The sequence below is a fragment of the Kitasatospora sp. NPDC048540 genome, from assembly GCF_040651175.1.
Classification (GTDB): Bacteria; Actinomycetota; Actinomycetes; order Streptomycetales; family Streptomycetaceae; genus Kitasatospora.
Genome location: NZ_JBEZIR010000068.1, coordinates 1 through 45,320, shown reverse-complemented (window position 1 = coordinate 45,320; position 45,320 = coordinate 1). Strand labels below are relative to the sequence as shown.

The following is a 45,320-nucleotide window of genomic DNA, read 5'->3' as shown; positions in this document are numbered from 1 at the left end:
GACAAGCAGGTCGACCCGGCCAACGGCCTGAACGGCTGGAACATGACCTGGAAGTCCGGCGGGCCGAGCCGTTGGCGTACGGGGGCGGGCGGCGGCGCCTGACGGGTGGTCGGGCCGCTCACCCGCGGGCATGCCCGCGGTCAGGACTCCTCGGTCAGTTCGCGGGCCCGCTTGACGTCGTCGGCCATCCGGTCGAGCAGCGCCTCGATGGACTCGAACTTCTCCATGCCCCGCAGGTAGGCCAGGAAGTCGACCGCGACGTGCAGGCCGTACAGGTCGAGGCCGACCCGGTCGATGGCGTACGCCTCGACCGTGCGGGCGGTGCCGTCGAAGGTCGGGTTGGTACCGACCGAGATGGCGGCGGGCATCCTCTCTCCTGGGCCGCCGTCGGGCAGCCGGGAGCCGTGCGCCGGTACGGTCAGCCAGCCCGCGTACACGCCGTCGGCCGGGACCGCGCTGTGCGGCACGGTGTCGACGTTGGCGGTCGGGTAGCCGAGTTCGCGGCCGCGCTGTGCGCCGCGCACCACCACGCCCTCGACCCGGTGCGGGCGGCCGAGCACCTCGGCGACCCCGGTCAGGTCGCCCTCGGCGACCAGCCGCCGGGCCAGCGTGGAGGAGAACGGCTCGCCGCCGCCGGCCGCACCGCGCACCTGCAGGTCGAGCACCTCGACCTCGAAGTCGTCCGCCCGGCCCAGCTCGGCCAGCAGCGCCACGTCACCGGCGGCCCGGTGCCCGAAGCGGAAGTTCGGGCCCTCCACCACCAGGCGGGCGTGCAGCGCCTCCACCAGCACCTGGCGGACGAAGAACTCCGGCGACTCCTTGGAGAACTCCAGGGTGAACGGCAGGACCAGCACCGCGTCCACGCCGAGTTCCTCGATCAGCTCCGCCCGGCGCGGCTGCGGGGCCAGCAGCGGCGGGTGGCTGCCCGGCCGGACCACCTCGCTGGGGTGCGGGTCGAAGGTCACCACCACCGACCGGGCGCCCAGCTCGCGGGCGCGCTCGACCACCCGGCTGATGATCAGCTGATGACCGCGGTGCACACCGTCGAACGATCCGATGGTGACGACGCTGCGTCCCCAGTCCCCGGGGATCTCCTCCAGGCCACGCCAGCGCTGCACCCTGACCGCTCCTCGTTCCCTATGCCGTGGTTACCGTGCCCTGCACGACCAGGCGCACTCGAACACCCAAACCTGAACCCCTATAGCGTGCCATGCGCCCGACCCTGCTCCGGCACCGGAACGGCCGCTGAGCGCGGCGCCGGTGCCCGGCCGGTGCGTTCGGCCCGGACGGCGGCGTACTGCGGGTCCCCGCCGGCGGCGGCCAGGCTCCGCATCCTGGTCACCAACGGCCCGGCGGGGGGCGGGGGTTCGTCCGGCGGCCAGCCGGCCAGCAGGGCGGCGAAGGCGGCCGAACGGCCCGCGCAGCGCACCAGCAGGGCGTCCGCGCCGGGCCACCGGGCACCGAGCCGCCGGACCAGCTCGCGCAGCCGGGCCGGCCGGTACTGCCCCACCCGGTCCACCAGCGCGGCCAGCACCGCCCCGAGCACCTCAGGGTCCCGCTCGGCCGCCAGGACGGTGTCCAGCAGCCACCCGCGCTCCGGGTCGCCCGGCGCCACCAGCAGCAGGGCGAGGGCCCGGCGGGCGCCCGGCGGCGCGGTGATCACTCCGGCCAGCAGCGGCTGCACGTCCCGGCCGAGTTCCAGCAGCCGGTCCAGGTACCCCGCCAGCGCGGCCGGCAGCGGGGTGCGTTCGGGCTGCCGGCGCAGCAGCGCGGCCACCAGTTGCATGCCCTGCCGGGCGACCTGCGGGTCGGCCGCCTCGGCGAGCACCCGCAGCGCCGGGCCGGCGGCGCCCCGCGGCCGGGCCAGGCGCTCCCGAAAGGCCGTCAGAACGGCCTCGGGGTGGCTGTCCAGGGCGGGGGCCAGCACCTCGGGGGTGACGAACGGGTCGTCCGCCAGGTACGCGGACAGGGCGTCGGCCAGCCGGGCGCTCCTGGTCGCCGGGTCGCGGACCAGCAGCGCGAGCGCCGCCCCGTGCAGGGCCGGCTCGTCCTCCCGGGCCAGCAGCGTCCGCGCGGTGTGCCGCAGCAGCCGCGGCCCGGGTCCGCTCGCGTGCGGGGCGGTGCGCAGCGCGTGCACCGCGGCCGCCACGTGCCGTTCCGGCCGCGGGTCGTGGCTCCAGCGGTCGACGGCCCGGCAGAGCGCGGAGGGTTCCTCGGCGGCGAGCAGTCCGAGCAGGGCGTCGGCCCGCAGGTGGGCAGCGGCCACCAGGGCCTCCGTCAGGTCGTCCAGCGCCAGCCTGCGGTGGGCGAACAACAGCTCGTGGGCGGCCTCGGCCGCGGCGGCTGCGGCCGCCTCCTCGGCGGCGCCCGGTCGGTGGCCACCGGGCTCCCGGCCGTCGGCGCGTCGGCCGTCGGCGGGTCGGTCGTCGAGCCATCCGCACAGCAGCGGGATCACCGTGCCCGGCGCCGCCGTGAGCAGCGCGGCGGTGACGGTACGGAAGGTCTGCCCGGGTCCGTCCGTGGCGACCAGCCGCCGCAGCAGGGCCAGCCGGTCCGCCGGTGCGAGCGACAGCGAGGCCCAGAACTCGGGGCCGAACCTCGGGTCCCGGCCGGCCCGCTCGGCGAGCCGTTCCAGCAGCACGCGGTGCACCCCGGCATCGGGCACCGTCGGCAGCACCGCGGCCAGCAGCCGCCCGGCCCACCAGTCCCGTTCGCTGCCCGGCTCGGCCGACTCGAGGGCGGGCCACAGCCGTTCCAGCCGGCCGTCCGGCGCCGCGGCCGAGCCGTCCGCACCGGCGCCGCCCGACCGCCCGAGCGCCGCCACCACCGGGCCGACCCGGTGCCGGGGCACACCGTGCGGCCCTTGTCCGCCCGCCCTCGTACCGTCCTCCCCCCGCTCACGCTCCCCCGGCCCGTCCTCCTCCGCCGACCGGGCGTCCCCCGGCCCGACCCTGCCGGGCGGCGGTGGACCGCCGGCGTCGTCCCCGGGCCCGCCGGGGCCGGGGGGTACCTCCGGTACGTCCGGAGCCCGCTCGGCCAGCAGCAGCCGCAGGGCCTCGTCCAGGTCGAGGTGCAGACTCTGCAGCCAGTCCGCCTGTTCCTCGTACGCCGTCCGGAAGCCCGGTCCGGCCGGTACGAACAGCCCCTCGGTCAGGACCGCCGCGGCCCAGCCCCCGGCCACCGGGAAGAGCCGGTCGAAGTCGGCCGCGTCCAGGCCGCCGTGGCCGGTGCCGAGCATCAGCCTGGCCGCCTCGTGGACCCGCCCGGCCATCACGGCCGCCAGCCGCCGGATCCGGCCCGCGTCCTCTCCGGGCGGCGGCGGGGCGCCCCGGCGGTGGGCGCCCTGCCGGCGCGGCCCGGCCGCGGCGAGCCGTCGGGCGGCCCGCAGGCAGAGCAGGTCCAGGTGGGCGGCGAACAGTTCGTCGCGTCCGGGCACCGGCCCGGCCACCCCCGCCGCGTGCAGCTCGCCGGCCAGCCGGACGGCCAGCGGGTGCACCGCGTCCGCCGGGTCGAGCCAGCCGGGCGGCAGCCCGTAGCGGCGGGCGGCGCGCGCGGCCGCGTCGGCGGGCAGCGGGCCCAGCCGGTGCACGTCGGCGCCGGGGTGCCAGCACGCGAGGCGCTCCCAGCCGTCCGGCCGGGCGGCGGTCAGCAGCCGGGCGCCGGTTGCGGCCAGCCATTGCGTCCCGGCGGCCAGCCACTCGGCGGTGGGTGCGGCGGGGGCCTCCTCCGGGCCGTCCAGCACGACGAGCAGCGGGCGCCGGGCGGCCGTGCCGAGCGCCGCCGCCGGGTCCGGTCCGGGTGCGGGCACGCCGAGCAGGGCGGCGGCGCGGGCGAGGGCGCGTCCGACCGGGGCGGCCAGCGACTCGTCCCCGGGGTCGAGGTCGGCGCCGCGCAGCCACAGCGTGGGCAGCGCGTTGGGGCCGGTGGACCGGCGGACCGCCAGCGCGGCGATCTCGGTGGTCCGGCCGGTCCCGGGTGCGCCGAGCAGGACGGTGACGGGCCGGCGCGGCTCCTCGCCGCAGATGCCGTCGGGGCGGTCGACCCGGTCCGCCGCCAGGTCGGCGATCCGGCCGGGCCCCGCGGTGGCGCTGCCGAGCTGGACGGCGGCCAGGCGCAGCAGTCCGGCCAGGTTGAGGGCGCGCCCGAAGGCGGGTACCTCGGCGGCGTTGCGCTCGAGCAGCTCGGCGAGCGGTCCGGCCGTGGTCGCTCCGGCGGCGGACGCACCCGCCGTGGACCCACCCGCCGTGGACGTACCGGCGGTGTCCGGGCCGGCGGTGTCCGGGCCCGGCCGGATCGGGGCGGCCGCGATCAGGTCGGGCCGGCCGAGGCCGCCGCGCAGGATCAGACCGGGCGTGACCACGGCGAGCACCGCGCCGGTGTCGGCGTCCAGTACCGGGCTGCCGGCCGGCGGGACCGGTCCGGGGCGGTCCGGCCGGATCAGCAGGGCGCCGGCGACCGGATGGAAGTCGTCCTGCCACGGGTACCCGGCGGCGCAGCGGCCCAGGACCCCGCCGGGCCGGGGCCGCTCCCCGGCCTCCTGGAGCATCACCACCGGCCCGCCGCCGAGGTCGCCGCCCTCGTGGGGGCCACCCCCGTGGGCGCCGGTGCCGTGGGCGAGCGGGAGCGCGGGCCCCGGCAGGCCGCCGACGGTGTCGGTGCGCAGCAGCGCCAGCGCCTGCCCGGGCAGCAGGTCGATGCTTCCGGCGCCGAGCACCCGGCTCTGCCCGCCGGGGGTGTGCAGCACCACCCGGGCGAGTCCGGCCACCACCTCGTGCGCAGTGACCACCGTGCCGTGCCGGTCGGCGACGAACCCCAGCCCGCGCAGCCCGCCGTCCAGGTCCCGGACCAGCAGCACCGCCTGGGCCGGGTCCGCCGCCGCACCGGTGTACCTCCCGGCCATGTCGCCCCGCCTCCCCGCGCCGGGCCGGCCGGGCGCCGGACCGGGCCCGGCACGGTTGCCGTTCTCGCGGCGGGGAGCCTGCCCAGCCCGGCGGGCGTACCACCGCGCCCACACAGTTCACCACGGGCTTTCGCCTCGCGCGCTCCCCCGTGCGGATGAACCGGAGGCGGATCGGGAGGCGGATCCGGCTCCGCCGCCGCCCACCCCGCTCCGCTCCGGCCCCGCCGCCGCCCGCCGCGCCCCGCACGGCGACGGCCCGCACGCCGACGGCCGCCACCCGGGAGCGGGCGGCGGCCGTGGCGGGGGCCGGGTACGGGGTGCGGGGTGCTGTCAGCCGACGAAGACGGCCACCGGGCGGGCGCTGCCGCCCTTCTCCTCCACCAGGGCCAGGAAGCGCCCGTCCGGGTCGAAGACCGCGATCGGGCCGTCCACCCCTAGTCCGGGGGCGGCGAGCTTCATGCCGTTGGACAGCAGCCGGGCCTGGTCGGCGTCGATGTCCCAGCGCGGGAAGGCGGCGTCGGCGGCCTCCGCGATCGGCAGCACCTCCAGCTTCTCCTCCAGCTGCTCCAGCGTGCGGGCCGACTCCACGCCGTACGGGCCGACCCGGGTGCGCCGCAGTGCGGTGAGGTGGCCGCCGACCCCGAGGCCCTCGCCCAGGTCGCGGGCGAGCGCCCGGATGTAGGTGCCGGAGGAGCACTCGACGGTGACGTCCAGGTCGATCACCGGGGTGCCGTCCTCGGCGAGCGCCGTCCGCTGCCCGTGCGCGGTGAAGGAGTGCACGGTGGTGGGCCGGGCGGCGAGTTCGAAGTCCTCGCCCTCGCGGACCCGCGCGTAGGAGCGCTTGCCGTCGATCTTGATGGCGCTGACCTTGGACGGGACCTGCATGATCTCGCCGGTGAGGGCCGCGATCCCGGCGTCGATCGCCTCCCGGGTCACCGCCCCGGCCGAGGAGGAGGCGGTGACCTCGCCCTCCCGGTCGTCAGTGACGGTGGTCTGGCCGAGCCGGATGGTGGCCTCGTAGGTCTTGGCGGTGAGCATCAGGTGCCCGAGCAGCCGGGTGGCCCGCTCCACCCCGATCACCAGCACTCCGGTGGCCATCGGGTCGAGCGTGCCGGCGTGGCCGACCTTCCTGGTGCCGGCCAGCCACCGCATCTTGGCGACCACCCCGTGCGAGGTGATGCCCTCCGGCTTGTCGACGATGACCAGGCCGTCCGGGCCGGTTCCCTTGCGCTTCATCGGTTCTTCTCTGTGCGGGTGACGGATGTGCGGGTGACGGATGGGGGTGCGGCCGGCCCCGGGTGGCAGGCGGCGGCCACGGCCGGAGGCTCCGGCCCGGGGCTACGACGTGCGGTCCAGCGCCGCCCGGAACCGGTCCACGGCGGCCGCCACGTCCTCGCGCACCGCGAACCCGGCGGCGTACACGTGCCCGCCGCCGCCCAGCTCCGCGCAGGCGGCGGCGACGTCCACCGCGCCCCGGGAACGGCTGGAGCCGCGCAGGGTACCGTCCGGGTCCTGCTTGAGCACCAGCGCGACCTCGGCCTCGGCGGCCCGCCGCACGACGTCGATCAGGCCCTCCAGCTCCTCCACGGTCACGCTGTACAGCACCAGGTCCTGGTACGGCACCCAGGTCCACACCAGCCCGCGGCCGCCGGCCTGCTCGGGCTCGTAGCGGGCCCGGTCCAGGGCTGCGGCGAGCACCTTGAGGTAGCCGAAGGAGGAGGTGTCCCAGAGCTGCCGGGAGATCTCGTCGTGGCGGATCCCGGTGGCCAGCAGCCGGCCGGCCAGCTCGTGGGTGGCAGGGGTGGTGGCGGCGTACCGGAACGAGCCGGTGTCGGTGGCGACGCCGGTGTACAGGCAGGTGGCCAGCTGCTGGTCGAGCGGCACGCCGAGGCGGCGCAGCAGTTCGTCGACCAGGACGGCGGTGGCCGGTGCGGCCGGGTCGATCAGCCGGTGGGTGCCGAAGCCGGGGTTGGAGGCGTGGTGGTCGATGACCACCAGCACCGGCGCGGCGAAGGCCTTGTCGTGGAGCAGCCCGAGCCGGCTCTCGGCGGCGACGTCGAAGCAGACCACCAGCTCCGGCACGTCCGGCACCTCGGCGGCGGGCACCAGCAGCTCCTGGCCGGGCAGGAAGGACAGCGACTGCGGGATCACCTGCGGGTGGTCGCCGAAAGAGACCCGCACCTGGTGGCCGAGCGAGCGCAGCGCGAGACCGGCCGCCAGCGCCGAGCCCAGCGCGTCACCGTCCGGGTTGATGTGGCAGATCAGGTCGATCACCGGGGCCCGGACGATGGCCGCGACGGCGCGCTGCCACTCGTGCTCCAGGCCCGGCTGCTCCGCCCGCGGGCCCGGAAGCACCGCGAGGGCGCCCTCCACCGTGCTGGTGGAGGCCGCCCCCGTGATGTCGCCGGCCGCTGCCGGCTCGCCGGCCATGACTACTCGTCCTCGTCCGCGTCGTCCTGCTCGGAGCCCGGCACCCGGTACGGGTCGGCGTCCCCGGCGTAGCTGGCGCCGGCGGCGGCGGTGCGCACCGCCGCGTCGGACTGCCGTGCCCGGTCGAGCAGGTCGTCGATGTTCTTGGCGTTGTCCGGCAGCGCGTCGGCGACGAAGGTGAGCGTCGGGGTGAAACGCACCCCGGTCTGCTTGCCGACCTCGGAGCGCAGCACGCCCTTGGCGCTCTCCAGCGCCGCGGCGCTGGCCTGGCGCTCCGTCTCGTCACCGTAGACGGTGTAGAAGACGGTGGCCTCGCGCAGGTCCCCGGTGACCCGGGCGTCCGTGATGGTCACGTAGCCCAGGCGGGGGTCCTTGATCCGGCGCTGCAGGGTCTCGGCCACCACCACCTGGATGCGGTCTGCGAGCTTGCGCGCCCTTGCGGTGTCGGTCACGTTGCCTCCTCGTGCGGTGGGCTCGGTATCCGGGAGAACACTCGCCCGGGTGGGGCCCATGCCCCAACGTACCTGCCCGCGCCCAGCCTTGTGGGCGCTCTCGGTCCTCGGCTCTGTGACGGTGGCGCCTGGGCACCACCGTCGCCGCTCTCAGTCATCGTCGCTGTTGTGGAACCGTCTCCTCGCGGAGAGCAGCTGCACTTCGGGGCGGCCGGCGACGAGCCGCTCACAGCTGTCCAGGATCTCGGTCACGTACCCGGCTTCGCCGGACACCACCGCCAGGCCGATCTCGGCCCTGCGGTGCAGCTCCTGGTTCCCGGTCTCGGCAGCGCACACGCTGTACTTGCGCTGCAGTTCGGCCACGATGGGCCGCACGATCGAACGCTTCTCCTTCAGCGAGTGGACGTCGCCGAGGAGCAGGTCGAAGGTGAGTGTTCCAACGAACATGTGGACAGGTCTCGCCGACCTGAAGGCCTCGTAGCAACCACCCCGGAGGGCGGACGTACGTGGACCCTACACAGCGAGACCGGGGCCGGTCGACGGGAATTCACCCCCGCCGAACGGCCCCGGCCGACACCGACTAGGCGCGCGGCTTCTCGCGCATCTCGTAGGTCTCGATGACGTCCTCGACCTTGATGTCGTTGAACGACCCCAGGGTCACACCGGCCTCGAAGCCCTCGCGGACCTCGGTCGCGTCGTCCTTGAAGCGGCGCAGACCCTCGATGTTGAGGTTCTCCGCCACGACCTTGCCGTCGCGCAGCAGGCGGGCCTTGGTGTTGCGTCGGATGACGCCCTCGCGGACGAGGACACCGGCGATGTTGCCGAACTTGGAGGAACGGAACACCTCGCGGATCTCCGCCGAACCGAGGCGGACCTCCTCGTACTCCGGCTTGAGCATGCCCTTGAGGGCCGCCTCGATCTCCTCGATCGCCTGGTAGATGACCGAGTAGTACCGGATGTCGACGCCCTCGCGCTCGGCCGCGGTACGGGCACGCCCCTCGGCGCGCACGTTGAAGCCGATGATGATGGCGTCCGAGCCCATCGCCAGGTCCACGTCGGACTCGGTGATGGCACCCACACCGCGGTGCAGGATCCGGAGCTCGACCTCCTCGCCCACGTCCAGCTTGACGAGGGCGTCCTCGAGGGCTTCCACCGAACCGGAGACGTCACCCTTGATGATGAGGTTGAGCTTCTCGATGCTGCCGGCCAGCAGGGCCGCCTCGAAGCCTTCGAGCGAGACCCGGACGCGGCGCTGCGCGAAGGACGCGTTGCGGTCGCGGGCGGCACGCTTCTCGGCGATCTGACGGGCCGTGCGGTCCTCGTCGACGACGATGAAGCTGTCGCCGGCGCGGGGCACCGAGGTGAGACCGAGCAGCAGGACCGGACGGGACGGGCCCGCCTCGGCGATGCTGTTGCCGTTCTCGTCCAGCATGGCGCGGACGCGGCCGTAGGCGTCGCCGACCACGATCGAGTCGCCGACGCGCAGCGTTCCGCGCTGCACGAGCAGGGTCGCCATGGCACCGCGGCCCTTGTCGAGGTGGGCCTCGATGGCGATGCCCTGCGCGTCCTGCTCCGGGTTGGCCCGCAGGTCGAGCGAGGCGTCCGCGGTCAGGACCACGGCCTCCAGCAGCTGGTCGATGTTCAGACCCTGGCGCGCGGAGATGTCGACGAACATGGTGTCGCCGCCGTACTCCTCGGCCACCAGACCGAACTCGGTCAGCTGACCGCGGACCTTGGTCGGGTCGGCACCCTCGACGTCGATCTTGTTGACCGCGACCACGATCGGCACACCGGCGGCCTTGGCGTGGTTGAGCGCCTCGACCGTCTGCGGCATGACACCGTCGTTGGCCGCGACCACCAGGATCGCGATGTCGGTGGACTTGGCACCACGGGCACGCATGGCGGAGAACGCCTCGTGACCCGGGGTGTCGAGGAAGGTGATCGGACGCTCTTCGTCGTTCACCGTCGCGGTGACCTGGTAGGCACCGATGTGCTGGGTGATGCCACCGGCCTCGCCGGCCACCACGTTGGTCTTGCGGATGGCGTCCAGCAGGCGGGTCTTACCGTGGTCGACGTGACCCATGACGGTGACCACCGGCGGACGCGCGACGAGCATCTCGTCGTCGCCCTCGTCGGCACCGAAGTCGATGTCGAACGACTCCAGCAGCTCGCGGTCCTCGTCGTCGCGGCTGACGATCTCGAGCACGAAGCCCATCTCGCCGGCCAGCAGCTCCAGGGTGGCGTCCGAGACCGACTGGGTCGCGGTCACCATCTCACCGAGGTTGAACATCACCGAGACGAGCGCCGCCGGGTTGGCGTTGATCTTCTCAGCGAAGTCCGTCAGCGAGGCACCGCGCGACAGGCGGACGGTCTGCCCGTTGCCGCGGGGCAGCATCACACCGCCGACGGACGGGGCCTGCATGGCCTCGTACTCCTGGCGCTTCGCCCGCTTCGACTTGCGACCACGGGCCGGACGGCCACCGGGGCCACGGCCGAACGCACCCTGCGTGCCACCACGGGCACCCGGGCCACCGGGACGGCCGCCGAAGCCACCGGGACGGCCACCGCCGCCGCCGAAGCCGCCACCGCCGCCGCCACCGGGACGGGGGCCGCCGAAGCCGCCGCCGCCACCGGCCGGACGCGAGCCCGGACCGGCCGGACGGCCGGCGAAACCGGGACGGGCGCCACCGGCACCGGGCGCACCGGGACGGGCGCCGGGGCCGCCACCCGGGCGCGGGCCCGGACGCGGGCCGGGACCGGCCGGACGCTGCGGCATCATGCCCGGGTTCGGGCGCGGCATGCCGGACGGGCTGGGAGCACCCGGACGCGGGCCGGCCGGACGGGGCATGCCGTCGGGACGCGGGGCACCGCCACCGGGACGCGGGGCGCCACCGGGGCCGGCCGCGGGACGCGGACGGTCGCCACCGGGACGCGGGGCGCCACCGGGGCCGCCCTGACCCGGACGGGCCGGACGGTCACCGGTCGGACGCGGACGCTCGCCGGCACCCGGGGCGCCACCCTGACCCGGACGGGCCGGACGGTCGCCACCGGGGCGCGGACGGTCGCCGCCGCCCTGGCCGGCCGGGCGCGGGGCGCCGGGACGGGCCATACCGGTGTTGCTGGACGTGAACGGGTTGTTCCCCGGACGCGGACCGGCCGGACGCGGGCCCGGACGGGCCGCGGGGTTGGCCGGACGCGCGGCGGCCGGACGGGCCGCCGGAGCGGCCTCGCCACCGGCCGGGGCCGGGGAGGAGAACTCGGCCGCGGGAGCGGCCGGGGCCGCCGGAGCCGCAGCGGCGGCCGGAGCCGGCGCAGCCGGACGGGCAGCCGGACGCGGGCCGGGGGCCGGCGCGCCCGCGGGCTTGGCGGGGGCGGCCGGCGCCGGGGCGGCGGCCGCGGGGGTGGGACGGGGACCCGGCGTCGCGGCGGGCCGCGGGCCGGGGGTGGGGGCACCCGGACGCGGCGCGGAGGCGCCGGCGGCGGGCTGGGGCGCCGCGGGCTTCCGCGGGCCAGGCTTGGCGGACGCGCCACCGGACGGCGGCGTCGCTCCCAGAGCATCAGTCAACTTGCGCACGACCGGCGCCTCGATCGTCGAGGACGCCGAACGGACGAACTCACCGAGCTCGGTGAGCTTGGCCATCACGGCCTTGCTCTCCAAGCCAAGTTCCTTGGCGAGCTCGTATACCCGGACCTTAGCCACTTCACTCCTGTCTATGAGTCCGGGGTGGTCGTCCGCCGGACTGTCGCTACTTCATGGGCGTACTCATCGCGTACTCATCGAGTGCTCATCGCAATCTCGACCTACTTCCATCTCGCGAGGTACCTGACGTGACGCACGGCGTGCCGCCGCCGTGCGCTGTGTGCGTCCTGCTGGTGATCTGTCTTCTCAAGGCGTCGGCGAACCGCCCGCCCGGTCCTCGACACAGGCCCGCAGTGCGTCGGTGTCGAGCGAACCCTGGAGCCGGAAGGCCCTGGGGAACGCCCGGCGGCGTACCGCGAGGTCGAGGCAGCCCGGCTCGGGGTGCAGATGCGCACCCCGGCCCGGCAGTGTGCCGCGCGGATCGGGGACGCACACGCCCTCGATCGCAACGACACGCAACAGCTCGTGCTTGGCCGCTCGCTTGCGGCAGCCCACGCAGGTGCGTTCCGGGCATGCTCGGACAGGCGTCCGGCCAGACAGAATCAAGTCTACCCCTCCGAAGGGACATGACGCCGCCCCGCCAACCGGCGGTGGGGGCTGGGGTGCTGAACCGCGGGCGGCAGGGGGCTATTCCCGGCCGTCCTCGGCGGGCACCTCGGTGTCCGGACGGATGTCGATCCGCCAGCCGGTCAGGCGGGCGGCCAGGCGGGCGTTCTGCCCTTCCTTGCCGATCGCCAGCGACAGCTGGTAGTCCGGCACGATCACCCGGGCGGAGCGCTGGGCCAGGTCCACGATCTCCACCTTGGTCACCCGTGCGGGGGACAGCGCGGCGGCGACCATCTCGGCCGGGTCCTCGGACCAGTCCACGATGTCGATCTTCTCGCCGTGCAGCTCGGCCATCACGTTGCGCACCCGGCCGCCCATCGGGCCGATGCAGGCGCCCTTGGCGTTCAGGCCGGCCCGGCGGGACCAGACCGCGATCTTGGTGCGGTGGCCGGCCTCGCGGGCGATCGCCGCGATCTCCACCGAACCGTCGGCGATCTCCGGCACCTCCAGCGCGAACAGCCGCTTCACCAGGCTCGGGTGGGTCCGCGACAGGGTCACGGACGGGCCGCGGACACCGCGGCGCACGCCCACCACGTAGCACTTCAGCCGGGTGCCGTGCCGGTAGTCCTCACCGGGGACCTGCTCCTGCGGGGGCAGGATGGCCTCCAGCTTGCCGATGTCGACCAGGATGTTCTTGGGGTCGTTGCCCTGCTGGACGACACCGGTGACGATGTCGCCCTCCTTGCCCGCGTACTCGCCGAAGGTCTGGTCGTCCGCGGCGTCGCGCAGCCGCTGCAGGATCACCTGCTTGGCGGTGGACGCGGCGATCCGGCCGAAACCGCTCGGGGTGTCGTCGAACTCCTTCGGCTCCACGCCCTCGTCCAGCTCCGCCGGGTCCTCCAGCGCCCACACGGTCACGTGCCCGGTCTTGCGGTTCAGCTCGACCCGCGCCCGGCGGCGGGAGCCCTCGGTGCGGTGGTACGCGATGAGAAGCGCCGACTCGATCGACTCGACCAGCAGGTCGAACGGAACGCCCTTCTCGGTAACCAGCCCACGCAGGGCGCTCATGTCGATGTCCACGGCTACGCCTCCTCTTCACTCATCAGGTTCACGGTGCGATCCGACCGGTGACTACCGGTCCGCACCCTCGTCCGCCCCCTCGGAGGCGTCGTCCACGAAGTCCTCGTCGTCGGCGTCGTCGTCGCCGACCAGGTCGGGGGCCGCGTCCAGCAGCTCCTCGTCCTTGCGGTTGAACTCGACCTGGACCCGGGCCCGGTCGATCTCGGCCCAGGCCAGGCGGCGCTCCTTGGGGCGGCCGCGGCCCTTGACCGGCTGCACCTCGACCAGCACGCCGTCCTCGTCGCTCTCCAGCACCCGGGCGACGATCTCCTTGCCGTCCGCCAGGTGCACCTTGGCCAGCCGGCCCTCGGCCCGGCGCCAGTGGCGGGGCTCGTGGAGCGGGCGCTCGGCACCCGGGGAGCCGACCTCCAGCAGGTAGGGCGTCTCGCCCATCAGGTCGGAGTCGTCCAGCACCCGGCCCACCTCGCGGCTGAACTCGGCGATGGTGTCGAGGTCGACGCCACCGTCGGCGTCCACGTCGATCTGCACCTGGCGGCGGCTGCCGGCCTGGGTGACGACGACGGCTTCGAGATCGAGCCCGGCCTCCGTGGCCAGGGGCTCCAGCAGCGCGCGCAACCGGTCGGTCTGGGTGGTGCTCATCCGAATGACTCCTCGGGCGCGTCTGCTGTTGTCGTAGGTGCTAACCGAGAGCAGAGCCTATCGGGCCGACCCCCGAAACGCCGATTCCGACCTGGCCGTGGGCCACTCGGCCGACCCCGCTGCGAGGAAGGTCACAGTGGACGGATAGCGTCCATCCGGGCTCGGAGTCGTGAGGGTCCGGTAATGATTCACGCAGCAGGGGGGCGCCAGGGCTCCCGCTCGACCCGACGGGAGCCCACCCGATGCCGTCCCCCACCCGCCGGACGTTCCTCGTCCTCGGCGCGCTCTCGGGCGCCGCCGTCCTCAGCGGATGCACCGGCGAGCACGAGGGCGGCCACCCGGACGGGCAGCGGCCCGACCAGGACCTGCCCCTGCGCACCAAGGCGGTGGCCGCCACCGACGCGCTGCTGGCCGGGTACGACGCGGTGCTCGCCGGGGCCGCCGCCGGCGCCCAGGGGGCGCTGCTGCGGCAGCTGCGCGAGGAGGTCGCCCAGCACCGGGCCGCCCTCGCCCAGGGCCTCCCCGCCCAGCCCTCCGGCTCCGCGCAGGCCACCGGGTCCGCCTCGCCCGCCACCACGGCCACCGCCCCGGCCGCCTCCGCCGGCGGCGCCGTCACCACGGTGGCCGCGCTGGCCGCCGCCGAGCGCCGCACCGCGGCCGAGCGGCTCACCGACCTGCCGGCCGCCTCGCCCGCCCTGGCCGGGCTGCTGGCCTCGGTCTCCGCCTCCGGCGCCGTGCACGCGGCCCGGCTCGGCGACACCGGCCCGGTCGGCACCCCGGCCGCGGCCGCGCCGTCCCCGGCCGTCCCGGGCACCGCCGCCGCCACCACGCCCGGCGGCGCGACCGGCACTCCCGCGCCGTCGGCGAGCGCCAAGCCGTCACCGCTGCCCACCGCCGCCGCGACCGGCACCCAGTCCGCGCTCGCCGCCGAGCACGCCGCCGTCTACGGCTACGGGGTGGTCTGCGCCTTCCTGACGGCCGGCAAGCAGCGCGAGGACGGCCGCCTCGACTACGTCGCGCACCAGGCCAGACGGGACGGCTGGGAGCGGCTGCTGAGCGCCGCCGGCACCGGCCCCACCCCCGCCGCGGCCGGGTACCGGCTGCCCTTCCCGGTCAAGGACCCGGCGACCGCCGGCCAGCTGGCCGCGCACATCGAGACCCGGCTGACCACCGTCTACGCCGAGCTGGCCGGCGCGGGCACCGCACCGGTCCGCCTCCAGGCCGCCGACGCGCTGCGCGAGAGCGCGCTGCGCGCCCTGCACTGGGGCGCGCAGCCACCGGCGCTGCCCGGCCTGCCCGCACCGGGCACCGCCACGGGCGCGAGCGGCGCCACGGGCGGGAGCGCCGCCACGGGCAGCGCGGCGTCCTCCCCCGGTCACTGAGGCCGGGGCGTGCGTGCAGGGTCCCGCCGGGCGCCCGACGCCTGCCTCATCCGACGCGACCGTGCAAACGCGCCCTCGGACCGCCCGATGACCGACAATGAGCGGGCACGCCCAAAGGGGACCGGAACGACCGAAAGGCCGTCATGACGGCACAACCGGGGCAGATCGCCGTCCCCGAGCGGCTGACCCAGACCGTCCGGCTCTGGGAGGGCGGCGCCGGCCTCGACTGGCTGGCCGGCCTCCCCGGCCGGTTCGCCGAGCAACTCGACCGCCGGGGGCTGGTGCTGGAGCGGATCTGCGAGCCCGGCGGCCGGATCAGCCTGGTCGGCTACGTGCACCGGTCCGACGACCTCGCCCCCGCCGTCCTGAAGATCGGCGTGGTCAACCGGGAGACCGCCCAGGAGCACGCCGCGCTCACCCGCTGGGCCGGCCGCGGCGCCGTCCTGCTGCTGGCGGCCGAACCGGACCAGGGCGTCCTGCTGTTGGAGCGGCTGCACGGCGACATCCCGCTGCGTTCGCTGGCCGAGGCGAAGGCGATGCTGGAGGCGGCCGGGCTGCTCCAGCGGCTGTGGGTGGAGCCGGGCGAGGACCATCCGTTCACCCCGCTCGCCGAGCGGGTGGCCGAGCTGTCCGCGCTGGTGCGCGAGCACCGCGCGCTGCCGGGCGCGGCCGACGCGCTGCCCCTGGTCGACGAGGCCCTGGAGACGGCCGCCGCGCTCGCCGCCGACCAGCCCGAACACCTGCTGCTGCACGGCGACTTCCACCACGGCAACGTGCTCGCCGCCGACCGCGCGCCCTGGCTCGCGATCGACCCGCGACCGCTGGTCGGCGAGCGCGCCTACGACCTCGCCCGGCTGGCCCGCGACCGGCTGGACACCCTGGCCGGCTCCCCCGGCCCGCGCGGCGCGCTGCGCCGCCGGCTGCACCAGCTCGCCGACGCGGTCGAGGTGGACCACGACCGGCTGCGCGGCTGGACGCTGTTCCGCACGGTCGAGGCGGGCCTGTGGCACCTGTCCACCGGCGCGGGCGAACAGGCCGAGCTCTACCTGGAGTTCGCGTCCTGGCTGTGACGCGGGCGCAGCGGCAGCGGGGCCCCCATCACGGCGTAGGGGCGCAGGGTGTTCGGGAAGCGCACCGCCCGGGCCAGGTCCCGGTAGCCGAGGGCGCGGTAGAGCCGCCGGGCCGGGGTCTCCTCGTCGATCGCCGAGAGGATCGAGCGGTCCAGGCCGGAGCGTTCGCAGAGCGTGCGGATCAGTGAGCTGCCCACCCCGCGGCCCTGGAACTCGGGGAGCACGTGCAGTTCGGTGATCGCGAAGACGCCGTCCAGCCAGTCCGCGTGGCCCGCGGCCTCCAGGTACGGCTGGATCACCGTGCTCCACCAGTGCTCGCGGTGGTTGGGCATGCCGTAGCCGAATCCCACCAGCCGTCCGCCGGACATCGCACCGAGCGCCAGCACCCCGGGCTGAAGGGCGTGCCGGCCCACCAGCGGCAGCCGGACCGCGACCTCGGCCGGTCCGAGCCCGAAGGCGACCGCCTGCACCTCCAGCGCCGCCGGCGCCCACGCGGCCAGATCGATGGCCTCGATCGTCACCTCGGTCAGCTGCGTCATGCCCCGGACGTTACTACTTCGCCCCCGTCCCGGGCGATCATCCGGCGATCCGGTGCCGTGCCCGGCCGCGGCCCGGCGGGCGGTGCGCCCGCGCAGCGGTCCCCACCTCAGAACAGCACGCTCATGAAGGCGCCGACCTCGCGGAAGCCGACCCGGCGGTACGCCGCCCGGGCCCGCACGTTGTAGTCGTTGACGTACAGCGAGACGGTCGGCGCGACCTCGCGCAGGGCGATCTCCACCACCGCCGCCATCCCGGTCTCGGACAGGCCGCGGCCGCGGTACTCGGGGGCCACCCAGACGCCCTGGATCTGGCAGGCGCCGGCCGTGACAGCGCCGATCTCGGCCTTGAAGACCACCCGGCCGTCGTCGTCGAAGCGGGCGAACGAGCGTCCGGCGGCGATCAGTTCGGCCACCCGGGCCTGGTAGAGCAGGCCGCCGTCGCCGGCCAGCGGGGAGATCCCGACCTCCTCGGTGAACATCGCGACGCAGGCCGGCATCAGGTCCTCGACCTCGCCCCGGCCCACCCGCCGCACCAGCGGGTCGGGGGCGACCTCGGTGGCGGGTGTCTCGGTGGCCATCAGCGGCTGGTGGCCGCGGACCTCGCGGGCCGGTCCCCAGCTGCGTTCGAGCAGCGCCCACAGGATGGCGGTGGCGTCGGCCGGGCCGACGATCGAGGAGCAGCGGCGGCCCTGCCGACGGGCCCGTTCGGCGAACGCCCGGACCGCCTCGGGGCCGGCGTTGACCGGGACCAGGTTGGCGCCGGCGTAGCACAGCGACTCCAGGCGGCCGTCCTCGCCGGACCAGCCCCACATCTCGCCGCCGAGCCGCCAGGGGTCGAGGCCCACGGCCTCGACCCGGGTCGCGACGAAGGCGTTGGCCACCGGGTCGCGGTGGAGGATCTCCAGCGCGTCCGCGACGTCGCTGGTCTCCAGCACGCGGGTGGCCGACAGGGCCCGGGCGACCTGGAACGGGCCGGGGAGCATCACACCTCGATCGAGCACGGGCACCTCTCAGGACAACTCTGCGGCACCCTACTCCCCCGAGGGACGCAGACAAGGCCGGGGGCCGTCCGTGGGCGGACGGCCCCCGTTCACGACGGAGCGCAGGCGCCTCAGTCGGCGGCGACGACGGTCGGCGTGCCGGAGGCGACGCCGTCGGCCTGCATCTGCTCGGCGAGCTTGAGCGCCTCCTCGATCAGGGTCTCGACGATCTTCGACTCGGGGACGGTCTTGATGACCTCGCCCTTGACGAAGATCTGGCCCTTGCCGTTGCCGGAGGCGACGCCGAGGTCGGCCTCGCGGGCCTCGCCGGGGCCGTTGACGACGCAGCCCATGACCGCGACGCGCAGCGGCACCTCCATGCCCTCGAGGCCGGCGGTGACCTCCTCGGCGAGCTTGTAGACGTCGACCTGGGCGCGGCCGCAGGACGGGCAGGAGACGATCTCCAGGCCGCGCTGGCGCAGGTTCAGCGACTCCAGGATCTGGTTGCCGACCTTGATCTCCTCGGCCGGCGGGGCGGAGAGCGAGACCCGGATGGTGTCGCCGATGCCCTCGGCCAGCAGCGCGCCGAAGGCGACCGCGGACTTGATGGTGCCCTGGAAGGACGGGCCGGCCTCGGTGACGCCGAGGTGCAGCGGGTAGTCACAGGCGGCGGCCAGCTGGCGGTAGGCGTTGATCATCACGACCGGGTCGTTGTGCTTGACCGAGATCTTGATGTCGCGGAAGTCGTGCTCCTCGAACAGCGAGCACTCCCAGAGCGCGGACTCCACCAGCGCCTCGGGGGTGGCCCGGCCGTACTTCTCCAGCAGGCGCTTGTCGAGCGAGCCGGCGTTGACGCCGATCCGGATCGGGACGCCGGCGGCCTTGGCGGCCTTGGCGATCTCGCCGACCTTGTCGTCGAAGGCCTTGATGTTGCCGGGGTTCACCCGGACGGCGGCGCAGCCGGCGTCGATCGCGGCGAACACGTACTTCGGCTGGAAGTGGATGTCGGCGATGACCGGGATCTGGGACTTCTTGGCGATGATCGGCAGCGCGTCGGCGTCGTCCTGCGAGGGCACCGCGACCCGGACGATCTGGCAGCCGGAGGCCGTCAGCTCGGCGATCTGCTGGAGCGTCGCGTTGATGTCGGAGGTCAGCGTGGTGGTCATCGACTGGACCGAGATCGGGGCGTCGCCGCCGACCGGGACGTTGCCGACCATGATCTGGCGCGAGACGCGGCGCTTGGCCAGCGGCTTGAGCGGCAGGGACGGAATACCGAGCGAGATCGCGGTCATGTGCGCAGGGTTCCCCAGGTCGAGGTAGGTGAGCGGGCCGGGTGGACTGGCCCCGCCGGGCGGCCGCCGAAGGGCACGCCCGGCTTACAAAGGTACGCCACGGCCGAGCGGCGGAGCACACTCGGCCGCTTCGGACAAGAGTTAGTTGATTCTGACCGGGTTGACGATGTCGGCGACCATCACCAGCGCCGTGAAGCAGATGAAGATCCCCGCCACCACGTAGGCCACCGGCATCAGCCGGGCCACGTCGAACGGGCCCGGGTCCGGCCGGCGCACCAGCGCGGCGAACCGGCGGCGCAGCGACTCCCAGAGCGCGCCCGCGATGTGCCCGCCGTCCAGCGGCAGCAGCGGCAGCATGTTGAACAGGAACAGCGAGAGGTTGATCCCGGCCAGCAACTGGACGAAGAAGGCGAGCTGCTGGGTGGCCGGCAGGTCCATCGCGAACACGTCGCCGCCGAGGCGGGCGGCGCCGACCATGCCGATCGGGTCGTCGGTGGAGCGCGGGGTGCCGTCGACGACGGCGTGCCACAGGCTCGGGATCTTGCCCGGCAGCGCGGCCAGCGACTCGATGCCGTGCTCGGCCATCTTGCCCATCTGCTCGGCGCTCTCGCCGACCGACAGGTGGTGCACGCCGGTCGCCGGGGTGATGCCGAGGAAGCCGGCCTCGACCGTCCTGCCCTTGATCGCGAAGCCGTCCTTGTCCATCGCGGGCAGCGTGTTGGTGGCGATCTCGGCCTGCAGGACGACCTGCTGTCCGTCGCGCTGCACCACGATCGGCACGGTCCGCCCGGCCGAGTCGCGGATGTCGTCCTGCAGCTGGCGGTAGGTGGTGATCCGGTCGCCGCCGAAGGACAGCACGGTGTCGCCGCTGCGCAGGCCGGCCTTGTTGGCCGGGGAGAGCGGGGCGTCGGCCGGGCAGGTGTCGGTCGGCTGGCCGGCCTTCACCACGCACTGGTTGACGGTGGCGACGGTGGGCACCGCGATCTGCTGGCCGATGCCCATGAACAGCGCCAGGAACAGCACGACCGACAGGATCAGGTTCATGAACGGCCCGGCGAACATCACGATGACGCGCTTCCACGGCTTCCGGGTGTAGAACATCCGGTCCTCGTCGCCGTCCTGGATCTCCTCGTAGGAGGCCTCCCGGGCGTCCTCGATCATGGTCCGCCAGGGCGAGCTGCTGCGCTTGGTTATCCGGCCGTCGGCCCCGGGCGGGAACATCCCGATCATGCGGATGTAGCCGCCGAGCGGGACCGCCTTGATGCCGTACTCGGTCTCGCCCTTCTTGCGGGACCAGACCGTCGGCCCGAAGCCGACCATGTACTGCGGGACGCGGATCTTGAACAGCTTGGCCGTCGACAGGTGCCCGAGCTCGTGCCAGGCGATCGAGAACAGCAGGCCCACCAGGAAGATCAGGATCCCCAGCGCCCACATCAGGTTGTTCACTGCCGGTCCTCCGTCATGCCGCTCCGCTCGCCGTCCGGGCCGGTCACCCGGCGGCCAGCTGCCTGGCGCGGGCCCGGGCCCAGTCCTCCGCGTGGAGTACGTCCGCCACCGTCAGGGAAGTTCCCGCCGGGGCGCCGTGCTCCACGACCACCTTGGCCACAGTGTCCACGATCCCGGTGAAGGGCAGCCGGCCCTGCAGGAAGGCGTCCACGCACTCCTCGTTGGCCGCGTTGAAGACCGCCGGGGCCGTGCCGCCGAGCGTACCCACCTCGCGGGCCAGCTCGACGGCGGGGAAGGCCTCGTTGTCGAGCGGGAAGAACTCCCAGGTCGCGGCCTTGGTCCAGTCGCAGCCGGGCGCCGCGTCCGGGACCCGGTCCGGCCAGCCGATGCCGAGCGCGATCGGCATCCGCATGTCCGGCGGGCTCGCCTGGGCCAGCGTGGAGCCGTCCGAGAACTCCACCATCGAGTGCACGACGGACTGCGGATGGACCAAGACCTCGATCCGGTCGAACGGCACGTCGTACAGCAGGTGCGCCTCGATCACCTCCAGGCCCTTGTTCACCAGGGTGGCCGAGTTGATCGTGACGACCGGGCCCATCGCCCAGGTCGGGTGGGCCAGCGCCTCCGCGGGGGTGACCCCGGCCAGCTGCTCCCGGGTCCGGGTGCGGAACGGGCCGCCGCTGGCGGTGACCACCAGCTTGCGCACCTCCGCCCGGGTACCGCCGGCCAGCGCCTGGAACAGTGCGGCGTGCTCGGAGTCGACCGGAACGATCTGGCCGGGCTTCGCCAGCTCCTTCACCAGCGGGCCGCCGACGATCAGCGACTCCTTGTTGGCCAGCACCAGCACCCGGCCGGCCCGCAGCGCCGCCAGGGTCGGGGCCAGGCCGATCGAACCGGTGATGCCGTTGAGCACCGAGTGGCACTCGATCCCGGCCGCCTCGGTGGCCGCCTCGGGGCCCGCCAGGATCTCCGGCAGCGGTCGGCCCGCGGCACCGGCCGCCAGGGCCTCGCGCAGCGCCGGGACGGCCGCCTCGTCGGCGACCGCGACCGTGTGCACCCCGAGCCGCAGCGCCTGCTCGGCCAGCAGCGCCACCCGGCCGCCGGCCGCGGAGAGCGCGACCACCTTGAACCGGTCCGGGTTGCGCAGCACCACGTCGATGGCCTGGGTGCCGATCGACCCGGTGGAGCCGAGGATCACCAGCTCCCGGGGGCCGGACGGGTCCTGGACGGTCGGAGTGAAGCGCAGCTGCGGGTGGGCGAGCGAGTTCATGCGGACCATTGTGGCCTGTCCGCGCACGCGCCGTGCCCCGCCTCCCCCGTCCGCGGGCTACTTCCAGGCCCAGAGCTTCCCGTGTGCGGAGCCGTCCGCCTCGACGTCCCACTCGAAGGCCCCGGCCACGCCGCGCAGGTCCGCGAACTCGGGCGAGGCGCTCTCGTAGACGATCACCCCGCGCCAGCTGGTGCCGCCGCCCTCGGCGAACCGGCCGACCCCCAGCCCCGTCCAGGAGGCGTGCGCGCCGGTCGGGCTCATCAGGACGCCCTGGCCGAGGCCGCTGAGCGTGCCGTCGGCCCGCAGCCGGGCGGTGTAGCTGCCCAGGTCGTGCACGGGTACGCCGAGCAGCTGCCCGTCCGCCTCGAACGACGTCTCCACCGCCGGTGGCAGCCCGTGGTCCGAAGCGACCACCCGCTGGACCGTCGTACGGCCCGACTCCACACCCACCAGGTCACCCAGCATGACGACTCTCCTGACGCCGTCCCCCTGCTCTCCGGACTACGCCGGGGTGCCGGTGGTGTCAAGACGCGCCGATGCCCCGGCACCGGCCTGCGGTGACGGGGCATCGGACGGCTCCGCGCGCGGGGCCCGGAGCCGGAGGGCTCAGAGGTCGAGGCCGGTCAGCACCAGCACCCGCTCGTAGGTGAAGTCCTCCATCGCGTAGCGCACGCCCTCGCGGCCCACACCGGAGTCCTTCACACCGCCGTACGGCATCTGGTCGGCCCGGTACGAGGGGGCGTCGCCGATCACCACGCCGCCGACCTCCAGCTCCCGGTGGGCGCGGAAGGCGACCTGCACGTCGTGGGTGAAGACGCCGGCCTGCAGGCCGAAGGCGGAGTTGTTGGCCTCGGCGAAGGCCTCGTCGGTGGACTCCACCCGGTGCAGCGACAGCACCGGGCCGAAGGCCTCGGCCGAGGCCAGGATGGCGTCCGCGGGCAGCTCGGCGAGCACGGTCGGCGCGTACGCCGCGCCCTCGCGGGTGCCGCCGGTGAGGACCTTGGCACCCTTGGCGACGGCGTCCTCGACCCAGGCCTCGACGCGCTTGGCGGCGTTCTCGTCCACCAGCGGGCCGACGTCCACCGCGTCGTCCGACGGGTCACCGGTGACCTGCTGCTGCACCTTGGCGACGACCTTCTCGGCGAGCGCGTCGTACACCGAGGCGTCCGCGATCACCCGCTGCACCGAGATGCAGGACTGGCCGCCCTGGTAGTTGGCGAAGGTGGCGATCCGGGTGGCCGCCCACTCCAGGTCGGCCTCCGAGGACCAGTCGGCGAGCACGATCGCCGCGGCGTTGCCGCCGAGCTCCAGGGTGACGTGCTTGCGCGGCACCGAGTCCATGATCTGGTAGCCGACCTTGTCGGAACCGGTGAACGAGATGATCGGCAGCCGCTCGTCCTGGACCAGCGCCGGCATCTTCTCGTTCGGCACCGGGAGCACGCTCCAGGCGCCGGCCGGCAGGTCGGTCTCGGCCAGGATCTCGCCCAGCACCAGCGCGGACAGCGGGGTGGCCGGGGCCGGCTTGAGGATGATCGGGGCGCCGACCGCGATCGCCGGGGCGACCTTGTGGGCGACCAGGTTCAGCGGGAAGTTGAACGGCGCGATGCCCAGCACGACACCCTTGGGGAAGCGGCGCACCACCGCGAAGCGGCCGGTGCCGCCCGGGTCGGTGTCCAGCCGCATGGTCTCGCCGTTGGTCCGGCGCGCCTCCTCGGCGGCCCAGCGGAACACCGAGACGGCCCGGCCGACCTCGCCGCGGGCCCACTTGATCGGCTTGCCGTTCTCGGCCGTGATCAGGCGGGCGATCTCCTCGGTGCGCTCGGCCAGCCGCTTGGACACGTGGTCCAGCGCGGCGGCGCGTACGTGCGCCGGGGTGGCGGCGAAGACCGGGGCGGCAGCGGCGGCGGCAGCGACCGCCTCCTCCACCTGGGCGTCGGTGGGCACGCTGACCTTGCCCACCAGGCTGCCGTCGTACGGGTGGCGGACCTCGAAGTCCCCGTCGCCGCTCGCCTTGCGGCCGGCCAGCCAGAACTCATGGGTGGTGGTCACGGTCGTACCGGCCCTCTCCTCGTCGTCTGCGGCTCCACGGACGCGGAACCTGCCACCCACGGTAGGACCCGGATGGAGCAAACCGGATTGGACGCAGCGGAGCGGTCGGCCGCCGGTCCACTACACCATGGCGAGATGGCAACGGACGCCGGGCCCGGTAGGCCGCCACGGCCCGGTCGGCCCGGCGGCCCGGTCAGTCCCCGCGGCCCGGTCAGTCCTCGCCGGACCGCAGGGCCAGCCAGAGCTCCATCCGGACGTCGGTGTCGTCCAGCGAGCGGCCCAGCAGTTCCTCGACCCGCCGCATCCGGTAGCGCAGGGTGTGCCGGTGCACCCCGAGGTCGGCGGCGGCCGCGTCCCACTGGCCGTGCCGCGAGAGCCAGGCCCGCAGGCTGGCCACCAGATCCCCGCGGGCGGTCCGGTCGTGGTCGCGCAGCGGCCGCAGCAGCCCCTCGGCGAAGGCGGTGACCGCCTCCTCGCCGAGCAGCGGCAGCAGCGAACCCGCCCCGACCTCCTCGTGGTCCACCGAGCGGCGGCCGCCGCGCTGCGCCACCGCGAGCGCCCGCTCGGCCTGCGCGTACGCCGTCCCGGCGTCCTCCAGGGCGGCCGGCGCGGAGACCCCGAGCGACAGGCCCTCCTGCTCCTCGACCGCGCCGAGGCAGGCCCGGTGCGCGGCGCCGTTGTCCAGCGCCAGCACCATCAGGCGCGGACCGTGCGGACCGTCCTCGCGGGAGACCAGCAGCCGCTCGCCGACCTTGCCGCCGGCCTGCTCGGCCCGGTCGCCGAGCTCGCTGAGCGCCTCGGCCGCCTCCGGCCCGGCGGCCGCACCGGCCACCAGCACCCGGATCGTCCCCTCCGGCAGCCCGCCGAACAGCCCGGACGCCACCTGCCGGGCGGTCGCCACCTCACCGGCCAGCACCATCCGCAGCAGCGCGGCGCCCATCCGCTCCTCGGCCTGCCGCAGCTCGCGGGAGCGCTCCAGGGTCAGCGTGAGCAGCGCGACGGCGGCGTTCAGCACGTACCGCTCGGTGGGCGTGATCCGGTCCTCGGTGCCGACCGCCAGGAAGCCGCGGGCCCGCCGGTCGGCCCCCAGCGACTGGACCACCACGTAGTCCTCGTCGGCGGTGTCGATGCCCGGCGAGCGGCCCTGCAGCGCGGCGCTGGAGGGGGCCGGGCGGCGGCGCAGCCGGTCCACCTCGGCGGCCAGCCGGCCGGCCCGGCGGGCCGCCCAGTCGGGCGCTACCGCGGACAGCGCGCCCGATCCGTCGTACAGCGCGGCCCAGCCGCCGAGCCGGGCGGCCAGCCGGCGCACCACCGCGGTGGTGCCGTCCTTGCCGAGCGCCGCCCGGGTCAGCTCCTCCTGCGCCTCGAAACTGGTGGTCACCGCCTCGTACTGCTCGGCGGCCAGCGCGGCGGAGACCGTCTTGGAGATCGCGATGAACGGCGTGGCCTCCGGCACCCGCAGCAGCGGCAGGCCGCGCTGGGCGGCCGCGTCGACCAGGGCCTGCGGCACCTCGGAGTGCGAGAGCCCGACCCCGAGCCCGAGGCCCACCACCCCGGCGTCGGCCAGCCGGTGGACGTACGCCTGCAGCCGGGCCGCGCTCTTGCCGAGCTTGATACCGGTCGTGAGGAGGAGTTCGCCGCCCTCCAGGAAGGGCGTCGGGTCGTCCAGCTCGCTGGTGTGCACCCAGCGGACGGGCCGCTCCAGGTGGTCGGCGCCGGCCAGCACCGTGAGGTGGAGCGCGGTGTTGCGGACGACGGAGGCGAGTGTGGGGGGCATGGCACCTTCGATGGTTCGACCAGGCCGCGCCGTTGCGGCCGGGCGAGAAAGGGGTCTCCCCCCATTATGTACGCCCCGGCCAAGCCGGAACGCCGAATCCACCGGACCGGAGTCAGGGCGTCCGGGCCGCCCCTGCCGGAACGGCCCGAACCGGGCCTCAGCTGCGCAGATCGACCAGCAGCGGCGGCACCTGCTCGCCGGTCACCGCCGACAGCGAGATCACCGCGTGGCCGGACGGCAGCGCGTGCGCCAGGTCGGACGGCGACCAGCGGTGCCGCTCGACGTCCCGGGTGGTGACCGACTGGGTCTGCGCGGCCGTGCCGGACAGCGCCTTGCGCAGCCCCCGGGCGGCCTTGCGGACCAGCCCGCCGGAGGTGTCGGGGGTGTGGGTGACCGCCGTCTCGGTGACCAGGTGCGTCCCCCAGGCCTCGGAGAACAGCCGGCCGTCCCACGGCGCGATCCCCGGGAACGCCATCCGGCAGCCGACCGCGCCGAACAGCGGCGCCCGCAGCCCCTCCGGCAGGTCCACCAGGGTCCGCAGCAGCAGGACCGCGCCCGCGTTCAGCCCCCGGATCCGCTGCAGCCCGCGCACCGCGTGCTGGTCGACCGCGGCCGAGGCGTCGTCCACCACCAGGCCCGCGAACAGCTCGCGCTCCTCGCGCACCGCCGCGGCCTGCAGGAACTGCCCCACCACCAGCCGCGACAGCATCCGGGCCGCCTCCGGGTGGCTGCGCTCGGGCAGCTTGACCCGCACCCGCAGCGGGTGGTCGAGCGCCCGCATCGCGAACGCCGGCTTGGCCCCGGCCGGCCCGGCGAAGCAGTCCGCGAACACCGGCCGGTCCAGCAGCGCCAGCCGGTCGGCGAGCAGCACGCCCGGGTCGTCGGCCCGGCCGCTCTGCCGCGCCCGCTGCTGCAGGTCCGCCTCGAACACCGCGTCCCGGCCTGCCTTGCGCAGCGCCTCGGTCAGCTCCGCCCAGCCCTCGCCGTCCCCGGCCAGCAGCCCGCGCAGCTCACGGACGCCCGGATAGCGCCCGTACGCCGCGTGGAACGGCCCGACCACCTGCTGCAGCGCCGTCCGCGCGCTCTCCCCGCGCAGCACCAGCTCGTCGGGCAGCAGCGCGTCGGCGAGCCGCGCGGCGGCCTCGTCGGCGGTCCGGGCCGCACCGTACAGATCCAGCCCGTAGGGGGCGGCCGGATCGCCCGGGGCGATCACCACGTCGTACCAGGAGTCCGGCCCGAGGTCGCTGTCGGCCGCCCCCACCACCACCGCGCAGGCCGTCCCGGCCAGCGCCTGCAGACAGAGCGCCTCGGCCAGCGGCCGGGCCAGGGCGGAGGTCTTCCCGGTGCCCGCCGGGCCGACGGCCAGCAGCGAGGTGCCGAGCGTCGCCGGGTCGAGCGCGAAACCCGCCGAGCGGTGCGCGAGCGGGTTCTTCACCACGTCCTGCGCCGTACCGAGCCGCACCTGGCCGGTCAGCAGATCGTGCCGGGCCCCGCGGCCCGGCAGGTCGCGGGCCTCGGACGGGTGCGCGCACGCGGCCGCCCCCCGGCCCAGCACCTGCTCGCTGAAGGCCGGCAGCAGCTCGGGCGCGCTGCGCACCGCCCGCCACGCCTGCCGGATCCGCACGTAGTCGACGTCCCCGACCGCCTCCCCGTCCAGCCGCACCGCCGCCGCCCCGGCCCCCCCGCCCCGCAACTCGGCCCACGGATCGGCCGCCGCGTCACCCGACGCGGGAACCGCCCGGGGTGCGGGTTCCTCCTGCGTCACGGTGCGCCCGAGGACCGGGACGATCCAGCGCCGCCAGACCTCGGCCCAGCGGCCCAGCCGGCCGAAGAACCAGATGACGACCGCCGCGGCGACCAGGTTCAGCGCGATGATGGTGGGGTTGGCGCTCTCCGAGGTGAGGCGCTGACGCAGCCCCACCCAGTCGAGAACGAGGATCTCGAGCAGGACGACGTAGGGGAAGACGAACCACGCGACGACAAGGTTGGCCACCGCCCGCAGCAGGAGTGCCTTGGTCGGCACCGAGGCGTCCTGGGCGCGGTCCTCGTCGACCTGCCGGTATCCCAGGCGGAAGATGCCGGGCCCCGGCTCCGGGCGCGGCGCGCCCGTCCAGCCCGCCAGGTCGAACCGCCCGCCCCGCTGCGACGGTACGCCGGCCGGCTCCCCCGTGTGCGCGGCCTGCCGGCCGTGTCCGCCGTCCAGTTCCATCCCGGCCCCGCTCCCTGTGCCCACCCTGCACGACCGTCCCCGTGCCGCCTTTACCCATGCCGCCCACCCGGCGACACGCCCGCGCTCAATGTAGTGGAGCGGAACCTGCCGGTAGCCGATCCTCGGGCACTGGCCGTGCCGGACAAGTCGTACGGCCCAGTGCTACCGAGTGGCGCATGCCCGGGCGGCAGGGCCCGCCGTAGCCTGCGAACTACCGCGTCTTGAGAATCTGGAGAACACCATGAGCGCTGCAACGCCGCTCCCGCAGGAGCGCCGTCTGGTCACCGCGATCCCCGGCCCGAAGTCGCAGGAGCTGCAGGCTCGCAAGCTCGGCGCGGTGGCCGCCGGTGTCGGCACCACCCTGCCGGTCTACGTCTCGCGCGCCGGCGGCGGCGTGCTGGAGGACGTGGACGGCAACTCCCTGATCGACTTCGGTTCCGGCATCGCCGTGACCAACGTGGGCAACAGCGCCGCCGCCGTGGTCGCCAAGGCGACCGAGCAGCTGGCCGCCTTCACCCACACCTGTTTCATGGTGACCCCGTACGAGGGTTACGTGGCCGTGGCCGAGCAGCTCAACGAGCTGACCCCGGGCGACCACGAGAAGCGCACCGCGCTGTTCAACTCGGGCGCCGAGGCGGTCGAGAACGCGGTGAAGATCGCCCGCGCGTACACCAAGCGCACCGCCGTCGTGGTCTTCGACCACGGCTACCACGGCCGCACCAACCTCACCATGGGCCTGACGGCGAAGAACATGCCGTACAAGCAGGGCTTCGGTCCGTTCGCGCCGGAGATCTACCGGGTGCCGGTGGCCTACCCCTACCGCTGGCTGACCGGTGCGGAGAACTGCGCCGCCGAGGCCGCCGCCCAGGCCATCGACATGATCAACAAGCAGATCGGCGCCGACAACGTCGCCGCGATCATCATCGAGCCGATCCAGGGCGAGGGCGGCTTCATCGAGCCGGCCAAGGGCTTCCTCCCGGCGATCGTGGAGTACGCGAAGGCCAACGGCATCGTGTTCGTGGCGGACGAGATCCAGACCGGCTTCTGCCGGACCGGCCAGTGGTTCGCCTGCGACGACGAGGGCATCGTCCCGGACCTGATCACCACCGCGAAGGGCATCGCCGGCGGTCTGCCGCTGGCCGCCGTGACCGGCCGCGCCGAGATCATGGACGCCGCGCACGCCGGCGGCCTGGGCGGCACCTACGGTGGCAACCCGGTGGCCTGCGCCGCCGCGCTGGGCTCGATCGAGACCATGAAGTCCGAGGACCTCAACGGCAAGGCCAAGCGGATCGGCGAGGTCATGCTCGGCCGGCTGCACGCCATGCAGGAGAAGTTCGACGTGATCGGCGAGGTCCGCGGCCGCGGCGCGATGATCGCGGTCGAGCTGGTCAAGCCCGGCACCAAGGACCCGAACCCGGAGTTCACCGCCGCGGTGGCCAAGGCCTGCCACGCCGAGGGCCTGGTGGTCCTGACCGCCGGCACCTACGGCAACGTGCTGCGCTTCCTGCCGCCGCTGGTGATGCCGGAGCACCTGCTGACCGAGGGCCTCGACATCATCGAGAGCGCCTTCGCCGCCGTCTGATCCGACGCGTCACGAACGACCCGGTCCGCTTCGGACCGGGTCGTTCCGTTTGAGGTGTCCTTCCGGTGTGCACGCGCGCGGATCTGCGCGGACCGTCGAGCCGCCATGGAGGTTGTACTACCGGTGGTGAAGATGCTGTGGCGATCGGGCGAACCCGCCCATCAGGGCAGGGTCATGACGTACTGTCATGGGCAGATGGACAGCGAGCCAGACGACTTAACGACAACCCGGCCCGCCGCCCCCGACAGGGCGCCGGACCCCCATGACCGATCGACCGACCGTCCGCCCCAAACCCCCCGGGACGCACGGAACGGCGATCACCTCAGCCGCCCCGGGGCTCTCCCCCCCGCCTCGGGGCGGCTCATGCATGCCCCGGGGGCGGCCGCCCGCTCCACGGTCCTGCCGCTGTCCCTGCTCGCACTGCTCACGGTGGTCTCCTGGCAGGTCGCGGCCGACGGCCCGCTGCTGGGCCTGGACCGGGTCGCCCGCCGGGCAACCTACGAGTTCCGCCACGACCTGCACAGCACCGCCGTGAACCACCTCGGCGTCGCCCTCTCGGACCTGGGGGGCAACGTCCCGGCCTTCGCACTGCTGCTGCTGGGCGGCGCGACTGCGGCCTGGCTGCGGCACTGCGCGGGTGCGCAACGCCGCCGGCGGCCGCTGGCGGTGGCCGTCCTGGCCGGCGCCCTGGTGCCCGCGCTGGTCATCCCCGGCAAGGCCCTGTTCGCCCGGCCCGGCCCGTTCGGGGTGCCGCTCTCGCCGGAACAGTTGGGCTGGTACCCGTCCGGCCACACGGCGACCTCGACAATCGCGTACGGCGCCGCGGCGCTCCTGGTGGGCCGGGAGCTCGGGGCGCCGGCCCGCCGCCGGCTGTACGCGGGGACCGCCCTGCTGTGCGCGGGGGTCGGCTGGGGCCTGGTGTGGAGCGACTACCACTGGCTGCTCGACGTGGTCGCGAGCTGGTGCCTGGGCGCCCTGGTGCTGTGGGGCCTGGCCCGGTGGGCCGCCCCGGCGCCGACCGGGCCGGACGGCCTCGAGCCGGACCGGGCGGCCGACCGGTCCGCTCACTGACCTTCGGCGGGCCCGTCCTCGTTGCGCTGGACCAGGCCGGGCTCCCCGTTGTCGCGGTGCCACTCGACCACCAGCTCGTCGCGGGTGCCGAAGCGGACCAGGTGGCGGCCGACGACGTCCTCCAGTCCCGGCAGGTCCTCGGTGGCGCCTTCGACGGTGAGCAGCAGTGCCCCCGCCTCGGCCACCAGCACGGCGGTGCCGGCCCGGAAGGCGAGCTCGCCGCGGCCGGTCTCCTCCGACCAGTCGGCCTGGATCTTGCGGCCCATGTGGGCGGCCAGCTGCTTGCCGTAACGGGCGGGGCGGTCGGTGCGGACGCGGGCTTCGGAACGAGGCATGGCGGGACTCCGGTTCGAGCTGGTTAGGATGACCTAAGTTCCCTCACCGTACCCCAGATGCTGAGCTTGGCTCAATATCCTGCCCCCGGGGCCCGCCCACCGCCGGATACCCTGGCTCCACCTCAGGTCGGCCCACGGCCCGGGGCACGCCGAGTCCGGAGCCCGCCATGACCACGCCGCCGACGGCCGACACCGCCGCCGAACTCGCCGACGCGCTCACCCGGGCGATGAAGCGGATCCGCCGGCAGACCATGCAGCGGCTGGAGCCGTACGGCATCACCCCCGGTCAGGCCCGCGCCCTGCGCACCCTCGCGCACGCCCCCGGCTGCGAGGGCCGGGAGACCATGCGGCTGAGCGAGCTGGCCGAGCGGCTGCACATCGCACCTCGGTCCGCGACCACCGTGGTGGACGCCCTGGAGGAGGCCGGGCTGGTCACCCGTACCCCCGACCCGACCGACCGGCGGGCGGTGCGGCTGGTGCTGACCGAGGACGGCCGGGCCGCGCTGGAACGGATCGGGCAGGTCCGCCACGAGGTGGCGCAGGAGTACTTCGCGCCGGTCAGTCCGTCCGATCAGTCCGCGCTGCTGCTGGCGCTGCGCGGCGCGGAGAGCGCGTTCGAGGCAGGGCGCGGGGCCCGGCAGCCGGCCGGCGAGGACGCAGCGCGGTGAGCCCGATCCCGGCGATCACCAGTACGGCGGCGCCGGCCGCGAGCGGGCTGAACCGCTCCCCGAGCAGCAGCCAGGACGAGGACATCCCGAACACCGGCACCAGCAGCGAGTACGGCGCGACCGCCGAGGCGTGGTAGCTGCGCAGCAGGAAGCTCCAGGCCACGAAGCCGAACAGGGTGGACAGCAGCCCGACGTAGAGGATCGCCCCGATCCCCGCCGGGCCGATCCCGGCCAGCGCCGCCAGGTCCGCCCTCGGGCCCTCGACCAGCAGCGACAGCCCGAGCAGCGGCAGCGGCGGGACGGCACTCACCCAGACCATCCAGCGCAGCGCGTCCGGGGGCGCGGCCCGGCGGGTGAGCACGTTGGACAGGCCCCAGAACCCGGCCGCGGCGATCACCAGGACGAACGCGCCGACCGGCCCGGACGGGCCCTGGTCGACGGCGGCCAGCAGGATGCCGGCGAAGGCCGTCACCAGACCCGCCACCCGCAGCCCCGAGGACCGCTCCCCCAGCAGCACCGCGGCGAACAGCGCGGTGAACACCGCCTGGCTCTGCAGCACCAGCGAGGACAGCCCGGCCGGCATCCCCGCGTGCATCCCGAGGAAGAGCAGCCCGAACTTCGCCACCCCGAGGGTGCAGCCGACCGTGAGGATCCAGCGCCACGGCACCTTCGGCGGTCCGACCAGGAACACCGCCGGCACCGCCACCACCGCGAACCGCAGCGCGCAGAACAGCAGTGGCGGGAAGTTCTCCAGGCCGACGTGGATCAGGACGAAGTTGAGGCCCCAGACGGCGGCGACCGCCACCGCCAGCGCGATGTGACGCGGACTCATGACGGTGGCGGGGGACGCGGTGTCGGGGGGCGCGGTGGCAGGGGGCGCGGTGGCGGAGATCGCTGGCATGGATCGAGCATGGCCGCAGGCCACCGTGTAGCACCAGCGATGAGTTCTGAAGCAGACTGTTAAGCACTACTGAATCGGGCTCGTTCCGGCGGTCGTCACGGCGGCCCCGGGGAACCAGGAAGGCGGGGGTGGCCGCGGTGATGGACCTCGGACGGCTGCGCGCACTGCACGCGGTCGCGGTGCACGGCTCGGTCGGCGGCGCGGCGGGCGCCCTCGGCTTCACCCCGTCGGCGGTCTCGCAGCAGATCGCCAAGCTGGAACGCGAGACCCGGACGGTCCTTCTGGAGCGACGCGGCCGGGGCGTGGTGCTAACCGACGCGGCCCGCCGGCTCGCCGACACCGCGGAGCGACTGCTCGCCCTGGTTGAGCAGGCCGAGGTGACGCTGGAGGAGCAGCGCGGCCAGGCGGTCGGCCGGCTGTTGATCGCCGCCTTCGCCACCGGCGCCCGCGGCCTGCTCCCGGGCGCCCTGGCGGACCTGCGGGAGGGCTGCCCGGAGCTGGACGTCCGCCTGGTGGAGTCGGATCCGTACCTGGCCGCCGAGCTGGTGGCCCGCGGCGAGGTCGACCTGGCGCTGGTCCAGGACTGGCCCAGCGTGCCGCTGCCGGTCCAGACCGGGCTGGCCCGCCTCGACCTCGGGCCGGATCCGGTGGACCTGCTGCTGCCGGCCGCCCACCCGCTGGCCGCTCTCGACGTGGTGCCGGTGGAACGCCTGTGCGGACAGCGCTGGATCAGCGTGCCGCCGGGGAACATCTGTCACGACTGGCTGGTGCGGACCATGCGGGAGGCCGGCGAGGAGCCGGACGTGGTCTACCAGGTGGGCGAGTTCGAGACCCAGATCGCCCTGATCGCCGCCGGTCTCGGCATCGGACTGGTGCCCCGGCTCGGTCGCGGGACGCTCCCCGCGGGCGTCGCCGCCCGCCCGGTCGCCCCGGAACCCTCACGGCGGGTCTTCACGCTGTGGCGCAGCCAGGCGTCGCGCCGGCCCGCCATCACGGCGGCGCTGACGGCGATGCGCCGGCACTGGGACGCCCTGCCCGGCCGGCCGCCGGGCCACTGACCGCGGCGCCCGACGGGCCGGATCCCCGGGTGGCGGCCGGTCAGCTCGCGAAACCGATCACCAGCCACATGAACCCCACCCCCACCAGCGTGCACAGCAGCGTGGACCGGGACGGGTGCGGGCTGTGCGCCTCGGGCAGGATGTCCGAGGTCGCCAGGTACAGCAGGAAACCCGCGAAGAAGCCCAGGTAGAGGCCGAGCAGCTGCTCCGGGATGGTGAACAGCAGGGTGATCCCCGCCCCCGTCACCGGCGCCAGCGCGTCGGCGGTGAGCAGGGTCAGCGCCCGCCGGCGGTCGTTCCCGTACAACCGGGTGATGGTGTACGTGTTGAAGCCGTCGGCGAAGTCGTGGGCCACCACCGCGATGGCCACCACGGTGCCGACCGTGCTGCCCGCCTGGAACGCCGCCCCGATCGCGAAGCCGTCCATCACGCTGTGCGCCACCAGCGCGCTCGCCGCCGCCAGACCGACCCGTTGGGTCCCCGGATGGGGGTGCCCGTGGCCGTGGCCGTGGTGCCCGTGCCCGTGGGTGTGCGCGGCGTACTCACCCTCGTGGCCCCGGTGGATGGCGACCGCCCGCTCGACGATGTGGATCACCAGGAAGCCGGCCGCGAACATCAGCAGCGCCTGCGGCACCCCGTGTACCTCGGTCGGGGCCGCCGCCAGCGCCTCCGGCAGCAGGTCGAAGGCGACCACGCCGAGCATCAGCCCGGCCGCGAAGCCGAGCACCAGGTGCCGTCGGTCGCCGGTGCGCTGGGCGACGTAGCCGCCGATCAGGGTCATCAGGAAGGCGCCCGCGGCGACCAGCACGGCGGTCATCGTGACCCTCCCCTCCGGCGGTGGCCTGCGGCGGGCAGGACCGGCGGATCCGCGGGCCCCGCCCGCCCCGGCCCGGGATACCCCGACGGACCACTCCCGACGGGCCGCTCCCGACGAACCACTGAGGGGCCGGACGGCCGCGCGGACCGCTGCCCACGGGCGCGACCGCCCGGCCCGGGCCCGGTCGAGCCGGAGCCTGCGCCCAGCCTGCGGGCCGGCGCCCCGGACCGCCCGCCGGACGGCCCGTCGGGGTGACGGTGCGTCGGTTCCCGGGCCCGGCCGGTTCAGCCGTCGGTCGCGGCCAGGTAGACGGCGGAGAGCTCGGGGGTGCCCTGGTCGGCCCAGCCGTGCCCGAGGGCCGTGACGTCGAGTTCCAGCCCGGTGGGCAGCACCAGCAGCGGGCGGCCGTGCTCGCCCAGCCGCCACTCGGCGGCCGGCAAGGTGCGGCGGATCACGGTACCGAGGTACAGGCCCGCGTCGTTGCCCAGCCAGTCCGAGACCTCGGGGTCGTCCCGCCAGCGGGGCAGCAGCTGGTCGAGCGCGGAGAGCGACTGCGCCGAGTCGTCCAGGCGCACCCCGGCCGACCCGGCCAGCTCGCGCAGCAGCCCGCACTCGGCGAACAGCTCCGCCATCGCCTCCTGCCGCCGGTCCTCCCCGGCTCCGCCGCCGGGCTCCGCCCGCTGCTCGCCGCGCGCCCGCCAGTGATCGAAGAATCCGAATCCCATGGGTCCAGACTGACAGGCCGTGCAACGACCGACGGCAGATCCGCCGGGACACCGGTGCCGGGCGCGGCGGCCCCTGCCGCACCGCGCCACCGACAACCTGCGATTGGCAGTCGGCTAGCCGTCGGTGGTGAGCGGCAGGCCGAGGTGGGTCCTGGCCAGCTCCTGCACCCCGCGGCCGTCGATCAGGTGGATGTGCTCGTACCGGGCGCCGGCCGTCAGGTCCAGCGCGGGCTCGGTGAACCGACCGGTGGTCAGGCGCAGGCCGCGCTCGGCGCCCTCCTCCCGGACCGCCTCGGCCAGCGTGCGCAGCTGCTCCTCCCCCACCGCACCCGGCTCGCGCGAGGCCCAGACCACCCAGCGCCCGGGCAGCGCACTGCCCGGGCCGCCCTCGCCGGTCGCCACCAGCCCGGCCGGGCCGCGCAGCCGGACGTTCCAGCCGACCAGCCCGCCCTTGGTGAGCAACTCCCGGACCAGGTGGGCGAACTCGTTGGACGAGAGCTCCTCCGCCGCCGGCACCGCCGCCCCGACCGTACCGCTGGGCTCGACCTCGACCGGGCCGTACGGGTCCGGGGTCACCACGGCGGCCAGCTCCCGCAGCCGGACCAGCGCCTCGTCCTGCTCCGCGTCGGCGTAGACCCCCATGCCGTCGCCCGCCTCGGCCGGGCCCGCCGCCCCGCCGTCCTCGGCCGGGAGCAGCCTGGTCCGGGCCAGGGCGTCACGGTCGGCGTCCACGCTCAGCAGGCAGAGCGGCCCGGCACCCGGGGCGTCGGACCGCAGCCAGCCGTTGAGCACCACCCCGGCGAGTATCTCCTCGGTGTCGACCGCGTCCGCCGCCTGCAGTGCGCGCAGGGCGAGGCGGGCCGCCAGCCGCAGGTAGTCCGCGGCCCGGTCGGCGGCCGGGCGGGGCACCGGCTCGACCTCCCCGCCCGCGCCGAGCCGGTAGCCGTCCAGCTCGGGCACCACGTCCAGCGGCGGCAGGTCGAGGTCCAGCACCGCCGTGCTGGTGAGCGGCCGGAACACGGCCCGGCACGGCGCCGGGAGGTCCTGGGTGGCGCCCTCCGCGGCGGCCAGCGCCCGCTCCAGCAGGGACTCCACGGCGGCGGGCTCCGACTGCCGGTAGGCCCGGCGGCACTCCTTGAGCGTCTCGTTGTACTCCCTGACCGCCCTGGCCCGGGACTGCTCGGCCTGCTCGTGGGCGAGCCGGGCCTGCCGGGCACCGCTGTCGTCGGCCTCGGCCTGCCTGGTCCGCCACTCTCGCAGCGCCCGCTGGTGGCTCAGCCGGGCCTGGGCCAGGCCGCGCTGGTAGCCGGAGTCAAGCAGCAGCCGGGAGGCGGGCCGGTCCGGGTCGTCGGCGGCCGGCTCCGGCGGGGCGAAGTCCGCCCAGCGCGGCTCGGGACCGGTCTGCGGGTCCGGCTCCCCGGCCGGGTACGGGCGCGGCTCGTAGCTGCGCAGCTGGCTCTCGAAGTCCATCGCGGAGACCGGCAGGGCGGCCCGGCGGAGCAGGTCTGCCAGCCGCTCGTGCCCCGCCCGGACGGTCACCGTCCGGTGGTGGGCGAGCGCGGCGGCGCGGCCGTGCGCCGCCACCTCCTCGTCCTGCCCGGGGGGCTGCTCCTGCCCGGCGTCCCGGACCGGGCCGGCGTCCGCCCCCGGACCGGCTCCTTCCTGCGGCGGCGCGGTGCCCTGCTCCGGCACCTCGGCGCCCAGGTCCCGGAAGACCGATGCCAGGAAGCCCGGTTGGAGGAGGGTGGCGGTGGTGTCCGGGCGGCCTTCGGATGAGTGCTGCATCGGCGGTCGTTCCCCCTGCTCGTCCGGCGCCGGTCGGCGGAGCCCACCGGCGGGTGGCCCTGTGCAGCATTGTCCACGGTCGCGCGGCGCGGGTCAGCCAAGCCCGACAGAAGGCCACCGCCCTTCCCCTCGGGCCGGGTTGACGGCGCGCCGCCGACCGCTGATCCCCGCTCCTGGCCTCCTCAGTTGGTCCGGGTGTTGGTCAGGTGCAGGCCGATGTAGCCGACGTAGATCCGGCCGCTGCGGGAACAGTCGTCCAGGTAGTGCACCCGGGGGGCCGTCCCGCCGCCGCCGATCCGCAGGTGGGCGCCCATGAACGCCCGGCGGGAGGAGTCCACACAGGCCGGCACCGGGAGCATCCGCTGGCGTTTCCACTTGCCGTGGCTGGTGACCGTACGGGACTCGCCGCGCACGGCCTTGCGGGGCGGGAAGTGGTGGCAGCCGGCCGGGGTGTGCTCGCACCACTGCTTGAAGTCGCCGCCCGCCTCGCCGCGCACGGCCGCGGCGGCGTACTCCTGGAGGGCGGTCAGGCCGTCCCAGGTGAGCCGGGCCCAGCCGGAGCCGTCGCACTGGCCGTCCAGCGCCAGGGTCTCCTTCTCGTCCCCGGTGAACTCCAGCAGCGGGAACTCCGCGAACCGGCAGACCAGCTCGCCGAAGCTGCCCGGCGCGCACTCCTCCTCGGCGCAGACGTCGGCGGCCAGCCCCGCGTGGTCCAGCGCGTCCGGCCCGGCCAGCGTGCACAGTCGGGCGGCCAGCGCCCTGACCTGCGCGCTCACGTGCCGCAGCACCGCGTCCTGCTGGTCGGTCTCGGCCAGCAGCCGGGCCTGGCGGCGGCGGGAGCTGTCCAGGCTGCGCCGGACCTGCTCCAGCTCGTCCGCCCGGGACTGCCGCTCGCAGCGGTCGGCGGCGGAGGCCGACGCCTGCCCGGGGACGGTGCCGCGGGGCGCCGCAACGGTGCCGCTGCCGGCGCCGGCACCGCTTTCGGCCGGGCCCGGCCGGGCGGGCCGGGGTTGTGCGGGCCCGGGGTGTGCGGGGCGGGGCTCCATGGGCGGCGGCTGCAGCACGGGGACCGCGGCCAGCAGGTCGGGCAGCGGCAGCTCGGCGGCGAACCGCCGGGGCTCGCGGGCCAGCAGGGCGGCGGCCCGTCGGACGTCCTCGTCGATCCGGCGCCGGGGCATCACCGGATGGCGGGCCCCGTCGTGGCGGGAGGCCGGATCGACCTCCGGCAGGTACGTCCGGACGGCTCCGCCGTAGACCTTGTGGTACTCCAGCGCGACGTTGAACAGCGGGAGCGCAGCATGACCGAGCACGTAGAGCGAGGCGAGACCGGTCAGCTGCCGCAGCAGGGGGTGGACCACCTCGGCCAGCCAGGTGTCCATCGCCACGGCGGGCGGCACGCTGGCGACCACCACGGGGAGCCGGCGCTCCGGGTCGCACAGCTCGTCGATCAGGGCGTCGACCTCGCCCTTGGCTATCACCCTCGGCCGGGCGGACAGCGCCACCGGCCCGTCGGTGGCGTCCAGCAGCGGGAGCAGGCCGCGGGCCAGCTCGGGGACCGGGACCCGGCTCGAGGTGCGGATGCCCGCACCGGTCGGCAGGTGCTCGGCCTCCAGCCGGAGCCAGCAGGGCTGCTCGGTGGCCGAGGCGACGGTGAGGGTGAGCTGCTCGATGCCGTGCGCGGCCGGGGTCCGCAGCCGGCGGCGGCTGTACCGCCCGCCCGGTGGCCGGCCGCGCAGGGCGCCGGTGTCGCGGTCCAGCAGGACCCGCTCGCCGAGGCGCAGCCGCTCGGGGGGCGGCGCGGGCGGGGCGGCCGGATCGGCGGCCACGGCCCCGGCGGGGTGCTGCTCGGCGCGGCGGTGCTCGGCGGGCGGCGGAGGCTCCTCGTGGCCCTCCTGTTTCAGCCACGCGGCCAGCAACTGGTCTGCCAGAGCCACCGTGTCTCGGTGCGTCCGGGGTGTGGTGACGGTCATCCGATAGGGCGGCGGGGCGTGCTCGGGTGTCATGCGCGGTACCTCCCGGGGTGCGGCGGTGGGGCCTGAAGTCCTCCATCTGGTCGGCCGGCCCGGTCGGGCGGCCTGCTCTGCCGGTGTCTGCGATCCGTCCGTGCGGTGCTGCCGTGACGTGTCCTGCGCGAGGTGCGGGCGGGTGGTCCCGGCGGCCCGGTCGGGCCGTCGGACGCCGTGCCCGTCCGCACTCCTTGTGGTAGAAGACGAAAGGGCCCGGAGCGGAAGTTCCGCTGCCGGGCATTGTTCATTCGTTCGAGTGTTACCCCGTGGCATTGCTTGCCTGCTGGGCACGGGGCGTGGTCGGGTTCAGACCGGGACCTCCACGAAGCTGCGCCCGGCCGCCTCGGCGTGCGCGGTCCCGCCGGTGTTCTCCGCCAGCCAGGCGTGAAAACCCGTCACCTCCGCCTCCGGCACCCCGACTTCGATCCTCACCCCGTCCGCCGTGTAGACCAGGCCCCGCACCTCGTGGCCAGCCGCCCGCAGCTCGTTCTCCAACCGCCCGGCCCGGGTGTGGCCGGCGGTCACGGCGAGCAGCGCCACCGGCCGCCGCTCCAGCAGTCCCGCCTCGTCCAGCGCCAGGGAGACCGAGCTCCCGTAGGCCCGTACCAGTCCGCCCGCGCCCAGTTTGATCCCGCCGAAGTAACGCGTCACCACCGCGACGGTGTCGGTGATCCCGCGCCGTCGCAGCACCTCCAGCATCGGGACGCCCGCGGTGCCACCCGGCTCGCCGTCGTCGCTCGACCGTTCCCGGCGCTGGACGTCCCCCACCACGAAGGCGGTGCAGTTGTGCCGGGCGTCCCAGTACTCCTTGCGGACGGCCGCCACGAAGGCCTGGGCCTCGTCCTCGTCGCCGACCCTCGCCAGGTGGCAGATGAACCGGGACTTCTTGACCTCGGTCTCCTGGCTGACGGAGCGCCGGAGGGTCAGGTACGGCCTGGGGCTGGGCTCCGACATGGTGCGGGGTCTCCAGAGCGGTTCACGGGGCGGGCGGGACGGGAGCGGGACGGCGCGGACTGCCCGCTCGCCCGTCCACGGAGAACGGAAACCCGGGAGAAGCAGCAGGCCGGCGGCGCCCCCCTGCCCCCGCCAGCCTAACGCGGGCCCCAGCCCTGGCGGCCCGGCCCGACCCCGTCAGCGCCTCCTCGGTGCCCGAAGTCGCCCGAACCCGCTCGAACCCGCCCGACCCGTCAGCGCCCGGCGAGCGCGTCCAGCTGCCGGCGGTCCAGGCCGGTCAGCCCGGTGACCTCGGCCAGGTCCACCGCGCCGCAGTCAAGTCCGCGCAGCACGTAGCCGCTGAGCGCCCGGGCGGTGGCCGGCTCGTCCATCACGTCGCCGCCCGCCTTCGCCACGTAGGCGGCCAGCCGGGCGGCCGCCGCCGCGAGCCCCTCGCGGTAGAAGGTGTAGACCGCCGCGTACCGGGTCGGCAGGTGCGCCGGGTGCATGTCCCAGCCCTGGTAGTAGGCGCGGGCCAGCGAGCGGCGGACCAGGTCGTGGTGGAGCCTCCAGGCCGCGTGCACCTGCGCGGTCGGCCCGGTCGGGATGACGTTGGTCGAGCCGTCGGAGAGGCGTACGCCGGTGCCGGCCGCGGCCACCTGCATGACGGCCTTCGCGTGGTCGGCGACCGGGTGGTCCATGCTCTGGTAGGCGGCACTGACCCCGCAGGAGGCGCTGTAGTCGAAGGTCCCGTAGTGCAGGCCGGTGGCCCGGCCCTCGGCCGCCTCGATCATCCGGGCCACGGTGGCCCGCCCGTCGGCGCCGAGGATCGCCTGGGTGGTCTCGATCTGGATCTCGAAGCCGATCCGGCCGGCCGGCAGCCCGGCCCGCCGCTCGAAGTCCTCGAGCAGCCGGACCAGCGCCGTCACCTGCTCGGCGTAGGTGACCTTCGGCAGGGTGAGCACCAGCCCCTCCGGCAGCGGGCCGGCAGCCAGCAGGGTGGCGAGGAAGAGTTCCAGGGTCCGGATCCCGCGGTCGCGGACCGCGGCCTCCATGCACTTGATCCGGATGCCGATGTACGGCGGCGCGGTGCCGTCGGCCACCGCGGCGGCGACCAGTTCGGCGGTGCGGACCGCGGCGGCGTCCTCCTCCGCGTCGGGGCGCGGGCCGTAGCCGTCCTCGAAGTCGATCCGAAGGTCCTCGACCGGCTCGCGCTCCAGCTTGGCGCGGACCCGGGCGTGCACGTCCGCGAGCAGCTCGTCGGCCGGGACGCCGAGCGCCTCGGCCAGCTGCGCCGGGGTGGCCGCGTGGGTGTCGAAGGCCTCCAGCGCCTGCCGGCCCCAGCTGCTGACGGTGTCGGCGGCGAACGCGTCGGCCGGGACGTAGACGGTGTGCACGGGCTGGCGGGTGCCCGGGTCCCCGGGGTACCGGCGGGCCAGGTCCGCGTCGACCGGCGCGAGCAGCGCGTCGACGGCGGCACGCGCGGCCGCCGAGAACGAGGCCCCGCCGCCGGGGTTGCTACCGTCCACCTGGACCTGCGACATCCGGACTCCTCCACGACACAGACAGCATCTTCAACAATTTGTTGATGTGAAGGTAACGGCGGTGCGTCCGGGGCGTCAATGGCCGCCCGAGGGGCGGACCGGGGCTCCGTCGGCGCCCGGCCGGTCTACTCGCGGCCCGCGGCGACGTAACGGTCCTGCAGGTGCTGCCAGATCCGGTCCAGGTCCTTGGGGTTCACCGAACCGTCCGGGCGGCTGCCGGCCACGTTCCACTCCCGGGTCAGGAACTCGGCGAACCGCTGCTGGTCGGGCTGGCTGTCGTAGACGTCCATGTAGCTGATCAGCGCCTCGAAGCAGACGTCCGGGTCGAGCGGCTCCGGCGCCGGGCGGCGGCCCGCCCACTGCTCGTCCGGCTCCGCCGCGGCCGCCCGGTCGAACGGGAGCTGCTCCGCCACCGCCGCCTGCGGCTCCGCGTGCAGCTCGCCGTCGAGCCGCACCGGGCGGTGCCCGATCCGGATCGGCTCGGCCTCCGCCACCTGCTCGGGCCCGGCCGCCACCGGCCCGCCGGCACCGACCGGCGCCCGACGGCCCTCGGCCTCGCGCTGAGGAGCCGGCCTGCGCTGCTCGGACACCCAGCCCTCCGGGCCGCGCCGCTCGGCGGCCACCGGCCGGTCGGCCCGCTGCCGCTGCTCCTGCCGGACCGGAACCTCGACCGGGTCCCCCGCCGACCGGGTCGGCCGCGGCGGCTTGAACCAGGGCGAGGCCTGCCCCGGCGTACGCGCCGTCCGGGCGGCCTCCTCCATCTGCTCGGTGTGCGCGCGGACCGCACGCGCGGTCCAGACGTTCAGCTCGCTCTGCTCCGCCGCCGGGCGGGCCGGCTGCTCGTCGCCCTGCGGATCCTGCGCGTCCCGCAGCCGGACGGCCGCCAGCTTCGCCAGCGTCGGCACCGCCATCGCGGCGGACACCGCCGACGCCGCCGCCTGGTCCTGCTCGGCCTGCCCGGCCTGGGCCTCCTGCGGCTCCGCGCTCTCGGCGCGGATCGCGACGGGCTCCTGAAGGCTCGCGGTGGTCAGCGTCGAGCGACCGGCCTGCGGCCCCTGCACCGCGTGCAGCGGTCCGTCGATCCGGTCCAGCACACTCGGGTCCAGCGGCACACCGTACTTGGCGAGCTTCAGCGGGAGCAGTGCCTGGAACGGCGCCGACCGGCGCCAGCCCCGGCCGTACCGGAACCGCAGCTGTGCCCGGTACACCAGGCGATTCTGCTCCAGACGCACCGTCTCGTCGTAGGACCGCAGCTCCCAGAGCTTCATCCGCCGCCACAGCCGGAAGGTCGGCACCGGCGACAGCACCCACCGCATCAGCCGCACGGACTCCATGTGCCGGTCGGCGGTGATGGCCGCGATCCGGCCGACGGCGTGCCGGGAGGCCTCGACCACGACCACGAAGAGCACCGGGATGACGGCGTGCATCGCCATGCCGAGCGAGTCACCCCAGGAGGCGGCGGCGTTGAACGCGATCGTCGCCGCCGTCAGCAGCCAGGCCGTCTGCCGCAGCAGCGGGAACGGGATCCGCAGCCAGGTCAGCACCAGGTCCAGCGCGAGCAGGACCACGATGCCCGCGTCCACACCGATCGGGAAGGCGTAGGAGAAGGTGCCGAATCCTTTCTCCAGGGCGAGCTCTCGCACCGCGGCGTACGAGCCCGCGAACCCGATGCCGGAGATCAGGCAGGCGCCTCCGGCCACCAACCCCAGCAGGACCCGGTGGGCACGGGTGAGGGATGGACGTGACATTCGTTGATCAACCCCTGGGGACTCGGCTGCTGCCGTACGCGACCGTTGCCGCCGGATCCGCTCGCGTCGGACACCCTCGTCAGACAGGACCACTGCCGGGCACACAGGAGCGCTGCGCGTGGGACCGGTTCGGCCCACCGGATACTACTCGCACACGCGTTTCGTCCGACCCCACCCGGGGCCCCGGTCAGCCCTCGCCGGCTCCGTTGAGATGCGCAAGTACCGCCAGGACACGGCGATTGGCGTCCTCGGCGGGCGCGAGTTCCAACTTCGTGAAGATATTGGCAATGTGCTTCGCGACCGCTCCGTCGCTGATCAGCAGCCTGGCACCGACCGCCGAGTTCGAGCACCCCTCGGCCATCAGGCCGAGCACCTCGCGCTCGCGCGGCGACAGCCGCCCGACCGGCTGCGAACGGGCGTTGCTCTGCAGCAGCTTGGCGATCACGTCCGGGTCCATCGCGGTACCGCCGGCCGCCACCCGGCGGACCGCGTCGATGAACTGGTCGGCGTTGAACACCCGGTCCTTCAGCAGGTAGCCGACCCCGCCCGAGCCGTCCGCCAGCAGTTCCCGGGCGTAGAGCTGCTGGACGTGCTGGGAGAGCACCAGGACCGGAAGACCGGGAATCCGGCGCCGCGCGGCCAGTGCCGCCTGCAACCCCTCGTCCGTCAGGGTGGGCGGCAGCCGCACGTCCACCACCGCGACGTCCGGCCGGTGCTCCAGCAGCGCATCCAGCAGGTCGGGCCCGGTCTCGACGGCCGCCGCGATGGTGAAGCCGTGTGCCTCCAGCAGCCTCGTCAGACCTTCGCGGAGAAGGTAGAGATCCTCGGCGAGGACAACGCGCACGGCAGCTCCATGGTGATGGTCGTCGGCCCGCCCGACGGGCTGTCGAGCGTCAGAACTCCGTCGAAGGTACCCAACCGCCGCTCGATCCCGTACAGCCCGCCACCCCGTTCCATGCTCGCCCCGCCGCAGCCGTCGTCGGTGACCGTGACCCGCAGCTGCCCGGCCCGGTACAGGATGTCCACCCACACCTGCCCGGCACCCGAGTGCTTGGCCGCGTTGACCATCAGCTCGCTCACGCAGAAGTACACCGCCGCCTCCACCGGCGCCTCCGGCCGGCCCGGCAGACTCACCGTCACCTCCGTGGCCAGCGGCGCCTCCAGCGCCAGTTCCCGCACCGCGTCCGCCAGCCCGCGCTCCGCCAGCACCGGCGGATGGATGCCCCGCACCAGGTCCCTCAGCTCCTTCAGGGCCTTCGCCGAGGACTGCCGCGCCTCCGCCAGCAGCGACCTGGCCGCGGCCGGATCGCTCTCCAACAGGTGCTCGATGGTCCCCAGCGTGAGTCCGATCGCCACCAGCCGCGCCTGGGCACCGTCGTGCAGGTCCCGCTCGATCCGGCGGAGCTCCGCCGCCTGGGTCCCGACCGCGTCGGCCCTGGTCGCCGTGAGGTGCTCGACCCGCCGGGTCAGCCGGGCCTGCTCCTGCCGTCCCCCGCGCTGCCGGTCGAGCGTCCGCTGCAGCCACCTCCCGTACAGCCGGACCCCGTACGGCGCCGACAGCAGACCGATCGCGAGCGCGAACAGGCCCTGGATGCCGTGGACCGCCATCGCCGGCACGGAGGCCAGGCCGGAGCCGTCCTGCCAGTCGAGCAACGCCGCGGCCCCCGCCACCACCGCCACGCCACCACCGAAGACCGCCAGACCCAGCACCGGGAGGGTGAGCACCACGGCCAGCGCCCCGTTCACCACCATCGCCCTGACGTCCCGCCAGGTCGCCGCGTCACCCGCCACCGTCCGCACGTACAGCACCGCATCCGCACTCCAGCGGTTGCGGTGGTACGAACGCCCGGTCCACCAGTGCCCCCGCTCGTCCACGGTCGCCACCGGCACCCGCGCGTACGACACGGGGAGCTTGATCCCGTACCACTCCAGGGCGGCCCGCCGCGTCGACCGTGCGCTCAGCCGGGACCACGCGATCAACGCCACCGGCCACAGCAGCGCGCCGACGAACGCCCAGAAGACCTCCTGGAAGGTGTACCACTGGTCGTCGAGCAGGCGGGTGAGGCAGATCCCCAGCCAGACCAGCAGCACGAACGGGCCGGCCGCGGCCCGGACCGCCAGCAGCAGGCAGCGTCCCAACGCCTGGACCGCCCCTCCGAGCCACCCACGGAAGCGTTCCGCCGATCCCGTCACCGCGGTCATGCTCTGCGTCGCCATCCGTGTTCCCTCTCGCTCCACTGCCTCCGTACGGTCACCAGTCTGTCGGGACCGGCGGGTGGAAACACTGGCCCAGGGACCACGATCAAGGTGGTGCTAGGTCCACCCTCCGATTCACGGTCTTGCGACCGGGTCCGGAAATGCGAGAAGCCCCTCCGGGGAACCCGGAGGGGCTTCTACTGAAGAATTGTTCGGCGGCGTCCTACTCTCCCACAGGGTCCCCCCTGCA

The 45,320-nt window shown here is 74.9% G+C and carries 36 protein-coding genes; 6 read left to right on the top strand and 30 right to left on the bottom strand.

The window, feature by feature from the left end:
- Nucleotides 1–140: 140 nt before the first annotated feature.
- The 10 genes from AB0D08_RS24585 to rimP form a co-directional block, all read right to left on the bottom strand.
- Nucleotides 141–1,118 (bottom strand): bifunctional riboflavin kinase/FAD synthetase, encoded by a 978-nt coding sequence (locus AB0D08_RS24585; protein ID WP_033823879.1) that lies wholly within the window; start codon nt 1,116–1,118, stop codon nt 141–143.
- 80 nt (nt 1,119–1,198) lie between these two features.
- Complete coding sequence (locus AB0D08_RS24580) at nt 1,199–4,900, bottom strand: serine protease (protein ID WP_359891592.1); 3,702 nt, start codon at nt 4,898–4,900, stop codon at nt 1,199–1,201.
- A gap of 330 nt (nt 4,901–5,230) precedes the next feature.
- Complete coding sequence (gene truB, locus AB0D08_RS24575; RefSeq protein WP_359891589.1) at nt 5,231–6,136, bottom strand: tRNA pseudouridine(55) synthase TruB; 906 nt, start codon at nt 6,134–6,136, stop codon at nt 5,231–5,233.
- Nucleotides 6,137–6,238: 102 nt separating this feature from the next.
- Entirely contained in the window at nt 6,239–7,330 is a 1,092-nt protein-coding gene (locus AB0D08_RS24570) for a bifunctional oligoribonuclease/PAP phosphatase NrnA (RefSeq protein ID WP_359891586.1), read from the bottom strand.
- A gap of 2 nt (nt 7,331–7,332) precedes the next feature.
- Nucleotides 7,333–7,782, bottom strand: coding sequence for a 30S ribosome-binding factor RbfA (rbfA, locus tag AB0D08_RS24565; RefSeq protein WP_359891583.1), 450 nt, complete (start codon nt 7,780–7,782; stop codon nt 7,333–7,335).
- Nucleotides 7,783–7,932: 150 nt separating this feature from the next.
- Nucleotides 7,933–8,229: a DUF503 domain-containing protein gene (locus AB0D08_RS24560; RefSeq protein WP_033819666.1), complete on the bottom strand. Its 297-nt coding sequence runs from the start codon at nt 8,227–8,229 to the stop codon at nt 7,933–7,935.
- A gap of 133 nt (nt 8,230–8,362) precedes the next feature.
- On the bottom strand, nt 8,363–11,482 hold the full coding sequence (gene infB / locus AB0D08_RS24555) for a translation initiation factor IF-2 (protein WP_359891582.1): 3,120 nt from the start codon (nt 11,480–11,482) through the stop codon (nt 8,363–8,365).
- Between the two features lie 186 nt (nt 11,483–11,668).
- The gene (locus AB0D08_RS24550; protein ID WP_082526840.1) at nt 11,669–11,962 is read right to left on the bottom strand and encodes a YlxR family protein; all 294 of its coding nucleotides are present in this window, start codon (nt 11,960–11,962) and stop codon (nt 11,669–11,671) included.
- An 87-nt stretch (nt 11,963–12,049) separates the two neighbouring features.
- A complete protein-coding gene (nusA, locus tag AB0D08_RS24545; RefSeq protein ID WP_033822733.1) occupies nt 12,050–13,048 on the bottom strand; it encodes a transcription termination factor NusA in 999 nt (332 codons plus the stop codon).
- Between the two features lie 51 nt (nt 13,049–13,099).
- The gene (gene rimP, locus AB0D08_RS24540; protein ID WP_033822734.1) at nt 13,100–13,687 is read right to left on the bottom strand and encodes a ribosome maturation factor RimP; all 588 of its coding nucleotides are present in this window, start codon (nt 13,685–13,687) and stop codon (nt 13,100–13,102) included.
- Nucleotides 13,688–13,929: 242 nt separating this feature from the next.
- Between rimP and AB0D08_RS24535 the strand changes: the two genes are divergently transcribed.
- Nucleotides 13,930–15,069, top strand: a complete 1,140-nt coding sequence (locus AB0D08_RS24535) for a ferritin-like domain-containing protein (RefSeq protein ID WP_359891580.1) — start codon at nt 13,930–13,932, stop codon at nt 15,067–15,069.
- Between the two features lie 143 nt (nt 15,070–15,212).
- A complete protein-coding gene (locus AB0D08_RS24530) occupies nt 15,213–16,139 on the top strand; it encodes an aminoglycoside phosphotransferase family protein (protein ID WP_033824376.1) in 927 nt (308 codons plus the stop codon).
- Here the strand turns inward: AB0D08_RS24530 and AB0D08_RS24525 are convergent.
- The 9 genes from AB0D08_RS24525 to AB0D08_RS24485 form a co-directional block, all read right to left on the bottom strand.
- A complete protein-coding gene (locus AB0D08_RS24525; protein ID WP_033824377.1) occupies nt 16,112–16,678 on the bottom strand; it encodes a GNAT family N-acetyltransferase in 567 nt (188 codons plus the stop codon). The genes AB0D08_RS24530 and AB0D08_RS24525 overlap by 28 nt on opposite strands.
- A gap of 107 nt (nt 16,679–16,785) precedes the next feature.
- On the bottom strand, nt 16,786–17,661 hold the full coding sequence (locus tag AB0D08_RS24520) for a GNAT family N-acetyltransferase (RefSeq protein WP_051813989.1): 876 nt from the start codon (nt 17,659–17,661) through the stop codon (nt 16,786–16,788).
- Between the two features lie 128 nt (nt 17,662–17,789).
- On the bottom strand, nt 17,790–18,950 hold the full coding sequence (ispG, locus tag AB0D08_RS24515; RefSeq protein ID WP_033824378.1) for a flavodoxin-dependent (E)-4-hydroxy-3-methylbut-2-enyl-diphosphate synthase: 1,161 nt from the start codon (nt 18,948–18,950) through the stop codon (nt 17,790–17,792).
- A 141-nt stretch (nt 18,951–19,091) separates the two neighbouring features.
- Nucleotides 19,092–20,396: a site-2 protease family protein gene (locus AB0D08_RS24510; protein WP_149038558.1), complete on the bottom strand. Its 1,305-nt coding sequence runs from the start codon at nt 20,394–20,396 to the stop codon at nt 19,092–19,094.
- Between the two features lie 43 nt (nt 20,397–20,439).
- On the bottom strand, nt 20,440–21,666 hold the full coding sequence (gene dxr, locus AB0D08_RS24505; RefSeq protein ID WP_359891577.1) for a 1-deoxy-D-xylulose-5-phosphate reductoisomerase: 1,227 nt from the start codon (nt 21,664–21,666) through the stop codon (nt 20,440–20,442).
- A 57-nt stretch (nt 21,667–21,723) separates the two neighbouring features.
- Complete coding sequence (locus AB0D08_RS24500; RefSeq protein ID WP_033824379.1) at nt 21,724–22,131, bottom strand: hypothetical protein; 408 nt, start codon at nt 22,129–22,131, stop codon at nt 21,724–21,726.
- A 141-nt stretch (nt 22,132–22,272) separates the two neighbouring features.
- A complete protein-coding gene (locus AB0D08_RS24495; RefSeq protein ID WP_033824380.1) occupies nt 22,273–23,715 on the bottom strand; it encodes an aldehyde dehydrogenase family protein in 1,443 nt (480 codons plus the stop codon).
- A gap of 211 nt (nt 23,716–23,926) precedes the next feature.
- Nucleotides 23,927–25,492, bottom strand: coding sequence for a PucR family transcriptional regulator (locus AB0D08_RS24490; RefSeq protein ID WP_033824381.1), 1,566 nt, complete (start codon nt 25,490–25,492; stop codon nt 23,927–23,929).
- 157 nt (nt 25,493–25,649) lie between these two features.
- Entirely contained in the window at nt 25,650–27,701 is a 2,052-nt protein-coding gene (locus tag AB0D08_RS24485) for a hypothetical protein (RefSeq protein ID WP_051813990.1), read from the bottom strand.
- A gap of 241 nt (nt 27,702–27,942) precedes the next feature.
- On the opposite strand from AB0D08_RS24485, the gene gabT reads away from it, so the two are divergent.
- Together gabT and AB0D08_RS24475 are read left to right on the top strand one after the other, a co-directional pair.
- The gene (gabT, locus tag AB0D08_RS24480; protein WP_033824382.1) at nt 27,943–29,283 is read left to right on the top strand and encodes a 4-aminobutyrate--2-oxoglutarate transaminase; all 1,341 of its coding nucleotides are present in this window, start codon (nt 27,943–27,945) and stop codon (nt 29,281–29,283) included.
- Nucleotides 29,284–29,646: 363 nt separating this feature from the next.
- Nucleotides 29,647–30,354: a phosphatase PAP2 family protein gene (locus AB0D08_RS24475; protein WP_051813991.1), complete on the top strand. Its 708-nt coding sequence runs from the start codon at nt 29,647–29,649 to the stop codon at nt 30,352–30,354.
- Here AB0D08_RS24475 and AB0D08_RS24470 read toward each other — a convergent pair.
- Complete coding sequence (locus AB0D08_RS24470; protein ID WP_033824383.1) at nt 30,348–30,689, bottom strand: DUF2218 domain-containing protein; 342 nt, start codon at nt 30,687–30,689, stop codon at nt 30,348–30,350. The two genes, AB0D08_RS24475 and AB0D08_RS24470, sit on opposite strands and share 7 nt — an antisense overlap.
- 167 nt (nt 30,690–30,856) lie before the next feature.
- On the opposite strand from AB0D08_RS24470, the gene AB0D08_RS24465 reads away from it, so the two are divergent.
- Nucleotides 30,857–31,357, top strand: coding sequence for a MarR family transcriptional regulator (locus AB0D08_RS24465; protein WP_063794505.1), 501 nt, complete (start codon nt 30,857–30,859; stop codon nt 31,355–31,357).
- On the opposite strand, the gene AB0D08_RS24460 is transcribed toward AB0D08_RS24465, so the two are convergent.
- Nucleotides 31,248–32,189 (bottom strand): EamA family transporter, encoded by a 942-nt coding sequence (locus AB0D08_RS24460; RefSeq protein WP_359891595.1) that lies wholly within the window; start codon nt 32,187–32,189, stop codon nt 31,248–31,250. The two genes, AB0D08_RS24465 and AB0D08_RS24460, sit on opposite strands and share 110 nt — an antisense overlap.
- A gap of 206 nt (nt 32,190–32,395) precedes the next feature.
- Between AB0D08_RS24460 and AB0D08_RS24455 the strand changes: the two genes are divergently transcribed.
- Nucleotides 32,396–33,316 carry a LysR family transcriptional regulator gene (locus AB0D08_RS24455; RefSeq protein ID WP_033824397.1) on the top strand — a complete coding sequence of 307 codons (921 nt, stop codon included), beginning with the start codon at nt 32,396–32,398 and terminating at the stop codon, nt 33,314–33,316.
- Between the two features lie 40 nt (nt 33,317–33,356).
- Here AB0D08_RS24455 and AB0D08_RS24450 read toward each other — a convergent pair whose 3' ends face one another.
- From AB0D08_RS24450 to AB0D08_RS24410, 9 genes are all read right to left on the bottom strand, one after another.
- Nucleotides 33,357–34,133 (bottom strand): ZIP family metal transporter, encoded by a 777-nt coding sequence (locus AB0D08_RS24450; protein WP_033824384.1) that lies wholly within the window; start codon nt 34,131–34,133, stop codon nt 33,357–33,359.
- A gap of 284 nt (nt 34,134–34,417) precedes the next feature.
- Nucleotides 34,418–34,858 carry a DUF6278 family protein gene (locus AB0D08_RS24445; RefSeq protein ID WP_033824385.1) on the bottom strand — a complete coding sequence of 147 codons (441 nt, stop codon included), beginning with the start codon at nt 34,856–34,858 and terminating at the stop codon, nt 34,418–34,420.
- 114 nt (nt 34,859–34,972) lie between these two features.
- Complete coding sequence (locus tag AB0D08_RS24440; protein WP_033824386.1) at nt 34,973–36,643, bottom strand: restriction endonuclease; 1,671 nt, start codon at nt 36,641–36,643, stop codon at nt 34,973–34,975.
- A 182-nt stretch (nt 36,644–36,825) separates the two neighbouring features.
- On the bottom strand, nt 36,826–38,577 hold the full coding sequence (locus AB0D08_RS24435; protein ID WP_359891573.1) for a hypothetical protein: 1,752 nt from the start codon (nt 38,575–38,577) through the stop codon (nt 36,826–36,828).
- 378 nt (nt 38,578–38,955) lie between these two features.
- Nucleotides 38,956–39,603: a YigZ family protein gene (locus AB0D08_RS24430; RefSeq protein ID WP_033820672.1), complete on the bottom strand. Its 648-nt coding sequence runs from the start codon at nt 39,601–39,603 to the stop codon at nt 38,956–38,958.
- A 233-nt stretch (nt 39,604–39,836) separates the two neighbouring features.
- Nucleotides 39,837–41,126, bottom strand: a complete 1,290-nt coding sequence (locus AB0D08_RS24425) for an aldolase/citrate lyase family protein (RefSeq protein WP_359891571.1) — start codon at nt 41,124–41,126, stop codon at nt 39,837–39,839.
- Nucleotides 41,127–41,251: 125 nt separating this feature from the next.
- A complete protein-coding gene (locus tag AB0D08_RS24420; protein ID WP_199520335.1) occupies nt 41,252–42,874 on the bottom strand; it encodes a DUF2637 domain-containing protein in 1,623 nt (540 codons plus the stop codon).
- Nucleotides 42,875–43,061: 187 nt separating this feature from the next.
- Nucleotides 43,062–43,718, bottom strand: a complete 657-nt coding sequence (locus AB0D08_RS24415) for a response regulator transcription factor (protein ID WP_033820670.1) — start codon at nt 43,716–43,718, stop codon at nt 43,062–43,064.
- On the bottom strand, nt 43,670–45,091 hold the full coding sequence (locus tag AB0D08_RS24410) for a sensor histidine kinase (protein WP_051812510.1): 1,422 nt from the start codon (nt 45,089–45,091) through the stop codon (nt 43,670–43,672). Before AB0D08_RS24410 ends, AB0D08_RS24415 begins: the two co-directional genes overlap by 49 nt.
- Between the last annotated feature and the right edge of the window lie 229 nt (nt 45,092–45,320).

What these genes read in the sequence shown, in the direction of transcription:
- AB0D08_RS24485 (WP_051813990.1), bottom strand. Translation starts at nt 27,701, where the DNA reads ATGGAACTGGACGGCGGACACGGCCGGCAGGCCGCGCACACGGGGGAG.
- AB0D08_RS24520 (WP_051813989.1), bottom strand. Translation starts at nt 17,661, where the DNA reads ATGCTCCCCGGCCCGTTCCAGGTCGCCCGGGCCCTGTCGGCCACCCGC.
- AB0D08_RS24570 (WP_359891586.1), bottom strand. Translation starts at nt 7,330, where the DNA reads ATGGCCGGCGAGCCGGCAGCGGCCGGCGACATCACGGGGGCGGCCTCC.
- AB0D08_RS24430 (WP_033820672.1), bottom strand. Translation starts at nt 39,603, where the DNA reads ATGTCGGAGCCCAGCCCCAGGCCGTACCTGACCCTCCGGCGCTCCGTC.
- rimP (WP_033822734.1), bottom strand. Translation starts at nt 13,687, where the DNA reads ATGAGCACCACCCAGACCGACCGGTTGCGCGCGCTGCTGGAGCCCCTG.
- AB0D08_RS24440 (WP_033824386.1), bottom strand. Translation starts at nt 36,643, where the DNA reads ATGCAGCACTCATCCGAAGGCCGCCCGGACACCACCGCCACCCTCCTC.
- AB0D08_RS24465 (WP_063794505.1), top strand. Translation starts at nt 30,857, where the DNA reads ATGACCACGCCGCCGACGGCCGACACCGCCGCCGAACTCGCCGACGCG.
- AB0D08_RS24445 (WP_033824385.1), bottom strand. Translation starts at nt 34,858, where the DNA reads ATGGGATTCGGATTCTTCGATCACTGGCGGGCGCGCGGCGAGCAGCGG.
- gabT (WP_033824382.1), top strand. Translation starts at nt 27,943, where the DNA reads ATGAGCGCTGCAACGCCGCTCCCGCAGGAGCGCCGTCTGGTCACCGCG.
- truB (WP_359891589.1), bottom strand. Translation starts at nt 6,136, where the DNA reads ATGAAGCGCAAGGGAACCGGCCCGGACGGCCTGGTCATCGTCGACAAG.
- AB0D08_RS24530 (WP_033824376.1), top strand. Translation starts at nt 15,213, where the DNA reads ATGACGGCACAACCGGGGCAGATCGCCGTCCCCGAGCGGCTGACCCAG.
- AB0D08_RS24420 (WP_199520335.1), bottom strand. Translation starts at nt 42,874, where the DNA reads ATGTCACGTCCATCCCTCACCCGTGCCCACCGGGTCCTGCTGGGGTTG.
- AB0D08_RS24535 (WP_359891580.1), top strand. Translation starts at nt 13,930, where the DNA reads ATGCCGTCCCCCACCCGCCGGACGTTCCTCGTCCTCGGCGCGCTCTCG.
- AB0D08_RS24525 (WP_033824377.1), bottom strand. Translation starts at nt 16,678, where the DNA reads ATGACGCAGCTGACCGAGGTGACGATCGAGGCCATCGATCTGGCCGCG.
- AB0D08_RS24560 (WP_033819666.1), bottom strand. Translation starts at nt 8,229, where the DNA reads ATGTTCGTTGGAACACTCACCTTCGACCTGCTCCTCGGCGACGTCCAC.
- AB0D08_RS24410 (WP_051812510.1), bottom strand. Translation starts at nt 45,091, where the DNA reads ATGGCGACGCAGAGCATGACCGCGGTGACGGGATCGGCGGAACGCTTC.
- AB0D08_RS24475 (WP_051813991.1), top strand. Translation starts at nt 29,647, where the DNA reads ATGCATGCCCCGGGGGCGGCCGCCCGCTCCACGGTCCTGCCGCTGTCC.
- AB0D08_RS24450 (WP_033824384.1), bottom strand. Translation starts at nt 34,133, where the DNA reads ATGACCGCCGTGCTGGTCGCCGCGGGCGCCTTCCTGATGACCCTGATC.
- AB0D08_RS24470 (WP_033824383.1), bottom strand. Translation starts at nt 30,689, where the DNA reads ATGCCTCGTTCCGAAGCCCGCGTCCGCACCGACCGCCCCGCCCGTTAC.
- AB0D08_RS24500 (WP_033824379.1), bottom strand. Translation starts at nt 22,131, where the DNA reads ATGCTGGGTGACCTGGTGGGTGTGGAGTCGGGCCGTACGACGGTCCAG.
- AB0D08_RS24490 (WP_033824381.1), bottom strand. Translation starts at nt 25,492, where the DNA reads ATGCCCCCCACACTCGCCTCCGTCGTCCGCAACACCGCGCTCCACCTC.
- ispG (WP_033824378.1), bottom strand. Translation starts at nt 18,950, where the DNA reads ATGACCGCGATCTCGCTCGGTATTCCGTCCCTGCCGCTCAAGCCGCTG.
- AB0D08_RS24460 (WP_359891595.1), bottom strand. Translation starts at nt 32,189, where the DNA reads ATGAGTCCGCGTCACATCGCGCTGGCGGTGGCGGTCGCCGCCGTCTGG.
- AB0D08_RS24580 (WP_359891592.1), bottom strand. Translation starts at nt 4,900, where the DNA reads ATGGCCGGGAGGTACACCGGTGCGGCGGCGGACCCGGCCCAGGCGGTG.
- dxr (WP_359891577.1), bottom strand. Translation starts at nt 21,666, where the DNA reads ATGAACTCGCTCGCCCACCCGCAGCTGCGCTTCACTCCGACCGTCCAG.
- AB0D08_RS24425 (WP_359891571.1), bottom strand. Translation starts at nt 41,126, where the DNA reads ATGTCGCAGGTCCAGGTGGACGGTAGCAACCCCGGCGGCGGGGCCTCG.